Source organism: Gottfriedia acidiceleris (genome assembly GCF_023115465.1).
In the GTDB taxonomy this organism is placed as follows: Bacteria; Bacillota; Bacilli; order Bacillales; family Bacillaceae_G; genus Gottfriedia; species Gottfriedia acidiceleris_B.
The window spans coordinates 4612811-4670481 of the sequence record NZ_CP096034.1; the positions used below are offsets into that span (position 1 = coordinate 4612811).

The 57671-nt window shown below is 35.8% G+C and carries 33 protein-coding genes, 4 tRNA genes, 1 pseudogene and 1 riboswitch (1 of these 39 cut by a window edge); of the genes and pseudogenes, 3 read left to right on the top strand and 35 right to left on the bottom strand.

Going from position 1 to position 57671, the window contains the following annotated elements:
* Positions 1-152 precede the first annotated feature (152 nt).
* Complete coding sequence (locus tag MY490_RS21725; RefSeq protein ID WP_248267495.1) at positions 153-1688, top strand: DHA2 family efflux MFS transporter permease subunit; 1536 nt, start codon at positions 153-155, stop codon at positions 1686-1688.
* 53 nt (positions 1689-1741) lie between these two features.
* Here the strand turns inward: MY490_RS21725 and MY490_RS21730 are convergent.
* Together MY490_RS21730 and MY490_RS21735 are read right to left on the bottom strand one after the other, a co-directional pair.
* Positions 1742-2582 (bottom strand): annotated as a pseudogene (locus tag MY490_RS21730) (DUF1349 domain-containing protein); the annotation flags it as partial.
* Between the two features lie 41 nt (positions 2583-2623).
* Complete coding sequence (locus MY490_RS21735) at positions 2624-4306, bottom strand: long-chain fatty acid--CoA ligase (protein WP_248267496.1); 1683 nt, start codon at positions 4304-4306, stop codon at positions 2624-2626.
* A 386-nt stretch (positions 4307-4692) separates the two neighbouring features.
* Here MY490_RS21735 and MY490_RS21740 point away from each other — a divergent pair, with 386 nt between their 5' ends.
* Positions 4693-5604: a Gfo/Idh/MocA family protein gene (locus MY490_RS21740; RefSeq protein WP_248267497.1), complete on the top strand. Its 912-nt coding sequence runs from the start codon at positions 4693-4695 to the stop codon at positions 5602-5604.
* A gap of 57 nt (positions 5605-5661) precedes the next feature.
* Here MY490_RS21740 and MY490_RS21745 read toward each other — a convergent pair whose 3' ends face one another.
* Both MY490_RS21745 and murQ read right to left on the bottom strand, forming a co-directional pair.
* Complete coding sequence (locus MY490_RS21745) at positions 5662-7074, bottom strand: PTS transporter subunit EIIC (protein ID WP_248267498.1); 1413 nt, start codon at positions 7072-7074, stop codon at positions 5662-5664.
* A 21-nt stretch (positions 7075-7095) separates the two neighbouring features.
* The gene (gene murQ / locus MY490_RS21750) at positions 7096-7986 is read right to left on the bottom strand and encodes an N-acetylmuramic acid 6-phosphate etherase (protein WP_248267499.1); all 891 of its coding nucleotides are present in this window, start codon (positions 7984-7986) and stop codon (positions 7096-7098) included.
* Between the two features lie 737 nt (positions 7987-8723).
* On the opposite strand from murQ, the gene MY490_RS21755 reads away from it, so the two are divergent.
* The gene (locus tag MY490_RS21755; protein WP_248267500.1) at positions 8724-9701 is read left to right on the top strand and encodes an O-antigen ligase family protein; all 978 of its coding nucleotides are present in this window, start codon (positions 8724-8726) and stop codon (positions 9699-9701) included.
* Between the two features lie 208 nt (positions 9702-9909).
* Here MY490_RS21755 and MY490_RS21760 read toward each other — a convergent pair whose 3' ends face one another.
* The 31 genes from MY490_RS21760 to MY490_RS21920 form a co-directional block, all read right to left on the bottom strand.
* Positions 9910-11205 carry a nucleobase:cation symporter-2 family protein gene (locus MY490_RS21760; RefSeq protein WP_248267501.1) on the bottom strand — a complete coding sequence of 432 codons (1296 nt, stop codon included), beginning with the start codon at positions 11203-11205 and terminating at the stop codon, positions 9910-9912.
* Between the two features lie 210 nt (positions 11206-11415).
* Positions 11416-11519: riboswitch (purine riboswitch) on the bottom strand.
* Between the two features lie 91 nt (positions 11520-11610).
* Complete coding sequence (locus tag MY490_RS21765; protein ID WP_091024940.1) at positions 11611-12423, bottom strand: ABC transporter permease; 813 nt, start codon at positions 12421-12423, stop codon at positions 11611-11613.
* Positions 12420-13451: an ATP-binding cassette domain-containing protein gene (locus MY490_RS21770; RefSeq protein ID WP_248267502.1), complete on the bottom strand. Its 1032-nt coding sequence runs from the start codon at positions 13449-13451 to the stop codon at positions 12420-12422. The genes MY490_RS21765 and MY490_RS21770 overlap by 4 nt, the downstream gene beginning before the upstream one ends.
* Before the next feature lie 171 nt (positions 13452-13622).
* Positions 13623-15974 carry an RNA polymerase recycling motor HelD gene (gene helD, locus MY490_RS21775; protein WP_248267503.1) on the bottom strand — a complete coding sequence of 784 codons (2352 nt, stop codon included), beginning with the start codon at positions 15972-15974 and terminating at the stop codon, positions 13623-13625.
* A gap of 336 nt (positions 15975-16310) precedes the next feature.
* Positions 16311-17462: an N-acetylglucosamine-6-phosphate deacetylase gene (gene nagA, locus MY490_RS21780; protein ID WP_248267504.1), complete on the bottom strand. Its 1152-nt coding sequence runs from the start codon at positions 17460-17462 to the stop codon at positions 16311-16313.
* Positions 17463-17552: 90 nt separating this feature from the next.
* A complete protein-coding gene (locus tag MY490_RS21785; protein WP_248267505.1) occupies positions 17553-18485 on the bottom strand; it encodes an ROK family protein in 933 nt (310 codons plus the stop codon).
* A complete protein-coding gene (gene pfkB, locus MY490_RS21790) occupies positions 18463-19422 on the bottom strand; it encodes a 1-phosphofructokinase (protein ID WP_248267506.1) in 960 nt (319 codons plus the stop codon). The genes MY490_RS21785 and pfkB overlap by 23 nt, the downstream gene beginning before the upstream one ends.
* A gap of 4 nt (positions 19423-19426) precedes the next feature.
* The gene (gene gatY, locus MY490_RS21795; protein WP_248267507.1) at positions 19427-20278 is read right to left on the bottom strand and encodes a tagatose-bisphosphate aldolase subunit GatY; all 852 of its coding nucleotides are present in this window, start codon (positions 20276-20278) and stop codon (positions 19427-19429) included.
* The gene (locus tag MY490_RS21800; protein WP_248267508.1) at positions 20275-21486 is read right to left on the bottom strand and encodes an SIS domain-containing protein; all 1212 of its coding nucleotides are present in this window, start codon (positions 21484-21486) and stop codon (positions 20275-20277) included. Before MY490_RS21800 ends, gatY begins: the two co-directional genes overlap by 4 nt.
* Positions 21487-21637: 151 nt before the next feature.
* Positions 21638-22357, bottom strand: a complete 720-nt coding sequence (locus MY490_RS21805) for a GntR family transcriptional regulator (protein ID WP_248267509.1) — start codon at positions 22355-22357, stop codon at positions 21638-21640.
* Positions 22358-22457: 100 nt separating this feature from the next.
* Positions 22458-23723, bottom strand: a complete 1266-nt coding sequence (locus tag MY490_RS21810) for a Gfo/Idh/MocA family protein (RefSeq protein ID WP_248269453.1) — start codon at positions 23721-23723, stop codon at positions 22458-22460.
* 27 nt (positions 23724-23750) lie between these two features.
* Complete coding sequence (locus tag MY490_RS21815) at positions 23751-24509, bottom strand: carbohydrate ABC transporter permease (protein WP_248269454.1); 759 nt, start codon at positions 24507-24509, stop codon at positions 23751-23753.
* Between the two features lie 89 nt (positions 24510-24598).
* Positions 24599-25537 carry a carbohydrate ABC transporter permease gene (locus MY490_RS21820; protein WP_248269455.1) on the bottom strand — a complete coding sequence of 313 codons (939 nt, stop codon included), beginning with the start codon at positions 25535-25537 and terminating at the stop codon, positions 24599-24601.
* 84 nt (positions 25538-25621) lie between these two features.
* Entirely contained in the window at positions 25622-26872 is a 1251-nt protein-coding gene (locus MY490_RS21825) for an ABC transporter substrate-binding protein (RefSeq protein ID WP_248267510.1), read from the bottom strand.
* Between the two features lie 403 nt (positions 26873-27275).
* Positions 27276-28775, bottom strand: coding sequence for a malate:quinone oxidoreductase (locus tag MY490_RS21830; RefSeq protein WP_248267511.1), 1500 nt, complete (start codon positions 28773-28775; stop codon positions 27276-27278).
* Between the two features lie 617 nt (positions 28776-29392).
* Positions 29393-37426, bottom strand: coding sequence for a S8 family serine peptidase (locus MY490_RS22230; protein WP_282439828.1), 8034 nt, complete (start codon positions 37424-37426; stop codon positions 29393-29395).
* Between the two features lie 433 nt (positions 37427-37859).
* A complete protein-coding gene (locus tag MY490_RS21850; protein WP_432707100.1) occupies positions 37860-39332 on the bottom strand; it encodes a WD40/YVTN/BNR-like repeat-containing protein in 1473 nt (490 codons plus the stop codon).
* A 438-nt stretch (positions 39333-39770) separates the two neighbouring features.
* Positions 39771-43070 carry a bacterial Ig-like domain-containing protein gene (locus tag MY490_RS21855; protein WP_248267513.1) on the bottom strand — a complete coding sequence of 1100 codons (3300 nt, stop codon included), beginning with the start codon at positions 43068-43070 and terminating at the stop codon, positions 39771-39773.
* Positions 43071-43190: 120 nt separating this feature from the next.
* Positions 43191-48539, bottom strand: a complete 5349-nt coding sequence (locus MY490_RS21860; protein ID WP_248267514.1) for an InlB B-repeat-containing protein — start codon at positions 48537-48539, stop codon at positions 43191-43193.
* A gap of 635 nt (positions 48540-49174) precedes the next feature.
* The gene (rlmH, locus tag MY490_RS21865; protein WP_248267515.1) at positions 49175-49654 is read right to left on the bottom strand and encodes a 23S rRNA (pseudouridine(1915)-N(3))-methyltransferase RlmH; all 480 of its coding nucleotides are present in this window, start codon (positions 49652-49654) and stop codon (positions 49175-49177) included.
* A 59-nt stretch (positions 49655-49713) separates the two neighbouring features.
* On the bottom strand, positions 49714-49905 hold the full coding sequence (locus MY490_RS21870; protein ID WP_114344968.1) for a CxxH/CxxC protein: 192 nt from the start codon (positions 49903-49905) through the stop codon (positions 49714-49716).
* Positions 49906-50109: 204 nt separating this feature from the next.
* Positions 50110-50904 carry an MBL fold metallo-hydrolase gene (locus tag MY490_RS21875; protein ID WP_248267516.1) on the bottom strand — a complete coding sequence of 265 codons (795 nt, stop codon included), beginning with the start codon at positions 50902-50904 and terminating at the stop codon, positions 50110-50112.
* A gap of 2 nt (positions 50905-50906) precedes the next feature.
* The gene (locus MY490_RS21880; RefSeq protein ID WP_248267517.1) at positions 50907-51704 is read right to left on the bottom strand and encodes a two-component system regulatory protein YycI; all 798 of its coding nucleotides are present in this window, start codon (positions 51702-51704) and stop codon (positions 50907-50909) included.
* Entirely contained in the window at positions 51691-53043 is a 1353-nt protein-coding gene (locus MY490_RS21885; protein ID WP_248267518.1) for a YycH family regulatory protein, read from the bottom strand. The genes MY490_RS21880 and MY490_RS21885 overlap by 14 nt, the downstream gene beginning before the upstream one ends.
* Positions 53040-54875 carry a cell wall metabolism sensor histidine kinase WalK gene (walK, locus tag MY490_RS21890; protein WP_248267519.1) on the bottom strand — a complete coding sequence of 612 codons (1836 nt, stop codon included), beginning with the start codon at positions 54873-54875 and terminating at the stop codon, positions 53040-53042. The genes MY490_RS21885 and walK overlap by 4 nt, the downstream gene beginning before the upstream one ends.
* Positions 54875-55579, bottom strand: coding sequence for a response regulator YycF (gene yycF, locus MY490_RS21895; RefSeq protein WP_088012660.1), 705 nt, complete (start codon positions 55577-55579; stop codon positions 54875-54877). The genes walK and yycF overlap by 1 nt, the downstream gene beginning before the upstream one ends.
* Positions 55580-55928: 349 nt before the next feature.
* Positions 55929-56001: transfer RNA gene (locus MY490_RS21900), tRNA-Phe, on the bottom strand.
* A gap of 6 nt (positions 56002-56007) precedes the next feature.
* Positions 56008-56083, bottom strand: a tRNA-Asp gene (locus MY490_RS21905).
* A 23-nt stretch (positions 56084-56106) separates the two neighbouring features.
* Positions 56107-56178: transfer RNA gene (locus MY490_RS21910), tRNA-Glu, on the bottom strand.
* A 19-nt stretch (positions 56179-56197) separates the two neighbouring features.
* A tRNA-Lys gene (locus tag MY490_RS21915) sits at positions 56198-56270 on the bottom strand.
* Positions 56271-56441: 171 nt separating this feature from the next.
* Positions 56442-57671, bottom strand: partial view of an adenylosuccinate synthase gene (locus MY490_RS21920; protein WP_248267520.1) — the 3' portion only. The gene runs 60 nt beyond the window's last position; the window shows 1230 of its 1290 coding nt (coding positions 61-1290); the start codon falls outside the window, past its right edge — the gene reads right to left on this strand; the stop codon is at positions 56442-56444.

Genomic DNA, 57671 nt, shown 5'->3' on the forward strand with positions numbered 1-57671 from the left:
TTTTAACTAGTAAATATCTGTTTAGATTATTAAAGATTTCTAATGGTTATTATAATTGCATCTAATGATTGAATGGTATATCATATTATCTTATATAGAAGATGGAAACACAGTTCAAAAAATTGAACTAGATGTACAAAGGAGGGGAAATCATGGATCATTCCATGAATAAATCAGTTAGTCCACCATATGGAATTATTACAATCCTAATGATTGGGGCTTTTATTGCTTTCTTAAACAATACTTTACTTAATATTGCTTTACCTTCCATTATGAAGGATTTGGACGTTGAACCTTCGACTGTTCAATGGCTTTCTACTGGATATATGTTAGTTAATGGAATTCTAATTCCGACTACTGCTTTTTTAATTCAAAAATATTCTGTTAGACATTTATTTTTAACCGCACTACTTTTATTTAATATCGGTACTTTAACTGCAGGATTTGCACATGTATTTTCTTTATTATTAGCGGGCCGTATGATTCAAGCTTCCGGTTCGGCTATTTTAATGCCATTATTAATGAATGTTATGCTAACTAGCTTCCCTGTTGAAAAACGAGGAACTGCAATGGGCTTCTTTGGTTTAGTAATGATGGGTGCACCAGCAATCGGACCAACTTTATCAGGTTGGATTATTGAACATTATGACTGGAGAATGCTTTTCCATGTTGTTTCACCGATTGCATTTACGATTTTAATTATTGGCTTTTTCTTACTTAAAGATAAAAAAGAGAAATCAAATAGTACGATCGACCTTTTCTCTGTTCTTTTATCAAGTTTAGGTTTTGGTGGATTATTGTACGGTTTTAGTACTGCAGGAACAAAAGGATGGGAAAGTCCAGAAGCTTACGTTACTTTAATTGTAGGGATTATTTCATTAGTACTCTTTATCTTACGTCAATTAAAACTTGATACGCCAATGCTTAACTTTAGAATTTATCGTTACCCTATGTTTGCTTTATCATCAGCGATTTCAATTGTCGTTACAATGGCTATGTTCTCAGCCATGATGCTTTTACCGATTTACACTCAAACGCTTAGAGGCATTAAACCTTTTGATGCAGGCTTAATGCTGTTACCAGGTGCTTTATTAATGGCAATTATGTCGCCAATTACGGGTAAATTATTTGATAAAATTGGCGGAAGAATACTTGCTGTAACTGGTTTAGCAATTATGACTGTTACTACTTATTTTTTAAGTAAATTAACAATGGATACAACCTATACACATATTATTATTTTATACTCATTACGTATGTTCGGTATGTCGATGGTAATGATGCCAGTATCGACAAATGGTTTAAATCAATTACCAAAACGATTCTATCCACATGGTACTGCGATGAATAATACTTTACAGCAAGTATCCGGTGCGATTGGTACTGCTTTACTCGTAACAGTAATGTCTAATCGTACAGAATCAAAAGCTAAAGAGCTTGCTGCTGAAGCAATGAAGCATGTGACTAGTAAACCTACCCCTGAAATGCTTGCTCAAATTAAGCAAGAGATCACAATGAAGGCAATGTTAGAGGGAATTAATTTCTCATTTTATGTGACAGTATTCGTTGCCGCAGTAGCACTAGTTCTTGCATTCTTTATCAAACGTTCAACACCTGCAGAAGAACCTGTAGTGAAAGAAAATACTAATACTAGTTCTAACTTTAAGAAAAAGTTAGCAGAGAATTAATAAAGTAAGTTTAAGACTAAAAAAGTTCAACCAAATTGGTTGAACTTTTTTTATTAGTATTTATAAATAAAATAATCAAAATCCGCATGTAGCCCTTGACCAGTCGTATCCTGACATTGCATTCCAACGAATGCACCTGTAAAGAATCCCCCGCCTTGAATGTAATCATCAGACAGTTTATATGAATAAAGTGCTACAGGTATTTCTGTCCATTCCTCTCCATCAAATGAGTAAGAGTACTTGTAAACATTCGTTTTCACATCTACTCGAAGATACACATATTCAACGTGTTCTGGAATAATCATTTCGTTGCCTTGAAGAGGTTGATCGAACTTAAAATTATCACATGTTACTAATTCAAGAATTCTACCCTTTTCTTCATTCCATGTGATTTGACATGAAGTCCAGTTTTGAGTATTGTAATAATTTACTAAACCAGCTGATTGATGGAATGACTTTGGATTAAAGGCTACTTTTGTTTCTGCAGTAAAGTTAAAATGTTGCCAGCGTCTTGCTATAAATGACTGAGTAAATTTAGATGTTAGGGATTTCTCTTCCGTAAAGTCGTAGATGTGCTGGATTGTCTTTTAGTGAAACGATATTCTCTCCTAACGGAATTCTCAAGTTTTGAAAATGAGGGTTTAAGATTTCTGAGTTAAAGTCATCCATCTCAGGGTAATCACTTTCCCATTTTACTTCATCTATTTTTGGACCCTCTATTTCAAGTGAAGGACTATTCCCATCTACAACATACGGCCAATCATTTTTCCACTCAAGCCTTTGAATAGCAGTTTCTCTTCCTAATGGACAGAAACCTCTTGGGTCTAACAACGGTTGACCTTCTCTTGGTAAGGGTCTTCCTGTTAAATGCACAAGGAACCATTCATCTGTATTTTACTTTTCAATTACCCCCTACCCCGTATTATTGACTTTTCTCAATCATTAACTTGTTCAACTTTACTCCATTCTGCTTCCTGAAGAGCCCTCCATAAAATTTTCCCACTTGCAGTAGTTGGAAATTTATCAATAAATTCGACGTATCTCGGATATTTATAGTTAGCCATATGCTCTTTAGACCAATCGATAATGTCATCCTCACTTACATTTCCTGAATAAAGAGGGTTTAGGATCACATATGCCTTTACTGTTTCGCCCCTTTTTTCATCAGGTTTACTAACAACACAAGCTTGTTGAATGGCCGGATGTTTATAAAGTAGGTTTTCCACTTCGGTTGGCCACACTTTAAAGCCTGATGCGTTAATCATCCTCTTAACACGGTCAACAATAAAATAGTACCCTTCATCATCAAACCGACCGATATCTCCTGTACGGAAAAATAGTTTTCCGTCCATTTCAATAAAGGCGTCATTTGTTTCTTCGGGTCGGTTAAAATATCCTTTAAATACTTGTGGTCCATTAACAACAATCTCACCAACCTCACCGACACCTAACTGTTTCATTGTTACCGGCTCGATAATTCTGGCGTCTACGTCAAATGATGGTATTCCAAGACATTGAAGTTTTGGTCGATCTGGCGGATTAAAATGTGTCTGAGCAATTGTTTCTGATAATCCATACCCTTCTACAAACTTTAAGCCTGTTAATTGGAATAACTGGTCTCCTACTGCTTCTGGAAGAGGAGCTCCACCACCTGCAATATTTACAAGAGACTTGATGTGATCTATATTTAAATTTGGATTTGCTAAAAAGTCAATCAGCATTGTACTAATATTTACCCAATGGGTACATTGATAGTGTTCAATCAGTTTGCATGCATGGTTTCGATTCCATCTTGTTAGCAATACCATACTTGAACCAGTAAGAATCGGTGTATGCATTCCATGAACCATTCCTGTTACATGGAATAGAGGTAAAGTTGAAAAGCTAACGGCATTTGCAGAAATATTCATCCAAACGGCAGATCCTACTACATTTGCTTGTACCGTTTTATGTGTGTGTACACAGCCTTTTGGTAAACCTGTTGTTCCTGAAGTATATGGAAGGACTGCAACATCATCTGATTTACCTTCATATAGTGACGGGGTAAGCTGTGTTTGTATTGCATCCTCCCAATAAAATAAATTTTCGTTTTGATAGATTTTCTTTATCTCAGTTATTTCAACGGTTAAATCGGAAACTAAAGGAATGGTTGGTAAGTATTCAGAGTAAACTGCAACTATTAAATTCTCTAATCCAGTTGTAGCTTTTAAAGGTTCAATTTGAGGGGTGAGTTCTTGGCCAATGATTGCGGTTTTAATTTCACAATCATTTATGTAAAATTCAAGTTCATCAGTGGTGTTCATCGGGTTAATTGGTACTACAATTCCTCTTACTCTTAATATTGCATAAAAGGCGATGACATATTGGGGTGAGTTTTGCATATAAAGCATTACACGTTCACCAGGAGATATTTCTAACCTTTGTTCAAGATAACCTGCCAAGTGATCAACCTCTTCAAGAAGTTGCTTGTACGTTGTTGAAGCGCCATAATACTCTATTGCAGTTTTATTTGGATACCTTTTTGCCGAAACGACTAAATTATCATAGAGTGTTGTCTCAGGTAAAGTTAAAGATTTAGAAACCCTTTTTGGCCAATACGCAAAATGTGAAGTACTCATAAATTTTCCCCTCCGCTTATGTACCTAATTTTAAATTAAGTTTTAATACTTACAGCTATTTCTTGTATTATGAAATTTTTGGCATAAAAAAATTTAGGGCATTTATTCATTTACATTATTTGAAAGTATATTTGCAAAATGGGGCAATTGCTAAGTTTCGTGTGGAAAGAAAAAATGGAATAGATAATGGAATAGTAAACAATGATCATAATCAACTTTAGACCTTATTATAATGGAAAACCTTAAATGAATAAATAGTTTTTAGAAAATTTAAAAAACACTCAGTTTATCTGAGATATTTGATTTGAGTATCCAATTTTTTTAAGTAAAATTACATACTTTACCACTTTTCTATGTCTCAATTAAAACAAGTGAGGTGTTTGTATATGAGAATTGGATTAATCGGTTTAGGAGATATAGCTGCGAAGGCCTATCTACCGGTCCTTTCTGAAAAAGAAAAGATTGAGTTGGTGCTATGTACAAGAAGTAATAAAACACTAGACCATTTATCAGAAAAATATCGAATCAATGAAACAGTTAATACAGTAGATGAATTGTTAGAAAAGAATATTGATGCAGCATTTGTTAGTACAGCAACGGAAGCTCATTATATGATAACGAAAAAGTTATTATTAAATGGTATAAACGTTTATATTGATAAACCTATTTCAATGAATTTCAAAGAGACTGAACAAATTGTAAATCTAGCCAAAGAACAAGGAAAAATAGCGATGGTTGGATTCAATAGACGATTTACCCCTAGAGTAAAAGAGCTTACTCTGCATGGAAAGGCTAGCTTAATAATCATGCAAAAAAATAGATTTAACTTTCCTGAATATACTAGAAGATTTGTTGTAGAGGATTTTATTCATGTGGTGGATACACTCAGGTATTTACTGTCCACTAATGTAGTTGATTTAAAAGTCAATTTCTTAAAGAAAGATAATATGCTCGAACACCTAGTCATCCATCTTATAGGTGAGGGATGCACCGCTATTGGAATAATGAACAGAAACAACGGTGTTACCGAAGAAATTATTGAATATATGACACCACAAAATAAATATGTAGTGAGTAGTTTAGTCGAAACAACCCATTATCATAATAAAGAAATCAATATTACAAAATTTGGTGATTGGGAACCAACCTTATACAAACGTGGGTTTTACCAAATTGTTGATCACTTTCTTGACTGTGTAAAACAGAATAAACCCCCAGACCCTTCAATAAATGATTCCTTAATCACTCATGAAATTTGTGAAAGAATCGTTCAGTATATTGATTCTAATTCATATTAAATAAAAAACCCGAATAGTAGACTGCAGAGGTCTAATTATTCGGGTTATATTTGTTATTTATTCTTGTTCAGCCATTGCATCCTTCGGAGTACCGAATAAATACGTAAGAACGAAACCACCAGCATAACCAGCAAGTAATCCGATCACATATTTAAGCCACATTCCGTGCGCAATAAGTGGAACTAACGCTAAGCCTGAAGGACCAATTGCAATTGCTCCAATATTACCAAACATTCCAATTACTGCCCCTCCAATACCACCACCGATACATGCAGTGATAAATGGACGACCAAGAGGTAATGTAACACCATAAATTAATGGTTCACCAATACCTAAAATACCTACTGGAAGAGCACCTTTTATCATATTTGATAATGATTTATTCTTTTTGCAACGTAACCATAATGCTAATGCTGCACCAACTTGTCCAGCACCTGCCATTGCAAGAATTGGTAATAATTCTGTAGCACCAGTTGTATTAATTAATTCGATATGAATTGGAGTTAATACTTGATGTAAACCTAACATTACTAATGGTAAGAATCCCATACCTAATATAAATCCTGCAAAAATACCGCCTTTTGCAATAATCCAGTTAATTGAGCCAATTAAGTTATCAGAAATAAATCCTGCAAATGGCATGATAAAGAAAATTGTAAGCAAACCTACTACTAATAAAGCAATCATTGGTGTAATAATAATATCTAAAGAATCTGGAATAACTTTACGTAATTGTTTTTCTAAAAGTGATAATAAATAGACTGCAAGTAGTACTCCAATAATACCACCTTGACCTGGAGCTAATGGATCACCATTAAAGATATTTTTAATTGGTTGATCAGGAAGCATACCTGTTAAAAGTGTTATCCCACCAATTACTCCACCAAGGGATGGTGTCGCCCCGAATTCCTTCGCTGCGTTAATACCAACATAAATCGCTAAATAAGCAAAAATTGCGTTTTTAATTACATTTAAAACTGTAACATATTGTGACCAAGTTGCTGCGTCTAGGTTTTGAGCAGTAATATTGTTTGATAAAATCGAAGCAATACCAGCAATTAAACCTGCACCAACGAATGCTGGAATTAATGGAATAAAGATATTACCGACTTTTCGTAAGAAATTTTTAAAAGGTGTGTTATTTTTCTTTTTTAATTCAGCTTTAAGATCTGAACCCTTTTCTTGTAAAGCTACTGACGAAGTTCCTTGTTTTCCTGAAGAGCTGTTTTTCAGTTGACCAAATTGTTCTGCAACTTTAGTTACTGTACCAGGACCTAAAATGATTTGGTAAGTCTCATCATCAACAGTTCCCAAAACCCCGTTAATTTTTTTAACTTGATCTTCATTGATTAAATTACGATCAGCAACATTAACACGAAGTCTTGTCATACAGTTTGTAAATGAAACTACATTATCAGTACCGCCGATTGCATCAGCGATTTCAGAAGCTAATCTTTGATATTTATCCATCTTCTACTCCCCCAACTATTTTTATTTTTGTATTGCTTTTCGAACAAATCCTTCTGATTTTTTCAATTGCTCCATTGCTTGCTCATAACTAAATCCAGTGAGAATCATAACGATTGCTACTTTTGGACTTTGATTCGACTTCGTTAAATACTCTTCTGCAATTTCGTACGTACAGGATGTTGCTTCCATTACAATACGCTTTGAACGCTCAACTAGTTTTTCATTTGTTGATTGAACATCAACCATTAAGTTACCGTATACTTTTCCAATACCAACCATTGATGCTGTAGATAGCATATTACATACTAATTTTTGAGAAGTACCTGCTTTTAATCTAGTTGAACCAGTTAATACTTCAGGTCCATTAACAACTTCAATTGCTATTTCTGCCTCTTGACCGATCTTTGAGCCCTTGTTACAACTAACCGCTACAGTAGAAGCACCAATTTCTTTAGCGAATTTTAAGCCTCCAATAACATAAGGTGTACGCCCACTTGCTGCAATTCCAACTACAATATCATTTTTACTTAACTTAATTTCCTTTAAATCTTCAATTGCAAGTTCTTCGCTATCCTCAGCGCCTTCAACTGCTTTTATAAAAGCTTTTTCTCCACCTGCAATTAACCCTACTACCTCTTCTGGGCTTGTTCCAAATGTAGGAGGACATTCAACTGCGTCTAAAAGTCCAATTCGGCCACTTGTGCCTGCACCTATATAAATCAAGCGACCTCCACTTTTGAAAGCAGTTACAATTTTTCCAACAGCTTTAGAAATATTAGGAATTTCATTTCGAACGGCAGCGGCAACCTTTGCATCCTCTTCGTTCATTACGGTTAAAAATTCTTCTATAGACATTTCATCTAAATTCATTGTTTTTTCATTTCTTGTTTCGGTTGTTAAATTCTCAAGCATGTTTGCTTCACCTCAAGTAATTTTTTAAAAGTAAATTTAATTTCATACATATTATAACTATTTTTGAAATAAAATTTCAACACTAAAATTCATAAGGAAAAAATTTCATATTATTAATCCGTATTTTCGTTCAAATAAATGACATATTTATAAATCCACTACTTCCAATTTTTCTTTTAAAGATGCTTAAATTTTATAATCTGTACATTAATTTGTTTGGCAAAAAAGTTTAAGCTCAATTTACAATTTCAAAACATAATTAATAAACTATTGTGGTACTTTAAACCTATGTATTTAAACTATGTTTGTTAATCTGATGACAACTTAACTAAAATACAATTCATTTTACAGATGAAAAGACAACATCCTCCATATGATTAAGGATATTTATGTCACTTAACTAGGGGTATACAATGAAAAGGTTTATACAGTTTTATAAAAATTTTTCGTTAGTGGAGAAAAGCGCACTTCTCTGCTTTCTCTTACCTCCCGTAGGTATATCATTGCTATTGATCATCGGGCTTCGTACACTCTATACTCAATGGTTTATTAATAAACGGTTTATTTATTCGTTTAGTTCGTACTTTTTCTTATGTCTACTAATATCTACTATTGGTGCTGCCCTTTTAATTAGAAATTTATTATTTTTATTGGTCAGTATCATGATTCTTGGTTACTGGGGAATATATTGTAGGATTTTAGTAACTGAGAAAGGCCAATTATTTCAGAGGTTTCGAATGATAATAATCTTTGGAGGTGTATATAGTTGTGTAATTGGATGGATATCCAAATGGTTACTATTTCCTAAAACTGTTGGATATTTATTAGGGACAGTGCTTTTTGGAGAAGTTGAACCAAAGAATTTTAACCGTCTAATTGGTTGTGCATATAATCCCAATTTTACTGTGTTTATTTTATTAATCGCTATTTCTTTTCTCTTTGCCAGTCTACTTTCTAGTCTAGAAAGGAAACACTATTTTAGCTTAGCGTGGCAACTTCCGATCCAACTACTACTTAGTTATGGCATTTATCTTACGGGTTCTAGAGCTGGCTTTGCGACGATGCTTCTCATTTATTTACTTTTTATCTTCCGACTTAATCGAATCTTTTTCTTTGTTTGTTCAACCATCGGACTATTCTTTTTGAAATGGTTGCTCTATATAATGCCAAGAGCCGATTCAGTTATTCAAGCAGGGCATAAAAGGTTGGACATTTGGAAAAACGCATATACCATATGGGAAAATCACCCATTCTTTGGTGTGACACCGATCGGATTTGGTCAAGAATATATAATACAATATGGTCATTTCATCCCCCATGCACATAATTTATTGCTGGGTATGTTTGCGGAATACGGAACATTAGGAGGATTAGCTTTTATAACATTAATTAGTATAAATATTGTAAAATGCATTCACTTATTCTTTTTTGAGCGCAGTAAAAAATGTTTTTTTAACAGTTTTTTACTCGGCCTACCAATTATTTTGTTTACAGGTGTATTTGATGAGCCTGTATTCTCTCCACAAATCGGTTTCCTCACGGTCATACTGCTTGGGTGTTGGGATCGGTATTCGAAACGTATGCAATTTAATATCGAGATTTCAGCAATTCAAGGCAAATTTATTAGCGTTTATGGGAGTACGGCTAGGTTAGTTATTAGTTCATACTTGATTTTGCATTATTTAAAATCGAAGTTTATTAGTAATAAGTACTAAAAAGACCCCTACAACTTGTTAGGGGTCTCAGACTGTTGACAAACGCTTGCTTTCTTCGTTGCTTCGCCTGTCTGCGGGGCTCATTACCGCGTAAGGGTAACTTACGCGCCTCGAAAGACAAGCGCTTGCAATCAGTCTGAAAATCTTTTTTTAATACTTTGTCTACACACTTAGACCCCTATGACTAGATATGGGCCTCTTTTGTTAGTTATGATATTTTTTTCGTAACTTGCACTTCTACTGCCACATCTCGTTTTGTTAAGAATAAATTTAAAATAATTGCAGTTAATGAACCTGTTACAATTCCATTTTGCATTAACATTTTTAAAAAATCAGGTAGTTGGTCGAACATTTGTGGAAGTGTTGCTGAACCTAAGCCTACTGCTATACTACAGGCTGCGATTAATAGGTTTTCTCCTTTACCTAAATCGACCTCTGAAAGAATTGATATCCCGGCAGCTGCGACAGATCCGAACATAACAATCATAGCACCTCCAAGAACGGCATTTGGAATAACTGTCGTTAAAGCTGCTAGTTTAGGTAATAGTCCAAGAACAACCATGATACTTCCTGCAGCATAAATAACTTCCCTAGACTTAACTTTTGTAAGTGAGATTAAACCAACATTTTGTGAAAATGCTGTGTACGGAAATGCATTAAAAATACCACCAAGCATAATTGCAAGACCTTCTGAACGTAATCCATTTACAATCTGATCCTGTTTAACCTTTTGGTTAGTCGCTTTTCCGACTGCGAAATAGACTCCAGTTGATTCAACCATACTAACGATGCAAACGATAATCATTGTGATAATAGCTGTAATACTGATTTTTGGTGCTCCGAAATAGAATGGTTGAGCGATACTAAACCACGATGCTTCTGATACACTTGAAAAGTGAACGATTCCCATTGCATAGCCGGCAATTGTTCCTACAACCAATCCAACAAGTACGGAAATTGTACGGAAAAATCCTTTAGCCCATCTGTTAATGACTAAAATTACGATAAGTGTAAGAAGGGCTAGTAATAAATTGTGTACTTGACCGAAGTCTGGACTCCCTTGGCCACCCGCTGCATTATTCATAGCTACTGGAATTAGAGAAAGTCCAATAATCGTTACAACTGATCCAGTTACAATTGTAGGGAAAAATTTTAAAAGCTTGCCATAAAAAGGGGCAGCTAATATTACAAAGATCCCAGAAATGATTATTGCACCGTATGCTGTTGGTAAATTTGAAGAGGATGCAATTGCAATGATCGGACCTACCGCCGTAAAAGTACATCCTAAAACGACTGGCAATCTGCTACCAATATATTTCGTCCCCATGCTTTGCAGGATTGTTGCGATACCGCAAGTAAATAAATCTGCTGCTATTAGATAAGCGATCTGAGTTGGCGTAAGTTTAAGCGCGCCACCTATTATAAGAGGTACAACAACTGCACCTGCATACATAGCCATGACGTGTTGAAAACCTAATGTAAATGCTTTTTGTTTACTTAACAATCTGATTCTCTCCCTTGTCATTGCTTTAATTTATAAAATTGATTGGCGTACAGTTATTACTCTTTATAAAACAAAAAAGGACAGGTTCCACTTGAGTATGTTTCTCTCAAGTGAAACCTGTCCTTCTGGGTTTTTATCCCTAATGGTGTAGCACATGCTAGTGCCCACATCGCTCGGACCAGCCATTTTACATATACAATAATGCGGAACCCTAGATGTGCTTTCACTCATAGTCGGTCGATTATATTGGTCGTCCGGTAGAAACTTATGGGCCATATCCCCATGATTATATGAGTTATTTATATATTTGTACCTTGATTATGTTACACATGCTATTCGATATTTTCAAGTAGAAAATGCAGGAAAAGGTGCTCCATTAGAAAAAAATTAATGGAATACCTTCTATTATGTTCTACGCATATAAGCTTTTACAGTTAGTGGTGCAAAAATTGCTACAATTACAGCAGCTCCAATAAGTGAAATGATTAGATCTGAACCAGCAGTTCCTGTGTTCGTGAGATTTCTTACAGCAGTGATCAGATGAGAAATTGGGTTTATTTTTACAAACCATTGTAGCCAATTTGGCATTGTATCGACCGGTACAAAGGCATTTGAAAGGAATGTTAATGGAAATAGTGCTAGCATAGAAATCCCTTGTACACTTGACGCTGTACGTGCAATTACTCCAAAAAAAGCAAAAATCCAGCTAATTGCCCATGAACAGACAATTACAAGTAGTCCAGCTAAAACGACATAGCCTAATCCACCTTCAGGGCGATATCCCATTATATACCCCATCGTGAAAGTAAGAACGGTAGCGATTGTATAACGTATCGTATCCGCCAATAAGGCTCCGGCCAGTGGTGCAATTCGTGCAATTGGTAGCGACTTGAATCGATCGAATACACCTTTATCCATATCTTCACGCAATTGTACACCTGTAACAATCGAAGTAGTAATGACAGTCTGTACTAGGATTCCGGGTATGATTACCGGTAAATAACTCTTAACATCCCCAGAGATTGCTCCACCAAAGATATAAGTAAACATTAGTGTAAAAATAATAGGTTGTAACGTAACATCAAATAATTGTTCTGGTGTACGCTTTATTTTTAATAGACCACGATAAGCCATCGTAAATGAGTTTTTTACTGATTGACTAAAGCTAGTTTTATTTTTTAACTCACGATAAGCAGCTGGTTTTATTGAAGTGCTCATACCCTTACTCCCTCCATTTCTTTTGTTTTATCTGACTCCTTTGATCCATCATTATCTACGCTGTTACCAGTAATCGTAAGGAATACTTCATCAAGAGTCGGCTTTTGCACACTCATTTCAGCTAAATGAATACCTTCATCACGTAAGGCGATTAGTAGGTCGGTTACTCGGTCAGCATCCGCCATAGGAGCAGTAATCTTTCCTTCTTCTAATGTGATATTGGATTTTACTTTTAGTACATGTTCTACTGTCTGACGCGCCTTTTGAACATCCCTTATATCTTGGATTTTTAATTGTAACGATGAACTTCCAACTGAAGCTTTCAATTCATCAACTGTACCTTCCGCAACTACATGGCCACGATCTATTACTGCAATTCGATCAGCTAGTTCATCCGCCTCTTGAAGATATTGTGTTGTTAATAAAACTGTTGAACCTTCTTTTACTAAACGACGAATAGTATCCCACATTTGATTTCTTGTACGAGGGTCTAAACCAGTTGTCGGCTCATCTAAGAAGATAAGTGGTGGCTGAGCAATTAAACTTGCAGCTAAATCTAATCTACGACGCATTCCACCTGAGAAGTTTTTCAATGGGCGCTTCGCTGCTTCCGTTAAGCCAAATTCCTCTAATAAATCAGCTGCTTTCTTTCGTGATTCCGCTCTACCTAGACCTAGTAATCTTGAGAATATAATAAGATTCTCTGTAGCACTTAGTGACTCATCTACTGAGGCATACTGACCAGTAACGCCAATTAATTGACGCACAATTTGAGCCTCTTTTAAAACATCATGTCCGAATATGCGTGCAGTACCTGCGTCTTGTCTAAGTAGTGTAGCCAGCATTCTAATTGTCGTTGTTTTCCCCGCGCCATTTGGACCAAGTACACCGTAAATACTTCCAGCACGAACGTTTAAATCCACTCCATCAACCGCACGATTTTCACCAAATAGTTTAACTAAACCACTCGCTTCTACAGCCAAATCTCCATTATTTGGGGTAATTATTTTTTTATTTAAATAGTCCAATTTACTTCCTCCTTTACGACTTATTACAAGATGAATATATCGACTAATTATGAATTAAGTATGAACTTTAAATAAAAATTATCTTTACGAATCGGTACAAGCTAGAGAAACTAGTCGTTCACTCTAAAAGCAAAAAACTTCCCTTAATTTACGTAAGGGAAGTTTTTAAAGTTAATCGTGAGCGATCGTCTGATTTAATAGTAGAAACTCTGAATTTATATTATGCAAAAAAGGAGTCGCTTCGCCTAAGCTATATAAATGCAACTGATGCATTGCTCTTGTACAAGCAGTATAGAATAGTCTCCGTAAACGCTCATCTCCATAAACTTGAGCTGATGCATCATAAATAATTACTGCATCGAATTCAATTCCTTTTGCCAAATATGCAGGAATAATGACTACACCTTGTTCATATTCAACTGAGTTTCTCTTCACGAGCTTGATTCCTTCTACATTCTTTAAAGCTTCATATGCCTCTAAACTTTCTTCTGCAGATTTGCAAATGACAGCAATTGTATTAAATTCACCTTTCTTTAAGTCTTCAATTTTAGTTGCAATATGACTATGCAAATCTTCTCGATTAGATATCTGCGTTAACACAGGCTTATCTCCAACTCGTTCAAAAGGCGTAATTAGATCGCCTCCAGGTATGAGCCTACGTGTGAACTCTACAATTGGTTTTGTTGATCTGTAACTGCGTGTTAGATTGATTACTTTTGTTTCATCTGACCCATATAAGCCTTTAAGGACATTAAAATCTCCCATTTCACTGGCATGCGCAAAGATCGCCTGATTAAAGTCACCTAGAACGGTCATCTTTGCAGAAGGAAACAATCTCTTCAAAAACTCAAATTGGAAAGGAGAATAATCTTGAGCTTCATCTACAAGTACAAATTTAATGGTAACATTTGATTGGAATCCTTGAACCAATTCTTTTAAAAGTAAATACGGTGTAGCATCCTCATAAAACAATTTGCCTTCATCTAACATATTTAATGTTAACTGACATATGTCCTCCCAATTCTCAGGTGTATTCCCTTCAATCCATTGTTCAATTTGAGTTGGATTGGAAAATAACTGTTTATATACACTCTTTATGTCAATGAAACGTAATCCTCGAACCCATTCACGTAGTGGCTTTAGTTTTTTACGAACGACCATTCGACCTAATACTTTAGTTTGTTGTTCGTAGTCATCGAATGAGTCCTCTTTAGATTGTTTTTTCTGTAGGTACTTATATGCTTTTTGATAATCATCTTTGCTGAGTAACTCGATTTCGTCTTGTACCCAGGTTTTTTTCAATTCTAGCTTTTCCAATTCATTGATTTGTTTGTTTAACCATTCCGTCAACTTCTCTAATCGATTATTAAATTTTAAAGAAGTGTCGGTGCTATAAAATCTTTCATATATTTGTTTAGCTGTAACGACTGGTTTGCCTCTAAATTTAAATCCCCGAAAGACCATTCCCGATAATTCCAATGATTGTCTGTATGCCTTAATCGTTTCAAAGAAATGAGTTGAAGCTTTAAATCGAATGCTTGAAGTTCTAGTCTTATAGGAAGGATCATCTATAGCAGTTAGCACATATTCTAATTGCTCATAATTATCTTCAACTTGAAACGCATCACTTAGCCTATGAACTAAATACTCTTGGAATGTAACTTGCTGCATATTTTCTTCGCCTAGTTCAGGTAAAACTCTCGATACGTAGTTATTAAACATTGCATTAGGAGAAAATAAGATAATTTGATCTGCTTTTATCCAATTTCTATATTTGTAGAGCAAATAGGCAATCCTTTGTAAAGCTGCCGATGTCTTTCCGCTACCGGCCGCCCCTTGAACAATCAGTAATCTACCTTTGTCATAACGAATAATCTGATTTTGTTCCTTTTGAATGCTGGCTACTATGCTTCTCATATGCTTGTTTGTACCTTTACCTAGCACATGCTGCAAAATCTCATCACCTATAGTGAGACTTGTATCGAACATTGATTCAATTACACCGTTACGTATAATGTATTGCCATTTTTGGTCTAATACTCCATTTACTTTTCCCCCAGGTGTATCATACTCAGCAGGGCCTGGTGGATAATCATAGTAAACACTCGAAACTGGGGCCCTCCAATCATAAACTAAAATATTCTCTCCAGTTTCATCCATTAGAGTTGAAACGCCAATATAAATACGCTCCGTTTCAGACATACCTTCTTCTGTAAAATTAATGCGACCAAAATAAGGAACTTCTTTCATCCGACGAAGTGCTGATAATCGGTTTGAAGATTGCTTATGATTAATTTGTCCGATCGCCAAAAGTTGAGATTGTTGTCTTAAACTAATAACCGTCTCTAAATAGTCATCAAAGCTATCCGTATTAACTTTAACCTCATCCCAAAAGTTTTTACGAACATTGATGACTTCGTTTCTGCGTTGGGCTGTTTCTTCTGTTAGTTTACTAATTTTGTCCGTAATTAGATCTAGTACAGCATTTACTCTTACTTGTTCTTTTTGAAGTTCGTTGTTCATTTCATGCACTCCTTTAAAAGATAAAAATGGGGGTTGACTCAAGAGGATTTGTATAGTAAAATTAAAGTAGGGAAAATATGACCTCTATGTTATTACCGATGTATATACTGTATTAATCTACCACGTTTTTTTCTTTTAGGCAATAGTCCTCGTTCGAAATCATCACTATTTCATCTCAATTACAAAATTTCTACTCAAAAAGCAAAATGACCCACCCTAAAATGATCATTTAATCACTTATAGTAAGGTCATCCTTATTATTTATTAATTTCTTCTATACATACTTCAATTAGTTACCTTTTATTAAATTTTACCTCTTTATTAAAATACCTTATTTTATTTATGATCATTCCTAAATACAAATTCCCCATTCACAATGGTAGCTTGAACATTAAACTTACGATCAATTAAGACGATATTTGCCTTTTTCCCACACTCTATGCTTCCAACTTCATGATCAATTTTAAGTAATTTCGCTTGATTAAGACTGACCATCGGTAAAATAGATTCTAAAGGCAACCCTAAAACGTCTTTTACATTTTTTAAACACTCCATTAAATTAGTCGTGCTTCCTGCTAAAGAGCCTGTTTCTACTGTTCGAGCAATTTTATTTTCCACTTTAACATCCAATGTACCAAGCGTATAGGATCCATCTGATAAATCTGCAGCTGCCATTGAATCACTTATTAAAAAAATACGTTCTGTCCCTTTTGCTTTGTAAAGTAGCTTAATTGCTCCAGGGTGGACATGCTGTAAATCTGCTATACATTCACAATAGCATTGATCATTTGTTAGAACAGCACCAAGACATCCAGGATCACGATGATTAAATCCCCTCATGCCGTTAAAAGTATGAACAGAAATTCTTGCCCCATGTTCAATTGCGTTATTTGTATTGTCATAGTCTGCATTTGTATGACCCATAGATACGTGAATTCCTTTATCTGTTAGCAATTTAATAGCTTCCTCTGCATGCTCTTTTTCTGGAGCTATAGTGATCACTTTAACCGTATTATTGGAAACCTTTATTAGTTCAATTAACTCATCAGTATTTAGTTCACGAATATACTTGACCGGATGAGCACCACGATGCTCAGTTGTGATATATGGACCTTCTACATATGAGCCAATGATTTCCGCTCCTTCTGTCTGTCCCATCGCTTCACTTACGATTATTACAGCTTTTTTAATTTTTTCGAAATCATGAGTTAGTGTAGTTGGCAAAAATCCCGTAACTCCATGACGTGCAAGTGACATAGACATTTCTTGTAATGAATGGATACTACCATCCATCGTGTCATTTCCAGCAATTCCATGAATATGTAAATCAATCATGCCTGGAATGGCTACAAAACTAGAATAATCCAAAATTTCACAGATAGGTTTATTCGTTGTTACGCCATTGATTTTTCCGTCGTTAATCAGTATATAGCCAGTTTCGATTACTTTATCGGGTATATAAACTTTTTCTACCTTAATTGCTTTCATAACATTTCCCCCTCTATTGTTCGCAGGAATACTTTTTCTTAAAGAACAATAGGCAACATCTAAATAGGATGCTGCCTGCTTGCTTAAAACTTACACGTGTAAGTAGTTTAATTTTTTTAAAGTTAAGTAACATGCTCCATACAGCCCGGCATCATTCCCAAGAATCGAAGGAAATACGGTTGTTTCTTGATGATAAATTGGCATGGTTTCCTTTTTAATCTCAGAGTTGATGTCTTGAATAAATCGGTCCCCCTGCTCTGCAATTCCTCCCCCGATAATAATTGCCTCTGGGTCCAGAAGATGGACTATATTTGTAAGACCAATGCTTATATAATGGATAAACTTTTTATATACGTCAGTAGCAATTGAATCGCCTTCTTCTACTAGAGCCAAGATTTTTTCTCCAGAGATTTTCTCCATAACTTCACCATTTTTGTTCTTTTCATCAATAAAATCACCTACTAAGGCTGAAGTAGCAGCATATCTTTCAAAGCACCCTCTCCGTCCGCATCCACAAGAACGCCCGTTATTTATGATGACAGTATGGCCTAGTTCACCAGCTAAATGACGAGATCCGCTTACAATCTTCCCATCTATGATAATAGAGCTTCCAATACCTGTTCCTAATGTTAGAAAAACTACATCTTTCTTCCCTTGAATTGCACCTTTCCACATTTCACCGATGCAAGCACTTTTTACATCATTTTCTACACTAATTGGTAAATGAAATAAATTAAAAAGTATCTCGCCCAGTTTCATTCCTGAATAGTCGGGTATATTGTTGGAAAATAAAATTTCACCTGTTTCATGATTTACAAGACCACATGTGGAGATTCCGATTCCTGCTATTAAAAAATCCTTTTGGAGCTTTTTTACTTTTTCAGCTAAAAGTTCAGGAAGCTGCTTTTGTATATTTCTTTTTGGTGTTGGTACCTTATCTTTGTAAACCATTTGCCCATCACGACTTATTAGTCCAAATTTGATAAATGTACCCCCGATATCAAAACAGACTATATTTTCCATCTTCATCGCCCCCTGTTAACTCCTTCACCTTAATGAGATTAAAATAATGTTGAACTTTTGTTAATTCAACTGATCCAGTCCGCTCTGAGGCAGCATTTGATATTCCGCAGGCACATGACCACTTTAAAATATTTTCAATTGAATAACCTTTCGAATGAGCAAAGGTAAAGCCTGCAAGCATGCTATCCCCTGATCCAATTTGGTGTACATCTGTCAAAGTTGGAATAACGGCCTGCAGTGTAATGTTTTTGCTAATTAAAAGAGCACCTTCTTTTCCTAAAGAAAGTAAAATGTATTGGATACCTTTTTGACAAATTTCTCGGGCGTGCCAGATCATATCCTCTATTGATAATTGGTTTAACCCAATCAACTTGCAAAACTCTTCTCTGTTCGGCTTAATTAAAAAAGGCTTCCCCTTTATGCCATGGGATAGTGATTCTCCACTTGAATCTAAAAGAAAATACTTCCCTTTTTGTTTTGTTTTTTCTATTAGGTCTCTATAAAAATCAGAGTTGATCCCATATGGCAAGCTGCCAGATCCTACAATATAGTTATTTGATTCTAGAATGGTATCAAAATTTTTCAAAAATTCTTCTCTTTCATTCTCCAATATCTCTGGCCCTTGTTCAAGAATTTCTGTATGACCTTCTTTCGATTCAATTGCTAAACAAAATCTTGTTTCACCTTTTATTTCTACAAAACGATTAATTAAATTGTAATTTTGAAGCTGAGCAGCTATCCACTCGCCACTTTTTCCACCTAAAAATCCGGTACAAGTAACTTTAACCCCTAACTGAGATAATACACGTGAAACGTTAAGCCCTTTTCCACCTGCTGTTTTATCCACAGCTGTAACACGATTAACGTCATCTATGTGAAAGTCGGGAAGATTATACCGAATATCAATAGCTGGGTTTAATGTAATTGTAGCAATCATTTTTCTAACCCCGATTCATACTACCGCACATTTTAATTTTATCAGCAACGACTATTTTCATTTCTCTTACTGCATCTTTAAAATAATATCTAGGGTCATTGGCATCTGGATGTTCTTTTAAGTAACCACGTAATCCATTAGCAAAAGCTATTTTTAATTCAGTAGCAATATTTACTTTACATATTCCATTTTTAATCGTTTTTTGTACTAATTCATCAGGTAAGCCCGAAGCTCCATGTAGAACTAGAGGAATATCAACTTCTTTTTGGATTGCACTTAATCGTTCAATATCTAATTTAGGTTCTCCTTTATAAAGACCATGAGCCGTTCCAATGGCAACAGCTAACGAATCGATTCCTGTTCTTGAGACAAATTCTTTAGCTTGTGCTGGATTTGTATAAATTTGATCTTTTACATCCACTTCAAGATCATCTTCTACCCCACTTAGTCGACCAAGCTCCGCCTCCACTGCAACTCCAAACGAAGAAGCATAATCGACTACTTCACGAACAATTCGAATATTTTCTTCAAAGTCATGGTGAGAGGCATCAATCATGACTGAATGGATTCCACTATCAATTAATGCTTTGATATTATCAACTTTTTCATGGTGATCCAAATGAAAACAAATTGGTATATCGTATCTTTTTTTTGCGGCCTCCATCATACTAATTAGAAACTCTTCTCCCATATAACTAACTGTACTTGGTGTAGCTGCGATCAAAACCGGCGAACGCAGCTCCTGAGCTGTTTCTAAAACTGTTTTCATTGTTTCTAAGTTATGAATATTAAATGCTGGAACTGCGTAGCCTTTGGTTTGTGCCTCTAAAAGAATCGTACTTCTTGATGTAATCAAGATAAATCTCCTCCATTCTTCGTATCATTTGTAAAAGGGTGAATCGTAACTCCTTTAACAACTCTGTTAACTACACCTAATGGGGAAGGGTTATCTGGAGAAAAGCCTAGATTAATAGATTTATACATAGCAAAAGTTTGTGCGTATAAGATAAAAGGGAAAGTTAGAAAAATATCATCACTAATTTTAGGAAGATCCACATGATAGAAAAGATCACTATATTCTTCAGCAACCTGATCCTTTAAAGATGAAATTGCTACTACTTTCCCTCGATTCGTTTCTTTGTAAATCTCTTCCAAAATGTCAAGATCATACTGTCTCGTATAAGGGTTACAAGATAAAAATACAAATACAACGGTATCCTTATCTAAAATGGACTTAGGGCCGTGTCTAAAACCTAATGAGGTATCAAAAGTTGATGGAATTGTCCCACCTGTTAACTCCAACAATTTTAATGATGCTTCTCTTGCCAATCCTTCAAAAACCCCTGATCCTAAATAAACAACTTTTTGAAAAGAGGAATTCGCCAGCTGTTTAATACTTTGCTCGCTCTCACTAATAATTGCATGACCAGCATGTATTAGTTCATCAACTTTCCTCTCCCAATTATGAACCTGATCAATATTGAAAAGCAGTAAAGCGGAGAAAAGCATAGTCGTAAAACTACTCGTCATGGCAAATCCTTGGTCATTTGCTTCTTCTGGCATATAGATGACTAAATGATTGTGATCATTTTTCTTCTTTTGAGCCAGTAGCCCATCTCGGTTACATGTAAAAACGATTCCATAAAAATCATCTATAACTTGTTCTCCTAAATGAATAGCAGCCAAACTCTCTGGACTGTTTCCTGAACGAGCAAATGAAATCATGATTGTTGGAAGGTCCTTGTTTAAATAAGAATATGGATTTGACACAATATTAGTCGTAGCAATACTTTCTACTGCAATTTTTTTGTTGTTAACGATTTGTTTTAAATAAGGAAGGACTGTATCACCAACAAATGCAGATGTACCTGCACCAGTTAAAATAATTCGTAACTGATCGTGTTTATTTTCAATGCTCTTTAAAAATGTAAGAATTCGGTCTCTATTAAATAAAAGAATATCCTTTGTTTCGTTCCATAATCTAGGTTGCTGGGCTATTTCTTTTGCTGTATGGCTCGCGCCAACATTCATTCTTTCATCTTCACTCGATTTTAATAGCTCCATATTTATTTCCTCCTATTTTAACTGTTAATGTCATCATTACCAGTTGGGTTAAATAGATACTTCTGTATCTATTTTTATTGTATAGAAAAACACTTAAAAAGCTGGTTTTCAGACTGATTACAATCGAGTCTTAGCTGCCAGTCTGACCTGTCTATTTTAACTCTACTGTATAAGTAAATTTATCCCCTCTTGCAATCGACATTGTATACTCAATTACTTTACTTTGATCGTAAGTTACACGTTTAAGCAGTAGACATGGTGCACCTTCGATTATGTTTAGCATTTCTGACTCCACTTTATTTGCACTAACAGCCATAAAGCTTTCTAAAGCGCTAGAAATATTCACATTATATTGCGTTCTAAAGATTTCATACATTGGCGTATGTTGCAATTCTTCACTCGAAAGATTTTTAAAATCCTTTACGGGTACATAAGAGGTTTCATATAACATCGGTTCCTGGTCTGCAAGTCTTAACCGAACAATCTTAAATACCTCTTCTTCTACCGATAGATTCATGGCCTTTGCTACTTTACTGTCACAATTGATTTTTTCAAAAGAAACGACCGTTGTCGTTGGGATTTTCCCTGCTTTTTTCATTTCTTCTGTAAAACTATAAAATTTCACAAGACTTTGATTATACGTTCTTGGAGAAACATATGTCCCCTTGCCATGAACTTTATAAATATAGCCTTGTTTTTCAAGCTCTTGCATCGTCTGTCTTACCGTTGTACGGCTAACTTGATATGTGTCACACAATTCTCGTTCAGATGGTAGCTGATCGTTTTCAGCAAGTTCGCCTGATTCGATTTTTTCTAATAAAATATCCATTAATTGATAATAAAGAGGAAGTCGGGAATCCTTTTCAACCATGATTAGCTCCTTTAGTGGTATCTTTGTCATAACCAGTTCAATATATATCTATTATACATAATATTGAAAAAGATACCACATAATGCCACAACAGAATTTTCTACAAAACGCTCTCTTCTGTCATTCTTAATTTTTTCTCATAGTCATCTAGTGAAACCATTGTTCCTGAAACTCTTGATTCTTCTGCAGCATAAGCAATCATATGGCTTTTAGCTGATACGATAGCTGATGTTAAACTGCCTTTGTCCTTCTTAGTAACGCGTTGAATGAAATCAGACATAATACTTGTATCAGCTCCCATATGACCACCATCTACAGTTGATGGCTTAATTAATTCCTTCTTACCTGAAAAATAATTAACTTCAATTTCATTTTTAGCATCATTTCCAATTATTTCGCCTTTTGTTCCCATAATTTTGAAGTTACGGAATGTTTCATTTGTAAATGCCGTCATAGTAAATGCAACTGTTATGTCATTTTCAAATAATAAATTAACTACTTGATGGTCTACAACATCATTGTCACAGTGAAATACGCAGCGACCATATGGTCCCTCTTGAATTGCCTTAAGTCTACTATCAAGACTTGAACTTGCTGAAATAACATTTGCTGGCCAAACATCACGGTCATGTAAATACCATTTAGCTGCTGAATACGGACATTCCTTTTCTACTTTACAACCATCCAAACAACGATGTGTTGAACCTTCTGGTGCGTTTTCTTTTTTAAAGTAAGTTAAACTTCCATACGAAGATACACTCTTGCACTCTGTACCAATCAGCCAAGCAAGCATATCCATATCGTGGCAGCTTTTTTGTAAGAGCATCGAGCTAGATTCAGATGAATTACGCCAGTTACCACGTACAAAACTATGAGCTTGATGAAAGTAACCTACATTCTCATTCCACTGGATTGATATGATGTCGCCGATTATTTTTTGATCAACAACTTCTTTTAATGCTTGATAAAATGGTGCATATCTCATAACATGACAAACTGTTAATAATGTATTATGCTTTTCTGCCGCTTCCGCAATTTCTAACGTCTCAATTGGTTCTGGTGACATCGGTTTTTCCAATAAAATACTATATCCTTTTTCAATTGCCTTCATAACCGGCTTATAATGATTCTGGTCTGGACTACAAATTAATAGAGCCTCACATAGCTGTTCTTTTTCTAATAGCTCCGTCCAGTCTTCAAATCTCATATTCTCAGGGATATTGTGTGCTTCCGCAAACTTTTCTCTTTTTTCTTTATTTGGCTCGGCTACAGCAATGAATTGAATTTCATGTGGATACTGTAAAGCGTATGAACCGTATGCGTAAAATCCTCTACTTCCCGCTCCTATTAATGCTGCTTTCATAATTAGTTTCCTCCAAGCTATGTATGATTTTTATTTACTTCCTGTAACTGCAATTCCTTCAATAAATTGTTTTTGTAAAATTATAAATAAAATAAGCATTGGTAAAATGGCTAAAAATGATCCTGCCATTAAAACTGGATAGTTAGTTAAATATTGTCCTTGTAATGATGACAAACCGACAGACAACGTCATTGAGTCTGGTGAGCTATTAACAATCATTGGCCACATTAATTCATTCCAGCTCCAAAGCGTTGTAAATATACCTAAAGCAACTAAACCTGGCTTTGCTAAAGGAAGCATGATTTTCCAATAGATTTGAAAATGATTACAGCCATCTAATCTAGCTGCTTCTTCTAATTCCTTTGGTAACCCCATAAAAAATTGCCTTAAAAGGAATGTACCAAATGCGCTAAATAAACCTGGAACGACTACTGCTTGTAAAGAGTTTAACCAGCCTAATTTCACCATAATCATATATTGTGGCAATAAAAAGACTTGACCAGGTACCATTAAAACTGATAATGCGATTAAAAAAAGAATGTTTCTTCCTGGAAATTCAATTCTCGCAAAAGCGTATGCGGCTAATGAACATAATAATAATTGTCCAATTGTACGAATTACTGTAATGATTAGCGTATTAAACATAAATTTAAAGAATGGTAGTAAATCAAAAACATCTTTATAATTCACCCACTGAAAGTGTTTTGGAACAATAACGGGTGGGACATGAATCGACTCAGCATAAGTTTTTAATGAAGTTAGTAACATCCATATAAAAGGGAAGACCATCGCCAAGGCGCCGACAATTAGGATTAAATGAATTAAGATTGTTTTACTCGTGATCTGGTATGTTGCTTTCTCCAATGGTTACTCCTCCTTCAATCATAATGAACCCATTTCTTTTGTAAAACCATTTGAATCGCTGTAATAATTAAAATAATGATTAGTAGTAAAACTGCAATTGCAGCAGCATAACCTTTATCATTTAACACGAATGCATGCTGATAAAATAAGTACACAATTGATTGAGTGTTTTCGAGTGCTGTACTGCTTTTCCCAATCATCATAAAAATTAAATCAAACACTTGGAACGCTCCAATAAAGGACATGATAGTTACGAAGAATATAACCGGGGAAAGTAACGGCAGTGTTATTTTAAAGAAGACCTTGACTGGCCCTGCACCATCTATCTCCGCTGCTTCGTAATATGATCTTGGAATCCCTTGTAGTCCTGAAAGAAAGATAACCATGTTGTAACCAAGTCCACTCCAAATTGCTACTACGATAATTGAATACAGTGCAATTTTTGGATCACTTACCCATTGTGGACCTTTTATTCCAAAGATAGATAAAAGATAATTTAGGAGCCCATAATCAGAATTATATAACCATCTCCAAACCATAGCGATTGCTGCTGGCATGGTAATAACAGGTAAAAAATACAAGGTTCGATAAACAGATTTGCCCTTAATTTTTTGATTTAAGAGAACTGCTATAAGAATTGATAAAAAAATACCAATTGGAACCGTAAAAATGATATAAATGCCTGTGTTTTTAAACGACTGTAATAGGTTAGAGTCTTCTAGCATTTGTCTATAATTGTCTAATCCTGTCCATTCATATTGCCCAAATGCACCCCATTCTGTAAAACTGAAGTAAATGGTTTGAATGATTGGCCATAAATAGAAAATAGTTAACCCAATCATTGTTGGTGCGATCATACAATAAGCCCAAAAATAATCTGATCGTTTTCTCGTCTTTGTTAAGCTTTGTATTCTTAGTTTACTTTTTGATTTCACTTCAACTTGTAGAGGCATTTCTTTCACTATATTCACTCCTTTTAAGGGAAATAAAGAGAAGAAGTAATTTTAGGCTTTAGAAAGCTTCTTCTCTTCATTTTTTTAGTTCTTAGCTAGTGCCTCGTCTGCCTTTTTCGTTAATTCTTTTGCAGCATCTTCAACACTTTCTTCATTACTCCATGCCTTTTTCAAGATATCTGTTTCATACTGCCAGATTTCGCCTGTATTTTTCACACTTGGTAATGGAACTGAATAGTCAACTCCATCAATAAATGCTTGAAGATTTAAATTTGGAACAGCTTTTAGCCAAGCATCTTGTGTACCATTATAAGCAGGGATTACAGTACCAGTTTTCGCATATACTTCTGCTGCTTCTTTAGAACCCAAGAATTGAACAAACTTCCAAGCAGCATCTTTATGTTTTGTGTTTGCCGCAATAACGTTTGCTAAGCCATGAATGGAAACTGCACGCTGTTTTCCTTTAGGTACAACAGCTACATTTAAATCTGGATTTTTCTTATATTCTGGAACCATCCAAGGTCCATCAAACATCATTGCAATTTTTCCAGATGAGAATAACTCTGATGGTGCTGTTTCCGTCATTTGAGCTTGTGTTGGTGACAGACCTTCTTTTATAAAACTAATGTTATATTTAAGTGCTTCAATTGCCTCAGGTTGATCAAATCCGACCGATTTGCCATCGTCGGAAATAATATGTCCACCATTTTGCCAAATGAAATCATAATATCCGCCTTGGTTACCCATTAAAGCTGCAAAACCATAAATTCCTTTTTCTTTATTTGTCAATTTCTTAGCTACTTCTTTTAACTTATTCCAATCCCAAGTATTATCCGGGTAAGGTATACCTGCTTCATCAAAAATCTTTTTGTTATACCAAAGTCCAGTTGTATCAAAGTCTTTTGGAATACCATAAAGCTTTCCATCTACTGTATAAAGATCGACCAATGACTTAGGATAATTGTCTAAACGATAGTTATCCTTTGAAGCCAAGTCACTAAGTGGGACAATTACTTTACCTTCCGCATATTGGACTACATGTGGACCATTCATCCATAAAACGTCTGGTAACGCTCCTCCTGTTGCAGCTGTTTCTAGCTTTTGAAAATACTGTGCATAAGGAGTAAGTTCAGTTTTCACTTTAATATTAGGGTACTTTTCATTAAATAATTTTATAATTTCATCAACTGCGGGAACTTGCTTCTTATCCCAAAAACCGTAAGTAATTTCAACCTTTCCATCTTTTGCATCCCCTGATGTATCACTGCTGCCACATCCAGCTAATCCTAGTAAGCCTAAAGCCAAGGTTAATAGCAAAACAAGCCACTTTTTCATCCCATTCCCCTTCTTTCTCTTAAAAGTTTAATAGCCTTTTAATCTGGTAGTTGCTCTAAAGACATATTTGGAATATTGTGCTCCACGAACGAGTTGTCATGATGTTATTACCAGTTAGTTTGAAAAGGCTTACAAAAAATATTTAATTTGTAATAAAACATTCACCCCCAGTTATAACTTTCAAAAGTCACTTTAGTAATGATGTCATTACCAGTTGTATGTAGTATATCACCTCTTTTTTAAATCATGAACACTTTTTTCAATTTTTCAAAAAATTTAAATCGACAAGATTCATCATGATCCTCGTTGTTTAGTCCTAATAACCTATTTCCTACCATAACAAAAAGAACCTACAATCCAATTTCAATTGAAGGTTCTTTACTTTCATGTTAATTGAAAAAAATTAACTATAAGCTAGTTCTTTTTCGTTTAATCCAAGTGATTTTGAAGTTGAAGCTTGAATTTCCTCTAAAAGTTCTGGATGTTCTTCTAGATTTAAACCAAATGAAGGGATCATCTCTCTAATTTTTGGAGCCCACTCCATCATATGCCCGGGGAAGCATTTCTCTAATACTTCAAGCATTACGTGAACAGCTGTCGAAGCACCTGGAGATGCTCCAAGTAATGCCGCAATCGATCCATCAGCTGCACTAACTACTTCCGTACCGAATTGAAGCGTTCCTTTTCCAGCTGGCGTGTCTTTAATAACTTGTACACGTTGACCAGCAACTACGATATCCCAATCTTCACTCTTAGCATTTGGAATAAATTCACGTAATTCTTCCATACGCTTTTCATTCGATAATAAGACTTGTTGGATTAAATATTTAGTTAATGACATCTCTTTTACGCCTGCAGCTAACATAGTCATAACGTTATTTGGTTTTACAGAACTAATTAGATCCATATTTGAACCTGTTTTTAAGAACTTTGGTGAAAACCCAGCAAACGGTCCAAATAATAACGACTTTTGGTTATCGATATACCTTGTATCAAGATGCGGAACGGACATTGGTGGTGCACCAACTTTAGCTTTTCCGTATACTTTTGCATGATGCTGCTTGGCAACCTCTGGGTTTTTACATACTAAGAATAGTCCACTTACAGGGAACCCACCAATATGTTTTGACTCAGGGATACCAGTTTTTTGTAGTAATGGCAGACTAGCTCCTCCACTACCGATAAACACAAATTTTGCAATGTGGGAATCGATGTTACCAGTGCTCATATTATACACCTTTACTTCCCACCCGCCGTCACTAGTGCGTTTAATGTCTTCAACACTATGTCTATAGTTTATCACTACATTCTTACTCTCTAAGTGCTCAAACATCATGCGTGTTAAAGCGCCAAAGTTTACGTCCGTTCCAGAGTCAATTTTTGTTGCCGCTATTGGTTCATTAGATGTGCGTCCTTCCATGATTAGCGGGATCCATTCTTTCAACTTTTGAGCGTCTTCTGAGTATTCCATCCCTTTGAATAGAGGATTTTTAGAAAGCGCTTCAAATCGTTTATTCAAAAATTCCACATTTTCTTTACCTTGCACTAAACTCATATGAGGAATTGGCATGATAAAGTCTTGTGGATTACCAATCAAGTCATTGTTTACAAGATATGACCAGAACTGTCTGGAAAGTTGAAACTGTTCATTAATTTTTATTGCTTTGCTAATATCAATTGATCCATCAGCTTTTTCTGATGTATAGTTAAGCTCACATAATGCAGCATGTCCCGTACCTGCATTATTCCACTCATTAGAGCTTTCTTCTCCTGCTTTTTCTAATTTCTCAAATACTTTAATTTCCATTTCCGGTGCTAATTCTTTTAGTAATGATCCCAAAGTCGCACTCATGACTCCGGCACCAATTAAGATAATGTCTGTTCTAGTTTGTCTGTTGCTCATAATAACCTTCCTTTTCCCCTTTTTTTGCAAAAAAGTAGGTTTTCCTGCTTAGGTGTCACAAAAAGCAAGGCACCACCTAGGAACACACCTTTTCTGTCTCAATTATATCTTATTAATAGTATAACACATTTAAGCTACATTTTAATAATAGTATATCACTATTTAATTATATCCAATTAATAGTATATTTTTATTATTAATTGTCCTAAAAAATTTTTTTCTTTATCTGATAATTATAAACTATTTAAACAATGTACAAAAGTTAAAAATCTATCATTAAGGTCCTTATTTTAGAAAAATAAATTTTGGCTCTCTATTACTTAGTGAACCCTACCTCTATATAGTAAGCGCTCATTTTAACTTTGTCTCGTGAACAATATAAAATATCTGAAGGAAAGATTTGCTTATTATTTTAAAATTATTTAATTGAACCAAATTTTAGTTTAAATTTACTCGGACTTGTATGATTTATACACAAAAAGAGCTGCCGAGAAGTTCCCGACAGCCTAGTACGACTCAAAATGAGCCTCTTATTCCTCGTTCGAAAAAATATATTTTCTATTTATATACTTATTTTTTAAAAATTCTTACTTTCTTTGTCAATGACTGCTGAATCATTACTTTCCACTGTTACCTTTATGTTTAAACGTAACACTAATTGTATGATTCTTTGTTATGTTCGTAAACGTGTACGTATTATTTATAAGCTTTGTTTCTACTCCGTCTACTTTAAACGAGTCAACCTCATAATTACCCTTATCAGGTGTAATTTTGAATGTTTGATTTGCTCCTTCATCTACAGTAAGTATACCGACCGGGCTAATCGTTCCATTGCCTTCAGCTGATGCTACGATTGTATAAATAATCTTCTTGAACGTTACGTTAATCGTGTGGTCTTTTGTTACATTTGTAAACGTATAAGCGTTATTTGTAAGATTTGCATTCACACCATCAACAGTAAATGTAGCAACCTCATAGCCTTTATTCGGTGTAACCGTAAATGTTTGATCCTTTCCATGATTTACAGAAACATTCCCGCTTGGACTAATCGTTCCATTGCTTCCAGCTGCTGCTGTGATTGTGTGTACGATTTGTTTAAACGTTACATTAATCGTATGATCTTTCGTTATGTTCGTAAATGTGTAAGTATTGTTTGTTAACTGTGCATCCACACCATCTACTTTAAACGTTGCAACCTCAAAACCGTCATAAGGTGTGACTGTAAACGTTTGGTTCGTTCCATAATTCGTAGCAATTCTACCGTTCGGACTAATCATTCCGTTAGTTCCAGCTGTTGTTGTAATGATGTGAACAATTTGTTTAAATGTTACATCAATTGAATGATTCTTCGTGATGTTTGTAAATGTGTACTCGCCATTTGTTACTGTTACTTCTTGCCCATCAACCTTCACGCTTCCAATCTCAAAACCAGTATTCGGCGTGATTTTAAACGTTTGGCTAGATCCATGTTTTACCGAAACGAAGCCTTCTGGATCAATTTTTCCATTGCTGTCTGATGTTGCCGAAATTAAATGTGACAAATCATCACTAATGATGATCGTAAATGCCGTATCGGTATAACCAGGCGCAGAAATTGTAAACTCATATTCACCTAGGTCTTTAAATAAAGATCGATCAACAAATGTCAGTTCATTAGCTGTAAGCGTGTACTTACTAGAATCAACTACTTTGCCATTTAGTGAAACAACAGGTGATGCCGCAAGCCAATTTGAATCTTGATTGTAGCTAGTAGTGATTGGTGTATCTTCTTGAATATAAGCAATTTTTGATGCAAATACTGGTGCATTATTCTTAACTACTTGAGTTACAGACGTAACAGGGTAGCAATAAGCTGTAAACTTAATCGCAATATTACCTGTTGCTGGGAATGCAGTTCCAGGCATTGTAATCGTAATATTTTTATCATCAGATGAGATCGTCGTATCCGCTTTTATCGATACGCCTCCTACTGTAATATCACCTGAAACAGCCTTTGTAGCATTTGCCCATCTCATGTTTTCAGCATTGTTCGGAACTGTCACAATAACTGGCTTACCAATTCCACTTGGTGTCAAAGTAGGCGTTGGTGCTGTTCTTTGAGTAAATGGTTGAGCAACTGTAATTGGTGTAAAATATGGCGATTTGAACCTAACGTTCTTATTACCTGCAGCTGTATTCGACTGTGTTACGTACCCGTCAATCGTTACTGCCCCTGTACCATTTGCCACAGTTGTTGTGACGAATGGTTTGACCGATGTAATTGATGACATTTGAATTGTCACATCGCCATTATCCACGGTTTGATCTGATGTTGACGCAAGGAAAATTGAACTTCTCCACAGTGGATTATCGGCACCGTTAATCGTATAAGTAATGGTGTCACCAAACTGCGGTGTTCCCGTAGGCGCGGAAAGCGTAAGCACAGGCGCAGTTTGAGGTGTAACAGTTACAGTTAAAATCGTGTCAGCATAACCCGGAGCTGTTACACTTAAATTCCTTGAAACTGCACCACCACCATCAGTTCTTACTAAATTATATGGAATTGTTATCGTTCCTGCTGTTTCATCAACGCTAACTTTCGTTTTGATTGATGTGCCAAATTTAATATCGCCACCAGCCTTCACCGCAGATATCCAATCAGATGCTGCTGAACTAGGATTATATGTCATTACTAAGTCTTTTCCAGCATAGATTGTACCTGCTGGTTTTGTAAGTGTTATCCCTTGTTTGTAGAAAGGCTGATCAACTGTCGCAGTTTGGTAATTCGGTGCGATGATGTTGATTTTTACGCTTCCTGGTGCTGTGATTAACGATTTATTAATCTTAATTGGCGTTCCAGGAGCACCTAAAGTGATGTTATTCGTTTCGAAATCTGCTCTTGCTATCGTAGTGCTACCAACTTGTATAGCTGTAATCGCATCTCTCCACGCTTGTGTATCGTTTGTTGTACCAGCCGTAATCGAAATCGGATTTGAATTGCCATCATTAAAATATCGATTTGATTCTGCTGTCAACGTTGGAGCTGAGAACGCATTGATTCTTTGATAGAATGTATACGAACTGTAATTGTCTGCATTAATCGTTATCTTCCAATCAGTAAATCCTAATCCGTCGAATACTGATGGTGTCGAGAAAACACCTGCTGGGATTGTAAAGTTAAATGTTGTTGCGTTTGCCGGCGTTACTTGATTAAAGAGTGCCTCAAGTTCCGTTCCTGCATAGGTTGCAGCAACATCACCGTTTGGCTTAGTTACCGTAATCGACGTCATATTTGGCTTCCAAATATCACGATAGTGGGCAGCTGTTGAACCTGTCCCATCTGCAAGACTATAAGTTACTGCTTTTCCAATGCTTGTGATATTATTTGGCGCGAGTAGGTTAAAGCTAGAAGTAAACGCACCACCTAACATTATAAATTTCAGAGAACGATCCATATAGCCTGGCGCTTTAAACACAATCGTGTGGATTCCTGGTGATTGGAACAACAATGGATCAAATTCGTATTGTCCTTTACCAGAAACAACTTTACTCACAATCGAATTGGTTGAAACGCCGTTATAGATATTCGTCGCTGCTTTTCGGTCAACGCCATCAATTAAGATTTGTCCACCATTACCTTCTAATGCTGTTCTCCAAGCGACATCTTCGATTTGCGTAAGGGTAGAAGCATTAAATACATCAGGTGTTTTGTATTTGACAGAAAATAATTGAAACGGATTTACTTTTCCATAATATATTAAAGCAGAGCTGTCGCTTGTTTTGATATATGGTACTGGTTTTACGACAGTGTTAAAAGCAGATAAATCTGAACCGCTAGGTAACTTATTAAATCCAGTTAACGTAATCTCTTTGCTCGTTGTTGATACAATCGTTCCTGCTAATGCATCTGCATTAGGAGCGGTTGTATTGTATTTGCCAAAGTTTTTGACGATGTATTCAAAATCATTATAATCAATTGAACCGTCAAAGTTTAAATCAGCTGCTCTTGAATAAGTTGATGGTGCTGCAACATAGTCATTGTATGCAGTACTTTCCACTTCGATGTCCCTCATATCGATCACATCATCACCGTTTACATCACCCGCAAGCATAACCGCACTAGGAACTGAATAGTTTCCTCCTGCTGAATAGCCATATTGTCCTGCTGAATTCACGGCTAATTTGCCGTAATAAGATAAATGTCCAGGCATTTTCATTGTAAAATTGTATGGCTTATCTCCTGCTTGCATCGGAAGAGCTGCTGTAAATAAACCAGTCTGAACGATCCCCTCGTTTATACTTGAAGAGCTGCTAGCTGGGTCTGACGCGATTGGTATCACAGAAGTAATCCCACCTGCATTCGGATCTTCAAATTTAATCTCAACACCTGAGTCTTTTGTTGTTATCGGTGTTGATCTACCGTATGCATTAGGCGCAGTCGGATAGTTTTGGAATCCTTCTGGTTTAATACTACCGTAGATAGATGCCCCACCTTTAATGTAAAGGAACTTATCTTGGAAAATTGGGACACGATCCATTCCGGTCTTACCATCGCTGTACGTTGTGATTTCAGGAATATTACCTGATCCAACAAGCCACATTGTATCCAGTCCTGAATCATTCGTAACTTTGTAAGTGATGTCAAGGATCGGCATTTCCTTTGCAGTGCCATCACTAATAGTATCCGCCGAATTCAATACACCTTGGGCTTGAACACTTTCAGGGAGATTAAAATTGAACATAAAATCACCGTTTGTGTCCAAGTCTTTATGAATCCAATTTTTATCAGCTGTAATTCCTTTAGATGCTAAGAATGCTTTGTATTGTGCACTAAAGTCAATATCCATAATATCTGCAAAATCAAGCTTGTCGATATAGAACTTCGCGCCAACAACATTTTTAGGATATTTAATATTTAGCGTTGATTTAAAATTATCACCTTTTGCGATTAACGTTTTGTCAGCAAGGAAAGCAGGGTCGATGCCATTTAACGTTGTCGAACCTGGTGTATCAAGACGAGCAAATCTGTTAACTACATACTCGTTGCCCTTTTTAACAAAGTAATAATATTTTCCTTGTGTTTCAAGATTACCTGCATACGAATAATCTTCAGGATAGATTCTGAACTGTGTCCCATAATTTTCTTTTTGAGGATCAGCATCCGTATTTATAACGTCTTCTTTTGAAATCCCAAATTTAAATTTTCCATCTTCATTCATATCTAAGAAATAATTAACATATGGTGCATCGTTAGAATCTCCTAGCATTCCGTCAATTTTACCTAAAGATTGGCTCACTTTTGTATCAGTGTCATAGACCGGTGGTGCAGGCGCTTTTGTTTCGTGTCCAACATTTTTCATATAATCAATGTTCGAATCGTAAGCTTTTCCTGAGAACCATTTTAATGCACCATCTGTCATTGGACCGTTAGGGTCAATCTCATAAATGCCCGGTTTGCTACCTTCATCCATTTGAACGGTCGGAGCAGTGTTATCAATATAAACTGTATCATTTACTTCATAAAGTTTCCCAGTAGACGCGTCTAATGCGCGAGCTTGAATAACATACCCACCTTCGTCAGCAACTTTTGCAGTTGACGATTGTTGAGTAAGCTTTACAGTCAGATTAGGGTCGTCTTTAGAAATAGGAGTGCTATAAGGTAAATATGACCCATTTAGCATAAAAGGTACATACGATATATTCCCTTGACCTAAACTTGATGTGTTAAGCGCTGTGATAAAACCGATATAATTTTTGCCCGTTATATCCATAACATAAAGCTTAAGGCCAAATAAAGGGTCAATCGGACTTTTCACTCTAATCCCCGCGTAGGTTTGTGGGGTAACTGCATACGTATTCGGATTAAAGTTTTTATTACCACTAAGTGTAATTGCTTTTCGTGCAATTCTGAAATCTATACCTCTACTTTGAACGTTTATTGCAAGAGGAATGCGATAGGTTTCAGTAGAACTAGTTGAATTAACAAAGTTAATATACGCCTCGTAGAATCCACTTGCAGCCGAAGCAGGTGCAGTGAATTTTGCGATTAGATGAACCGTGCCACCTGCTGGTACAGTAATCGAAGTTAATTCTGTCCCTGGTGCAGATGCATCACTTAAACTAATTTTAGCACCTTCAGTTGTACCATCTTGACCGCCGTTTACTAACGTATCCTTAAAGAAAGCACTTGAAGTGTCAAAGATTTTTGCTGCATTACTGTTATTCGTAATATACAAGTCGCCTGTTTTCATCACTGAACCATCTTCTTGACGCGCTGTATAGCCAAACGAGAATGAAGCAGTTGTATTTGCTACGCTAATAATATTTGAATTAGATGAATCATCTAATGATGAGCGTGATTGAATATAATCCTTTACTTTAAATAACATATCCGTATGGACAGCTTGATAAGGATCCGTTTTACCAGAGCCGATTTGGTATACACTTTTTTGCGTGTTAATCGGGTCTGCAGTTTGCATTAATACTGCTTTTACATCCTCAGGCTTATAGTTCGGGTGAGCTGCCAAAATTAATGCAGCCATACCTGCAACATGTGGAGTTGCCATCGATGTACCAGACATCGTTTGGTAAGCATTCGAATAGTCTTTATTGTTTGGTTCCCAAATATCATAAGGAGCTGTCGAGAATATATCGACACCTGGTGCAATAACGTCAGGTTTGATTGCAAGCGTTCCAGAAACTGGGCCCGTCGAGCTAAAGTCCGCTAGCGTATTTCCACCCATCTTGTAGTTTGCAGCATTTCTAACAGAAAACTTTTTGATCGTACCATTTTTAAACGCATTATAGAATTTTGGTCCGTCATTCGTGCTTAATTGTAATGTGTAGACTGAACCACCTGATGCGCCAAGATAAAATGGATAATATCCTTGATCATCAAGAAGAAGATCAGGAATATCGGTTGGATTCCACAAGATCATTGCTTTAACATGTTGTCCAGCCGCGTACATCATAAGTTGGTTGATCGGTGCAGCACCTCGCTTTACAAGAACAACTTTATCTTTAACGATGATGTTTTTCTTTTGAAGGTCCTCGTACCAAGCAGGAGTACCATAGCCAGCATCCACAATGTCATACTGAGTTGAATCGCTAAGCTTAGTATCTGTTTCCGTAAAATCTCTTCCAACTAAACGAGTATTCACATTCGTAAATGTTTCTTCTCCCGTCTGACCATATGAATGCATGTCAAACGTCGGAACCTCTTTCGGATACGTAATTGCTCCAACAGTAATCGCCTTAGCAGCTGTACCTGGGGTTCCCAATGTAGCAGCGCCTGGACCAGAGTTACCGGCAGCGATAACAGCTGTTACGCCAAGGTCTATAATGTTATTGATAACAACAGAATTTGGAGATAATGAATCATTAACTGGTGCACCAAGTGATAGGTTGATCACTTTACATCCATCTTTGTATGATTGTTCGATCCCACCGATTACTGCATCATCGGTACCACCATGAGGACCTAAAACACGATATGCATATAACTGTACTTCAGGCGCAACACCTTTTAGAGCATATGGTGAGTTGTTACGAGCTTGACCTGCAATTGTTCCAGCAACGTGAGTTCCGTGGGAAGTAATATAATTATGGTAATCCGTCGGGAAGTTTGGATCTTGTTGCTCAGGAGGTAGAGCATCATTCGCATTCTTCGCAGCTAGCCAGTCAGAATACACTGTTTCCATCGGGTCATCGTCATTGTCTACAAAGTCTTTTCCGCCTTGATATTCACCTGCTAAATCTGGGTGATTATAGTCAAGTCCTGTATCAATAACGCCGACTTTCACACCCTTCCCTGTAATGTTTTCATTTTGAAGATCGTGAATTTTTAACCAATCAAGAACTGCTGTTTCACCCGATTGTGGGCCTTCTGGACCTGGAGATGTTACAGTACCGTTCGGAGCGAATGAATTTGCTGATTTAGCAGCAGGTTGTTCAGAAGTTCCACTAGTTGATTGCTTGTTACTACGATCTGAACGTATAACTGGCAGTAAATTTGGGTCAGTTTTTTGCGCTGATACCTTTCCATCACCAGTAACGCTCGTAGGTGCGTCAATTGACTGCGAAGCAGGAATAGGCGCATACTTAACGTTGAGAAAAACGCTCTTTACATAGGGTAATGCCAATAGATTATTAAGAGATTGTTTAGGTATTTTGACAGCTAGCCCGTTAAATACTTGAGTAAACTCTCTACCTATTTTAATTTGGTTCGTTACGCCAGCGTCTTTCAAAGATTTAGACTCACTGTTTACGAAACTCTTAAAGTTACTGTGAGTTTCATTGACAGCTGCTTTAGCGCTATCAAGTGTAACTTCATTAGTGCTTTCTTGATTAACCGTAAGTTTAGCTGATGAGGTATTTTTTTGTTGATTCAACATTTGAATTGCAGCCGGATCGACATCAAATTGAACAATTAAGTCTAATTGTTTTGAAGAATCTAACAATTTTGGATCAAATTTAATCTTCTCTAAGTATAAATTTTGTAATTGCTGCGCTTGATTTAAGTCAACTTTACTATTACTGCTCAGTTGTGTCTGAATAGTTTTTTCAGCTGATGATCCACTAGTCATGGCAAACGCCGGAACCGTATAGCCTAGCAGCGTAGAAGTTGCTAGAAATGTTGACATGATCATCTTTTTCATTTTACGATGTCTCATATATTATTCATCCCTTCCATTAATTTAATATATAGAGCAAAAGCTCTATTCCCCCTAACCACTTTTCCCCCTTTATTGACAGAATCTTAATAGTTTTGAAAATTTTACGACAAATCCATTGCTATTCTTCATTATATTTGTGGTTATACGGACAGTAAATTGGGGAAATTTAGCATAAAATAAAGAAAAAAATTTGTCATATTTTGTTAAATTTTTGGAGTAATCTCCTTTTTTTATTGTTTTATATGAGTATTTTATAGGAATGGGCTTGGGGGAAATTGCAACTTCTTATTCTATAAATTTTGATAATTTCAATTATTTGGATTAAATTAGTAATTCTTAATCTAATTACTCAAGTAAAGAACATAAAGAAAGACCTCTCAATTTTTTTGAGAGATCTTTCTTTATGTTCTTTATAGAATTAACTGTTTGACTAAGAGTGCCTATTTTTAACCTCTTTCACAAATTTCCATGTTTGTCCTTCATCTTTTGATTGATAAAGTTCGCTACTATTACCGTTATAATCTCCATCTGAACCTTGACCAACTAGCATACTTAAAACTCCGTCCATCTCAAAAGGCATACTCGGGGTATCAAAAGGTTTTATAGACTGTCCATTATTCAACTTTACTTCATGAGGTGAGTAAATTACTTTTTTGAAAGAAATGCCTCCATCATCCGTACGATATAAGGTTCCTTCATTACCAGAAGGATTAACTGCTCCTAAAAATCCGAGCTTGTCATCCAAAAAGACTACTCCAGAGGCGCCTCCTACTGTTCCGCTGTATGGGTCATTATTAATAACAGTCCATGTTTTTCCACCATCCGTTGTCTTACTTAATGAATAAAATGTGCTTCCTAATGCTTTATCAGCAACATTTAATTTATATCCGACCTCTTTAGATAGATAAAACTGTTCATTAGTATTCTTTAATTCATTTTTCTTTTCGTTAGAGTTTACTTGATTTTGAGTAGTAGATGGCTTACTCCAACTTGGATTACCTATTAAGTTATATCTAACAGGTGTGATCACTTTTTCCTTTCCAGGGACAAATAAAGATACTGTATAGCCAATTATTTCAGAACTTGCTTCTTCTAGACTATATTCTTTTCCATCCTTATCAATATTAATGATGCCATTTGTATTGTATCCCCAACTCCTTTTTCCGTAATAGACCAAACCATACTGATTCTCGTTCCACTTACTAACGGTTTGTTTAATCGGAATATCATTTACTGTTTTAATTAAAGGTTCTACTAGTTTATCTTCATTATAGTCAGGCTTTGCATATCCGTTTAATCTTATAGTAATATTTTGTGATTTATTTTCCTCATAAATTATTAGGTAGGTTTCTTCTTTTCCATTGTCATTTTTCCCATGGATAAATGTATATAAGGATGTAATTTTTCCATCTGAATTAAATTTAATTGAAAAATTATTGACTATATATAATTTTTTTGGCAAGGTAATTTTTTTATTTATATCTTCAAATATACCTTCTACTCCATATTTATAAATATTGTTATGTTCAAATTTAACTGACCTTTCATTCTTTAATCGCTCGATATACCAAGCGAGTTTACCACCAAAATTTGTTGCACTTTTATAAATATTTCCCCCATAAAATAATGTAATTGCTATAAAAATAATAATAGAAATAGATTTCCATACTCTTAAATCTATTAGTTTAGGTTTATACTCACTATTTTTTATAATCTTTAATGTAGTAAACACAATAACTGATATTAAGATTACTATAGATAGTAGTAAAATAGGAAGATTCTTATTCAGGCTTCCATACTTGCATATTGAAGCCAACTTTTGTCCAAAAATCCAGTATCCAATTATGAAAATCGGATTTAATAATAATGAAATAAGTATTCTTTTTACGTTTCCCCTCAATATGTAGATCACCCCTAACCGATTTTAATTATCTATATTGAGTATACTTTGTTTTTTTAGGTTTTTGCATGATTCGTGATTACCATGTTATACATGGTGCTAATAAAACCTGTACCTATGTAAAAAAGCACACCATCATGAAAAATGGAGTGCTATTTCTTAATTATACTTGATTAAACAATCAAATGATTATGTTTAGGCATTCTAATTATCGTCTTAAATAAGTCACCCGATGATATCAGTAAAATCTTAATAACCTATTAATGTAAATCTTAAGATTTTCTTATTATTTAAATAGACTTCCTGTTGAAACCTACAAACTCACACTACTAAAAAAAGCCTCTCAGTTTTCTGAAAAGTTTACTTTGTCATTCATTATTAATAGAACAAAAGAAAACGATGGAAAATCTATTAGGGATTTTCCATCGTTTGTGATTTCAATTATTTTGTAACTTTGTATGTTTTAGTGCTTGTTTGTCCTAAAGCGTCTTTGACTGTGACAGTGATAACTGTATTTTTCGTTGGTTTAGTAATCTTCACAGTGTATGTTCCATTAGAGGTTACATTTACAGCCTTGTAGACTTTTGTTCCTACTTTTACAGTTACCGTACAGCCTTTTTCAGCCTTACCTGTTACAGTCGTAGACTTAGTCGTTACTGTATTGATGGTAGGCACTGCAGGTATTGCTTTAATAGTGAACTTAACTGTAGTCACATTATTATTCTTATCAGTTACGACAAGTGTGTAAGTTCCTGCTACTTTAATAGCTGTACCACTTACAAAAGTCTTATTATTTAACAAAGCAGATTTGATTCCAAGATTGTCACTGTATTTAACGATTGTTCCAACCTTGTAAGTTTTACCTGAAACAACACCAGAAATGACTGGTTTTGTTTTGTCAGCGGCAATCTTCTCTAATCCAGCAATGATTGATAAGCCAGATGTGACTTTGTTGTAGTTAGTAACTAGCTGTTTCTGATCAGCAGAAAGCGCGTTGTAAGCAGTTTGAGCTGCTATATATTTGGCTTTATTTGCAATCGTTGGTGTTAGTGAATTGATTTGATCAATCACTACTTTAGCGGTTGCTTGGTTCTCAAGACTTGTAATCACATTTAGTGCTGTCGTTAATTTTGAATAGTTGGTTACTAACAATTTTTGTGCTGATGTTAGTCCATTGTACTTTGATTCTGCAGCATTTACTGCTTCTTTATCTTTCAATGTAATCGTAGTCGGTAATGCATTAATCGCTGAAATGACATCATTTGCAGCTACTTGATCTGGATGAAGACTGACCGTTACATCGAATGTCGCTGTTTTTTCACCAACTGTTACTGTAATCGTCTGTGTTCCAACCTTCGAAGGGTCGAACCCACTAATATTCGCCATTGTGATCGTTTGAAAACGTGTGTAAGTATCTGAATAAAGTCCGCTCACTCGTAAGCCCGTTATATCTAGTTCCTCACCAACAATATAATCCGTTTTGTAAGGTAGTGATGATACAGAAATGCTTGATAATGTTGCTGCTTCTGTTGGATTCCATGTCACAATAATCGTTAGGATGTTATTCATTGGACCAGAACGAACAACAGAATCGACTACCCCACCAGTTACACCCGTTACAATTGGATTTTCTTTAAATGAATAGCCAGTTTCTGCAGTATAAACATACTTTGTTTTGTATGTTGTTGCGCCTGCGTAGTTTCCGCTTGCTGCAGACCATGAAGCACCATCGTTTTTAGACCATGTGACAGTTGGTGTTGCAGCTAGTCCAGTTGTGACTGTGTTGATTCCGTCCGCCATTTCCTCTCCCGCAACTGGTGCTGCTGTTCCAATTGATACACCATCCACAAATTGCAATGCACCTGTTACAGCCCACTTTACATCTATTGTTAGAGTGTCACCGTCCCTGTTCACAGATGATGGAATGACTGAGTACGAAACTACTGCTGGTGATGGAGGTACAGTAATATTTGTTTTAGAGATGGTTGAATCAAATTTAAACCCTCTGTCTGCCGTATAAACATACCGAGTCCAGTACTGAGTGACTGGTTGATAAAGTCCATCTGTGTCTTTCCAAGTCACTTTATTATCAGTTGACCATTTGACAACAAGCGATGTGTTATTGACTTGGTTTAAACCAGCATCCATCACTTCTCCGACTTTCGGTTGAATGGTGTTAATCGTGATTGGTTTTGGTAACGATGGTAATTGACCATTCGACTTAAATCGCTTAATGTCAATCAAATTACCTTTAGCATCGTAAAATTCAAATGAAGGATTACTGTATATAACAGTTGCGCCATTATTGGACAGTTTAATCGGCGCTAAAACCCAAGTAATGTTTCCATTTGACACGATTGAGTTAGCAGTACGATTAGTGTCATAGCTATCTAAAAGCTTTCCATCAGAACCGATAAATTTTGCACTTACTGTACCGGCTGGTGCTTTAAAGAAAACTGGCACAGATGCATAACTTTGACCACTAGGAATGTCACCTTCTAGGTAATCACCTTTCCAGTTGATTATTCCTGAACCTGCAACTATAGAATTAATACTCATTTTGTTTCCTACACCCGATAAATCCATATCAGAAGGAAGAGGCGTATTATCAGGTGGTGTTGTTGCCGAAATATAGGTATCAGTTTTTAAAAAATTTGACCCCGTCAACAAACCATCCGATCTGAATTTCTTTGTCGTGATGACACTGCCATTTGCATCGAAGAACTCAATTCTCGGCGCTGTATACGTTTCGATTTTGCCATCGTTGGCTAGCGTAATCCCAGCTAAAATATAACTGATATTTCCACCAGTCACGACAGAAAACGCAAGATCATTCGTATTGTAACTCTTTAATAAACTACCATCCGAGCCGTAATATTTAGCACTAACTGTGCCTGCTGGTGCTTTAAAGAAAACTGGCACATTTGCATAATTTAGGCCAGCAGGAAGATCACTTGGCAGATAAGATCCCTTCCATTCAATGGTTCCAGGTTGACCTGTAATATTTGACGTTCTAATCGAATTAATACTGATTTTGCTACCGACACCTGATAAGTCCATTTTTGCGATGTTTTCAGGTGTCGCACCTGCAGTTGATGCGTTAGTCGTTACATCAGTTGTTGTGAAAACGGATCCTGGTACATAACCATCTGACTTAAACGTCTTTGTTGCTAACGCAGATCCATCTTGATCCAAAAATACAAATCTAGGTGAAGTGATTTTTTCAACTTTCCCCTGACTGAATAAGGTAATAGGGACTAAAATATAAGTGATGGTATCATTTGAAACGACTGAAAATGCTGTATCAGATGTAGTATATAACCTCTGTAACGCGCCATTCGAATCATAATATCTTACACTTTTTGTGCCTGCGGGTGCTTTAAAGAAAACGGGTGCATTTGCATAATCTAGACCAGCAGGAATGTCACTTAATTGGTATGAACCAGTCCAAATAAGCGTACCGTCTGATGCAATATTAGGAAGGCTTACTTTCCCAGTTCCAACGACACCCGATAAATCCATATTTGATGTTGCACCAGCCGGTTTGGCTGTTTGAAATTCACCAAGTGCAAATGGTTTCGGCGTTAGCTCATCAATTCCTTGTGGTGTTACTTGTGCGGCATGTGCTGCAGGAACGAATATTGCAACTGGTGTAGCAATTGTACTAGCCAAGAGCATCGCACTTAAAGGTAGTGCAACAATTTTGCTTCTCCAAACTTTTTTGATTTTTTTACCTAGCATTTTCAATCCCCCATATTTAAATTTTAATACTTTAAAAGATTGAGTTACGTGATTCAAAAAAAGGAAAATTTCTCATAACGAGAAATTTACCTTTTCTTATGTGATTAAGTTACTAAGTTACTAATTTATTAATTTATTAACCTTTGCAACTAATGCAGTTCTTGTTTTTGAATCAAAAATACCCGTTTGTTTCAAGCCGCTCGCTTTTTGAAGCTTTTTGATTGCATCTGTTGTTCCTTTACCCAATTTACCGTCTACAACTAACTTACTATAACCAAGCTTGTTTAATGTTGCTTGTAGGAATTGAATACCATACTTCGTTTTTGCCTGTTCAACAGAAGGAATATTCGCTTCAATTAACCATACTTTCTTACCATTTACGATAATAGATGGAATAGCAGCCCATTTTGCATAAAGTGTCACATCTTTTGTTACAGCTTTTTTGAAGTCATATATAGTTGTGTAGGCTGTGCTTGTATACCAACCTTTAAATACATAACCTGCTCTTTTTGGATCAGCTGGTTTGGTTACAGAAGCATTATAATTTACTTTCATACTAGCAATTAGGCTTCCACCTTTTGTATCAAATCTCACTGTTGACTGAATAATTGTCCACTTCGCATAAAGTGTGATGTTATTCTTTACTTTTGTCGAGAAGTTGTAAGCTGTTGTACAAGCTGAATTTGTATACCAACCGCCAAATGTATAACCTACTCTTATTGGATTAGCTGGTTTTGTTACAGCAGTATTGTAATTTACTTTCGTACTACTAATTAAGCTTCCACCTTTTGTATCAAATCTCACCGTTGACTGAATAATTGTCCACTTCGCATAAAGTGTCATCGTATCTGTTACAGATGACGAGAAGTTGTAAGGTGATGTACAAGTTGAATCTGTGTACCAACCACCAAATGTGTAACCCTCTTTTGTAGGTACCGCTGGCTCAGTAGCCGTTCCAACTCCCTTAATTGTTTGACTTGTTACAGCACTACCACCAAGTGAATCAAATGAAACAACGTATTCTTTTATTCCTGTAGTTGCTTTCGCAACGTTTGAAATTCCCTCATTCAAACCGCCTGTTACGTTCAATCTGAACTGGTAAGAAACACCCATTTGCAATCCAGTTACTTTTGCACTATTCGAGATCGAAGTCACTTGTTTCTCTGTGTTTGCAGCACTCCAAGTCAATCCATTATCACTCGATTGTTCAATTTTCACTTGCGTTGCACCAACTGGAGTCAACCAGTTAAGTGCTACTTTATCAGATGTTACTGAAGCGCTCTTTAATGTATTGATCTCCATAGGAATGTTTAATTCATTCCAAATATCTGAGCTGTATTGACCATCAACCATTTCCTGCGGAGTTAAAGTTGAATCAGCATTTTTTTGATATAGATTCTTATATAAGACTTCCATATCCTTTGCGTCTACTACATTGTCACCATTTAAATTTTCAGGAACGTAAAGGATAGTAGCTGGTGCATTAGTTTGACCAAACTTATCAGCAACCTTCTTCACGTCAAGAACATCGATGACGCCATCTTCATTGACGTCTCCCGCTAGAGACATAGGTTGTTTCGATTTTATATCTGTGGCGATTATGCCAATTTGTTCTCCAGTTGAAGACGTTTGACTTAATTTAATTTTCTGTACACTCTTCAAATGATTCGGTGCTTCAATGACAATCTCATAATCATCATTAGACAATGGAATATTTCGAATGTTGAAATAGCCAGAAGGAGAAATTTCTGATGCTTGATATTTTTCTCCAGTTGATGATTTTGCATAAATGTTTACTTTATTTCTTACATCACCTTTAAATCCTTCTATTAAATCGACCACATTAGAAGACACAAATGAATGGTGATTATCCACTGAAATCTTCCTTGGATCTAATGTGACTTTAAAACCGAATTCATCTACACCTTCAATATTAATCGTATATTGACCATCCGGCATGTCGCTTTTCGGATACCACTTTAACCCATAAAGCGTGTCCTTATTTTTGAATGAAGTTGAATCAACTACCTTACCTTCTGAATCTTTCACATTAATTGCCCAATCAAGCTTCTTTAATGCAAAAGAAGAGATGCTAATTGGTGATTTCTGATTGACAACAACAGGCGTATCTTTCGTAATATTTGTTCCATTTCCTTCATAATAGGTTGAATTAATCAACATTTCAGGAGTATTCACATGTTTTCCATATTCGATATAACTAAAGTTATAAGCGTTATCAATGTTTCGAATCGCTACGCTTTCTGGATTTGAATCTAAATCAACTGAGTACGTTGATAAGGTATGACTTGATGTGGCAGGGGCTTCTACTCCAGTAACCTGTTTACCGTCTACATAGACGATTCCACCCATATAACCGCTACCGTTATCATTGTCTTTTGCATCCCACTGTACCTTGTATTTCGTTATGCCATTTTTAGTGAATGGCGTCACTCGAAGATTGCTAGCAACAGGGGCACTTGCATCTACTTTGATTGGCATTTTGACAACCTGTGGTGTTGCACCAGCATTGTCTAATGTTGTTTTAATGACCATCTGATAGTCGCCATCTGGAACGATTTTTCCGGTTTCATCTGTCATATCCCAGTATTCATCTTCTAATTTGTATGCATAGTCACCTGCATTAAAAATGTTTTTGGTGAAACGGATTGAATCACCTTCTTCATCTACGTAATTACTAAAATCTGTGATGTATTTGACACGGTTTCCATCCTTATCTTCTACATATACCTCGGCTTTGCTTAGATTTCTCAAGGCTGTGAATGACACATACGGCCCATAGATTGTTGATCTCGGTGATTCTGCAAGTCGGTCGGTATTGATTTTCCCGTTCACATACCCCATCGGTGTGTCCTCTGAACGTTGATCCCAAATCGCCGTATACCCTAAGTAATTATCACTATTTCCATAAACTGGTGCATCGATATTCTTTAGAGCATTCCAATCCCCAACAAATCCCATATATGGGACAGTTAATTGAGGGATGTCTTGATTTTTTGGCACAAGGCGAACGAAACCTTCAAGGAACGAATTTGGTTTGATATTTGTCGCATTTGTTAAATCAATTTGGAAGTTTAGCGTTTGCTTCGACCCTTTATCAACATGAACTGTAATGCCGGATGTGTTGGAGATTGGATCTCCGTACAGCGTTACTTTTGCACCTGTAACTCTCGTTGTCTTCATAGTTAACGAGTCTTTGAAATGATCATTCGTTCCATCATGATCAAGATCGAATTGATTACTTTGTTTCTCATCTGTTAACACATCAATATAGGCAGTATAATCTAATGTATCTGGTACCGTTTCGCCATTTAAAGCTTGAAGCGTTAAGTTAAATTTTGTTGTATTCCCCTTAATTTCTTTCAGTGCCACTGCCCCTGCTTTTTCAAGCGTGGTGTCACGGTTATAAACAAGAGCTGGCGTTTCGATCGCTTTATCAATCTGCATCATCCCTGCGCCTTGTCTTCTAGGTGAGTAAGGCGTATTTGTTGTGCTAGCTGGATCAGTCAGAATCTTTGATGTATTCATCAACATGATTTTCGCTTTCAGCGCCGTTGCCATGTCTTTCTTTTCGCCATTCTGTTTTAATGATTGAAGAACTAATGCAGCTCCTCCTGCTACGTGCGGCGAAGCCATCGAAGTACCACTGTACGTATCATACTTATTATCTTTAACGGTTGAATAGATATTTCCGCCAGGAGCGGTAATTTCAGGTTTAAACGTTAAGTCTTCTGGTGTTCCCCATGATGAGAAATCAGACATTTTTCCTGAAATCGGGTTTTTGACCCAGATACCATCATGGGTGAAAGACATTTTTAGTTTTTCGCCATTTTTTAGTCGATCAATAATCTTGTTCCCATCGACAACACTTGTTGTAACGATTGGAATGCCATCCAAATAAGTCGCTTGTTGTGCATAGTCTGAAGTTGATCTTAGAATAACGGCAGCTGCACCTCGAGTGGCTGGTCCCGTTTGATAAGAACCGAAGTTTTGAATCGGACCGTTATTGTTTAAGACAACAATCTTTCCTTTCACATCAATTCCTGCCAATTTAAGGTCGTTGAAATCCGCTGTTGTCCCTTGATTTGCATACACTAAATCATACTCTTTGTCCGAACCTAACGCATCAACCATATCAGCGTTTAGTTTCTGGTAGCCAAAAGTTGATCCGTCAGACAGTTTCATCTGATTGATTCTGATTTGATCATTTTCATACGATGCAACTTGAAGTGCATAAGGACTATTACCCGGTGAACCGACTAATCCGATATCTGGATTATCCGCATAAGGTGTAGCAGATTGCGGGAATCCCAAGGTGTTATACGTGCTATAAAAAGAATTACCAGCCGCTGCGACGACGACAACACCTTGTTCAACAGCATTTCGAATGGCTTTTTCGGTTGGAGCGATTGCTTCATCCGTTGATCCTGCTGGTGTTCCTAAACTTAGATTGATAACATCTGCACCCATCTCGACAGCATGTTGGATCCCTGCAATGATGTCATCCTCAGACGCTCCGCCACCTGCATCAGGAAATACTTTTTCCGCAAGGATTTGCGCGCCTGGTGCGATCCCGACAACGCCGTTGTTGTTTTCATCACCGTTTGCACCTACTGTTCCTGCGACATGCATTCCATGGGCCTCTTCGCCTGGCATCGGATCGTTATCCTTATCAGCCCAGTCATACCCTGTTGGGACTTTATCCGTGAAAAATTGATCATTTACCGGCGTGCTAGCTAGTTTATCTTTTAGATTGTCACTCGTTAAACGAGCTTGTTGTTTCCCTTTTTCAGTTAGTGTCATATCATGGTGTCGATAATCCACTCCAGTGTCGACAACCGCTACAACCATGCCTTCACCTTGCAAATTGTGCTTTTCCCAAGCCTGTTGTGCATTCACCATTGATTTGCTTGAAACCATTTCATGTTCATATGTTCGCGCTACGTGAACACTCGCTACGTTTGGTAATTTCTTAATCGCTTTTAGATTCTTATATTCTGTTTCAATACTAACGCCATTAATCCCAATGGAATAGTCATGGCGGACCTTACCCTTGATGCCTTTTTGACGAATGTCTTTCTTTATTCTGTCATGTGACTTTTTAAATTCACTTCTTTTACCTTTTTCATCTTTTGCATTTTTGGCAGGCGCATCTTTTAATTCAACAATGAATCTCACTTTTTTGTTTGGATCAATTGTTGGATCAATGCTTTCCTCCTTTGATTTCTTCAATGCCTTATACATACCCGTTGGGTCATTCTTTTTTGCATTACCAAATAGAGGTGATGCAACAGTTTTTTCCTTTGGCGTTTCGCCACTCAGCACAAATCCTGAATGATTTTCTGTCGAAGCTTTAGCTATGGGTCCGCTAGCATATGCTGGAACACCACTTGACATTAATATTGCAGCTGCAGATAGTGCAGCAATACTCTTACTTGACCGTAGTCTCATTTCTCTTCTCCCCCTTAAATGATAAAATCTTATATATCTCTAAAAATTTCAACAATTTTCTGACCATTCTAAATTATACTTGAGGGCTATCTGCACAGTAAATTGGGGAAATTTCATGTAAAATGATAATAAATTGGGGATAGTTTGATAAAAAATATAGAATAATCTACCCTTTTTCCTTTGTCTTACTTTGATTTTTATAAAAAAAGAAGTTGGGGGAATTTCCTGCAAAATGATAATAAATTGGATATGCTTCAATAAAAACTTAGAATAAACCATATTTTTCCTTTGTTTTACTTCATTTTTTCGAAAATAGAAGTTGGGGGAATTCGTCCTCGGTATATTAAATTTTATAGATACAACTCTTTTTGAATAATTACAGTTTATTGAACAAGCTAGAAGCACATTAAAAAGACCTCTTCAGCAAACTGAGAGGTCTCAAAAAAATATATGGGGTTATTTTAGAAATTCTGTATATTATTTTTTACTATCAAGAATTTAGATAAAATATTTGACAATCATATTTGCTATACAAAAACACTCGGTAAATATGATTTGTGTTTCTCTTCTAAATCCTTACAATTATGTACCAAATTTTACAACTGACTTCTTCCCTTTTATCCTCAAATTCGCCTCTATTTATGGTAAGGTTCATTCCTGTTAATCCTAAAAGCTCGATAGATCTGCTCCACCAATACCAATTTCATTAATTGATGTGGAAAAGTCATTTTTGAAAATGACAGTGTATCATCCGCTCTTTTCATCACAGCATCACTTAGACCTAATGACCCACCAATCACAAATGCTACTTTGCTGTTTCCATATGTGGCAAGTTGATCTATTTTTTTTGCTAGTGATTCGGACGTATGTTCCTTCCCCTTAATTGCTAATGCAATTACATAAGCGTCTTCTGCTATTTTACTTAAAATTCTTTCGCCTTCTTTTTCCTTAACGATTAACATGTCTGCATCGCTTAAATTCTCTGGTGCCTTTTCATCTGGCACTTCGATTATGTCCATTTTTGCATAACTAGATAATCGTTTTATGTATTCATCGATCCCCATCTTTAAATACTTTTCTTTTAACTTTCCAACACTGATAATTGAGATATTCACACTATATCCTCACTTTACAAACAAGTTATCCACAAAAGTTATCCACATACCCACATTTTCTATCCACATTTAGTGGGAGAATCTATGTTCGATACAATATATATGGCATCATTTTGACAATATTCACAGGTTGTGGATATATTGTGCGTTTTTTCGACTTTATTCAACAGTGGTGTTTCACTATACTTATCCACAAAATCGTCAAGAGCCCATTCTACATGCTCATCACAGCTTAAAATTGTTTTTTCCACTTATACACAGCTCCTTTTTTTAGCACATAAAGAAAACTCGTCGATTGTCGAGCCTCTTAGGCGAAGTCAGAGGCGTAGTTGCACTTATACTTACTTCGCAAAATTGACGACTACGTCGAGTTCCATTCCTAATGCCCAACTTATTATTTTTTAACGAAAAAAAAGGGGAGCGAGTAAACTCTCCCCTTAAGTATGTGCTTTGTTTTATACATACACTATATCTGTTGGTTTTTGAGGGTCCGTATCATGAATATCAAATTGCATCCCAACTTCAAATCCTTTTCCCTCTAATGTTTGTGTAACAGACATTCTGGCAAGCTCTTTCATATTATTATCTTGGCTTAAATGAGCAAGATAAATACGTTTTGTTTTATCTCCTATTACATCTGACATGGCAAGTGCAGCATCCTCATTTGATACGTGACCAACATCGCTTAAAATACGACGTTTAATGCTCCATGGATATCTACCCATGCGTAGCATTTCGACATCATGGTTACTTTCAAAAATGTACATATCTGCGTTAGAAATGATCCCCTTCATTCGGTCACTTACATAGCCTGTATCGGTAATTGTAACAAATTTTTTCTTGTTATGATGAAATACGTAAAACATTGGTTCAGCAGCATCATGTGATACACCAAATGATTCAACTTCAATATCCCCAAACTGGATCGTCGTTTCCATGTTAAAAATGAACTTTTGCTCTGTTGGAATTTCTCCAATTAAATGGTTCATTGCTTTCCATGTTTTTTCATTAGCGTATATTGGGATTTGATATCTTCTGGCAAGAACTCCAAGTCCTTTAATATGATCACTATGCTCATGCGTGACTAGAATGCCGGAAACTTCTTTTATATCCCTGTTGATTTCTTTAAATAAAGACTCCATCGCTTTACCGCTTAGTCCTGTATCAACTAAAAGCTTAGTTTTCTCCGTCCCAACGTATAACGCATTTCCGGTACTTCCACTTGCAAGTACACTAAAATGCAGACTCATCGCTATTCACTCCATTGTTCTTTATCTATCTTAATTATTTGCCCCTCAATGGCATTGACAAAGTAATCTTGCTGTTCATTGACAACTATATGCCACGCTGGTGCTATGAATTTAACTCCATTCGATAACGGGATTACAGTATAATAGCCAAAATCAACTTTTGTAATTCGATCACTCGGTTTTAATTCATCTTTCACAAATAGATTTTCAATGGCTTTAATTGCCGGTAAAGCTTCTTGAACATTCTTTTTATCGATCATTTCTTTTAAGTTTTCTAAATATCTTTGGCGATACCCGTAAATCTCATTATTATCGTTATACTTTATTTCAACTACTGAGCTTTCGATGTTATAAATTAAGCGATCTTTGTAGGTTTGACAGAAGTAAATCGTTTTTGACGTTGGATCTATTTGACAATAACGATAGTTACCACCATTCCAAACATACTCCTTCACAAAGTTTTCTAAGAAGAGTATTTTATTTGTCTCTGCAATTGGAACTGGTTTTTTCAATTGACTCTGTAATACATCTTTGAAGATTTGTATATTCTGTCCTTTTCGATCAGCAATAGTTTTCTTTGAGAAATCCTTGCTATTACCCGATATATAAGATTCCTTTAAAGAATTTTTAGGTAATGTCACATATGTGATATCATTTTCCTTTAATTGCTCCTCAATACTCGATTCTGCCATCGTATCAAACTGGTCGCTACTTCGCTTTTGATAATATTGAATCGCTAAAAATAAATCTAATACTAAGAAAGTTAAAATAAATATTGTTTTGATCCTACTCCAATCCAACAATATTCACCCCAGTTCTACTTAGCAAATCTTGATCAATCTTCTTATATGTGTCATCGTAATTTATAATCCAAACAGGTTTTAACTGGATAGCTCTATTATAGTACGGCTGATTGATTGTTGATTTATCTTCATCAAATATCGTCTCGTACCCTAAGCTAATATCCTTAATTAGGGATTTATTAATAGACTTATTATTAGATATAATCTCCATAATTTGAGGACCAGCCATTAACTCCATTTCACTTTCCTTCTTATCCACCTGAATTCTAAATTTATACAATGGACGTTTAAAGGTTTCTATATCATCTACTCCCCAACTCGTCGTGATTGTTGAATTATTATATACAGGTAAATTATTTACAAAAAGTCTAAATGAAACTTCATTATTCTCAGGTTTAACACCCGACAAAATATATCCATCAGTCCAACCACCATGAGCATTAATAAAATCAACACTTCTTTGGACTAATAAATTAGGACTCTGATTATTATTGTTTTCAGGTGTTGTCGGGTTAACAAATGAAATCGAACGATTTAATGGTGAAACTGACATTAATCTAGTACCGTCTGTGAATGTATCTCCTGAATCAGTACTTTCTTTACGGACATTTGAAGGATCACTAAATATTGCATCTTTTAATTTATCAACATCTATATCCGTTGTAAGAAACTCCATCGTAGTTAATTTGATTGGTTTTTTAGGTAAATAAATTATCTTACCTGAATCTAACTTATATCTTAAGCTTTCAGTAAAGCTTTCGTAATTATCTCTAATCTTGTCAACTGAAGCAATAATTGAAGAGTTATCAAAGGTTGCTCCATAGAGAATTTTCTGTGCTTCATTTGAAAAATAGATCCTTGCTGAAGAATCCTGTTTAGATGATAAATTGATGATTATTCGGTCAAATAAAACATTTTGTAATCGTTTTGCATCAAGATTAAGAACTTTACCTAATGTCTCTACTGGTACTACAGTTGGAAAAATAATTTCTAATTTATTTTTTCCTTTTGTAATTGATTGATAGGCAACTTCAGACGTTTTATTTGTCAGGTTTTCAAAATTCGTGATTTCGGATTTCTGCAATGATCTATAAATCGGTGATATATTACTCTGTTTAGTTGTTTCATAATTTTTATTTGATTCATGAACAACTAATAAATTCGGAATGACTATATCCTTAAAGTCTCTCTTTGCACCAATCGAAACTTTTTGGACATAGTCTTGATTCTGAAGTACATCATATGTTGGTTGATATGACCATAAGCTATATGAAAGTACTAAGCTTACTATAACAAGAGTAGTTAATATAACTGATTTTATATATTCTCTTCTCATTCCCACTCATCCTCTTGGTCATCAGCCACTGGAAGTGTGAAATAGACTGTTGTACCCTTTCCTTCTTCACTTTTAGCCCATATATGACCATCGTGCGCATAAATCATTTCTTTTGCCAAAGCAAGCCCTAGGCCAGTTCCTCCAACTTGTCTCGATCTAGCTTTATCTACACGATAGAAACGATCAAATATCTTTGATAGATTTTCTTTTGGAATTCCCATACCTTCGTCAGTAATACTAACTAATATTTGATCTCTAGACTCCTTAATACGATAAGTTACAGTCCCACCCTCTGGGGAATACTTTAGTGCATTTGAAATAATATTATCTAACACTTGTGTAATTTTATCTTCATCTATAAATACAAATCTTGTCTTACTTATGAATTCGCGTTTGAACGATACTTCTTGAGACTTACTCATTTCATGTCGATCAATTATACGATTAAATAACTCTGTAAAGTTAACCCAATCTTTCATTAAACGATATTCTGTACTATCTAACTTAGATAATTGTAATAAGTCATTTACTAACCTAATCATTCGCTCTGTTTCATCTTGAGTTACTTGTAAAAACTTAGGTGCAATTTCTTTATTCTCCCAAGCTCCATCTGATAATGCTTCTAGATAGCTTCTCATTGTTGTTAACGGCGTTCTTAATTCATGCGAAACATTTGCGACAAACTCTCTACGTTCTTGCTCTATTTTTTCTTGTTCAGTTACATCATAGAGTACCGCAATTAGACCATTAACTTTGCCAGACTCTTTTTGTATAGTTGAAAAGCTTGCTCGTAGAATCATTGGTCTCTTATTCTCGCTATAATCTAACATAATTGAATCTGGCTCATCGTATAAATCATCTAAAGTATTAATCTTTTCTATTCCCAATACCTCTAAGATTGATTTATTTAATACTGTTTCACGTGAAACATTAAGCATCGTTTCAGCTGGATCGTTTAAGAGAATAATTTTCCCTCTACGGTCAGTTGCGATAACCCCATCTGACATATGCTCTAGTACTGATTGAAGCTTTCTTCTTTCTCCATCCGTTGAAGCTCTGGCTTGCTGTAAATTACGTGATAGATTATTAAATGATATCGTTAATTCACCAATCTCATCTTCACTATAGGCCTTTAATTTGCGAGAGAAGTTTCCTTTCGCCATTTCTTGGGCCTGTCTTCTTATTTCCGAGATTGGCTTCGTAATGGCTTTAGCCAATAATATCCCTAAAATGGATGTAATCGCGACTGCTATAAGTGTACCAGTTGAAAAAATACGGTTAATTAATTCCATTCTTTCATAAGTGCTTTCCATTGAAGCACTCGTGTAAATGGCTGAAACAATTTCGTCACCTTCCATTACAGGGGTAACAATTGTTTTCATTCGATGACCATTTTTAGGGTCAATTAACACTTTCTCAGTTCTAGTACCTACTAGAAGAGCTCTTTTTACTAAAATATCAGTAGTCCTTTTACCTACAATAGATCGATTACTAGAATCTGAAGTAGCAATAACTTCACTATTTTGGTTAATAACTCTTACATCTGATATTCCAATATTCTTTCCGAAGTCAGAAACTATTTTTTGGATATTAGCTTTTACTTCTGGGTCGTCCAGAGTTTTCTTTTTTTCGTACTCTATTTTTATATTATAAGCCAGTAGCTTAGCACGTTCGTTTATCGCAACTGTAAAACTGTTTACGAGCTGCTTTTCAAGCTCTCTTGAAAAATAAACGCTAATAATTTGCATAGCTACCAAGATGAGTAAAATATAAACAAGTACAAATTTAAAGACAATTGATTTAAATAAACCAACTTTATTATAACCTGCCATTAATCTTGCTCCGGATCACGCAGGTAATATCCTACTCCTCTTCTTGTTACAATGAAAAGTGGATAACTTGGATTGTCCTCAATTTTTTCACGAAGTCTTCGAATTGTTACATCGACAGTTCGTACATCTCCAAAGTAATCGTAACCCCAAACAGTTTGAAGTAAATGTTCTCTCGTCATAACCTGTCCGATATGCTTCGCTAAGTAATATAGTAATTCAAATTCGCGGTGAGTTAATTCAATCTTCTCGCCACGTTTTGTTACGATATAGGCATTTGGATTAATAACGAGCGAGCCAATAATAACTTCAACTGACTCCTCTTTTTCAGATGTAGTTCCTGTTTGGTGTCTGCGTAAATTTGCTTTTACTCTGGCAAGCAACTCACGAGTACTAAATGGTTTTGTTACGTAGTCATCTGCTCCCATTTCTAAACCTAGTACTTTATCTAATTCTGAATCCTTTGCTGTAATCATAATGATCGGCATTTCATGGTTCTTTCTAATTTCTCTACAAACTTCTAAACCGTCTCTAATTGGTAACATAATATCTAATAAAACTAAATCAGGAAGAAACTCATCTACTTTTTGTAATGCTTCCTCTCCATCATACGCGCAAACAATTTCAAAACCTTCTTTTTCTAAATTAAACTTCAATATATCAGCAATTGGTTTTTCATCATCGACTATTAATATTTTTTTATTCATTCCCCGCACTCCTTTTCTAGTCAGTTTTTGTTACCATCAATTCTATACATATCTTTTGCAATTTAATATTAAATTAGGCAACAAATAAACTTATCTTAGTAATTTCGTTTTGTGGACTATCTCTCTAAATATAATACGACTACGATCTTACGTGTTATTCATTTTATATATAAACACTAAATTTTTGAAAAAAACCTCTAGCCTGTTGCTAGAGGTCTACTCCACTTACTTCTATTTTAAATTAAGTAGGTTTTTTTGTAAAATCGAACTGTTTTATTCAAACTAGAAATCTCTTTCGATAAGGTCAATATAAAATAAAAAACTACTGTATATACAGTAGTTTTTATGATGGCTCGGGACGGAATCGAACCGCCGACACGAGGATTTTCAGTCCTCTGCTCTACCGACTGAGCTACCGAGCCATTATATGGCGGTCCCGACCGGGATCGAACCGGCGATCTCCTGCGTGACAGGCAGGCATGTTAACCGCTACACCACGGGACCAATATAATTTTATAAAAAAAGGATGACCCGTACGGGACTCGAACCCGTGTTACCGCCGTGAAAGGGCGGTGTCTTAACCGCTTGACCAACGGGCCACATTAATTTAAGAAAAGATGAGCCATGAAGGATTCGAACCTTCGACCCTCTGATTAAAAGTCAGATGCTCTACCTACTGAGCTAATGGCTCACAATTAGAATATATTACTTAAAAGTTTAAAAATTTTATTTAGCATTCATAAACTATGTACTAGTTATGACGACAAGATTTATCTTATCATACTTTCTAATAATTTTGCAATAGTTTTTTTAAAAAAATAACAAAAGCCCCTAAAATTTTATTTAAGGGCTTTTTATTAGATTAAGCTCCGTAAACGTTACGTACGATATTCGTTTGGTTACGGTCTGGACCAACTGAGAATACAGATAACGGAATACCTACTAATTGAGACACACGTTCTACATAATGTCTTGCATTAACTGGTAGTTCATTAAGCGTTTTTACTCCTGTAATATCTTCTGTCCAACCTGGAAGTTCTTCATAAACTGGCTCACATTCTGCAAGTTGTTTTAAGCTAGCAGGGAACTCAGTAATTATTTCTCCACGGAATTTATAAGCAACGCAAATTTTTACAGTCTCTAGACCTGTTAATACGTCAATTGAGTTAAGTGATAAATCAGTAATACCACTAACGCGACGAGCGTGGCGAACAACTACACTATCAAACCAACCTACACGTCTTGGTCTTCCAGTAGTTGTACCGTACTCACGACCTACTTCACGAATTGTATTTCCAATTTCGTCGAAAAGCTCAGTTGGGAATGCACCTTCACCAACACGAGTAGTGTAAGCTTTACATACACCAACAACGTGATTAATTTTTGTCGGACCAACACCAGATCCAATTGTTACTCCACCTGCAACTGGGTTAGAAGAAGTAACGAATGGGTATGTACCTTGGTCGATATCTAGCATTACACCTTGTGCGCCTTCAAATAATACGCGCTTTCCACCATCAATTGCATCATTTAATACAACAGAAGTATCACACACATATTTTTTAATTTGTTGTCCGAACTCATAATATTCTTCAAAAATCTCTTCGATACTTAATGTATTTGAATCATACATTTTTTCAAATAGATTATTTTTCTCTTCAAGATTACGTTTTAATTTTTCGTAAAACTCTTCTTTATCTAAAAGGTCTGCCATACGGATTCCTACACGAGCAGCTTTGTCCATATAAGCTGGTCCAATACCTTTTTTAGTAGTACCAATTTTATTATCACCTTTACGCTCTTCTTCTAACTCATCTTGTTTTAAATGATAAGGTAAGATAACATGAGCACGGTTACTAATACGTAAGTTGTCAGTTGAAACACCTTTATCATGTAGGTATGCTAGCTCTTGTACTAAAGCTTTAGGATCTACAACCATACCATTTCCAATAACACAAATTTTATCTGAGAAGAAAATACCTGATGGAATTAAGTGAAGTTTGTACTTTTCACCATTAAATACGATTGTATGACCTGCATTGTTACCACCTTGATATCTAGCAACTACTTCTGCCTGTTGTGATAAAAAGTC

Excerpts from the sequence above, each read along its gene's own strand:
- MY490_RS21725 (WP_248267495.1), top strand. The coding sequence starts at position 153 with ATGGATCATTCCATGAATAAATCAGTTAGTCCACCATATGGAATTATT.
- MY490_RS21735 (WP_248267496.1), bottom strand. The coding sequence starts at position 4,306 with ATGAGTACTTCACATTTTGCGTATTGGCCAAAAAGGGTTTCTAAATCT.
- MY490_RS21740 (WP_248267497.1), top strand. The coding sequence starts at position 4,693 with ATGAGAATTGGATTAATCGGTTTAGGAGATATAGCTGCGAAGGCCTAT.
- MY490_RS21745 (WP_248267498.1), bottom strand. The coding sequence starts at position 7,074 with ATGGATAAATATCAAAGATTAGCTTCTGAAATCGCTGATGCAATCGGC.
- murQ (WP_248267499.1), bottom strand. The coding sequence starts at position 7,986 with ATGCTTGAGAATTTAACAACCGAAACAAGAAATGAAAAAACAATGAAT.
- MY490_RS21755 (WP_248267500.1), top strand. The coding sequence starts at position 8,724 with ATGATAATAATCTTTGGAGGTGTATATAGTTGTGTAATTGGATGGATA.
- MY490_RS21765 (WP_091024940.1), bottom strand. The coding sequence starts at position 12,423 with ATGAGCACTTCAATAAAACCAGCTGCTTATCGTGAGTTAAAAAATAAA.
- helD (WP_248267503.1), bottom strand. The coding sequence starts at position 15,974 with ATGAACAACGAACTTCAAAAAGAACAAGTAAGAGTAAATGCTGTACTA.
- nagA (WP_248267504.1), bottom strand. The coding sequence starts at position 17,462 with ATGAAAGCAATTAAGGTAGAAAAAGTTTATATACCCGATAAAGTAATC.
- MY490_RS21785 (WP_248267505.1), bottom strand. The coding sequence starts at position 18,485 with ATGGAAAATATAGTCTGTTTTGATATCGGGGGTACATTTATCAAATTT.
- pfkB (WP_248267506.1), bottom strand. The coding sequence starts at position 19,422 with ATGATTGCTACAATTACATTAAACCCAGCTATTGATATTCGGTATAAT.
- MY490_RS21800 (WP_248267508.1), bottom strand. The coding sequence starts at position 21,486 with ATGGAGCTATTAAAATCGAGTGAAGATGAAAGAATGAATGTTGGCGCG.
- MY490_RS21805 (WP_248267509.1), bottom strand. The coding sequence starts at position 22,357 with ATGGTTGAAAAGGATTCCCGACTTCCTCTTTATTATCAATTAATGGAT.
- MY490_RS21815 (WP_248269454.1), bottom strand. The coding sequence starts at position 24,509 with ATGGTCTTCCCTTTTATATGGATGTTACTAACTTCATTAAAAACTTAT.
- MY490_RS21820 (WP_248269455.1), bottom strand. The coding sequence starts at position 25,537 with ATGCCTCTACAAGTTGAAGTGAAATCAAAAAGTAAACTAAGAATACAA.
- MY490_RS21825 (WP_248267510.1), bottom strand. The coding sequence starts at position 26,872 with ATGAAAAAGTGGCTTGTTTTGCTATTAACCTTGGCTTTAGGCTTACTA.
- MY490_RS21830 (WP_248267511.1), bottom strand. The coding sequence starts at position 28,775 with ATGAGCAACAGACAAACTAGAACAGACATTATCTTAATTGGTGCCGGA.
- MY490_RS22230 (WP_282439828.1), bottom strand. The coding sequence starts at position 37,426 with ATGAGACATCGTAAAATGAAAAAGATGATCATGTCAACATTTCTAGCA.
- MY490_RS21855 (WP_248267513.1), bottom strand. The coding sequence starts at position 43,070 with ATGCTAGGTAAAAAAATCAAAAAAGTTTGGAGAAGCAAAATTGTTGCA.
- MY490_RS21860 (WP_248267514.1), bottom strand. The coding sequence starts at position 48,539 with ATGAGACTACGGTCAAGTAAGAGTATTGCTGCACTATCTGCAGCTGCA.
- MY490_RS21875 (WP_248267516.1), bottom strand. The coding sequence starts at position 50,904 with ATGAGTCTGCATTTTAGTGTACTTGCAAGTGGAAGTACCGGAAATGCG.
- MY490_RS21885 (WP_248267518.1), bottom strand. The coding sequence starts at position 53,043 with ATGAGAAGAGAATATATAAAATCAGTTATATTAACTACTCTTGTTATA.
- walK (WP_248267519.1), bottom strand. The coding sequence starts at position 54,875 with ATGGCAGGTTATAATAAAGTTGGTTTATTTAAATCAATTGTCTTTAAA.
- yycF (WP_088012660.1), bottom strand. The coding sequence starts at position 55,579 with ATGAATAAAAAAATATTAATAGTCGATGATGAAAAACCAATTGCTGAT.